Annotated in this window: 53 protein-coding genes and 1 pseudogene (1 of these 54 running past the window's edge); 17 read left to right on the top strand and 37 right to left on the bottom strand. The window is 45.7% G+C overall.

What is annotated here, in order from left to right:
- Positions 1-149: 149 nt before the first annotated feature.
- Both pdeM and MHM87_RS02180 read right to left on the bottom strand, forming a co-directional pair.
- Complete coding sequence (gene pdeM / locus MHM87_RS02175) at positions 150-854, bottom strand: ligase-associated DNA damage response endonuclease PdeM (RefSeq protein ID WP_239257652.1); 705 nt, start codon at positions 852-854, stop codon at positions 150-152.
- A gap of 40 nt (positions 855-894) precedes the next feature.
- Positions 895-3,528, bottom strand: a complete 2,634-nt coding sequence (locus MHM87_RS02180; protein WP_239257653.1) for a ligase-associated DNA damage response DEXH box helicase — start codon at positions 3,526-3,528, stop codon at positions 895-897.
- A 223-nt stretch (positions 3,529-3,751) separates the two neighbouring features.
- Here MHM87_RS02180 and MHM87_RS02185 point away from each other — a divergent pair, with 223 nt between their 5' ends.
- The 5 genes from MHM87_RS02185 to yeiP all read left to right on the top strand — a co-directional run bounded on the left by MHM87_RS02185 (position 3,752) and on the right by yeiP (position 9,666).
- The gene (locus MHM87_RS02185) at positions 3,752-4,930 is read left to right on the top strand and encodes a DUF418 domain-containing protein (protein WP_049585739.1); all 1,179 of its coding nucleotides are present in this window, start codon (positions 3,752-3,754) and stop codon (positions 4,928-4,930) included.
- Between the two features lie 139 nt (positions 4,931-5,069).
- On the top strand, positions 5,070-6,011 hold the full coding sequence (locus tag MHM87_RS02190; RefSeq protein WP_239257654.1) for a transporter substrate-binding domain-containing protein: 942 nt from the start codon (positions 5,070-5,072) through the stop codon (positions 6,009-6,011).
- Positions 6,012-6,286: 275 nt separating this feature from the next.
- Positions 6,287-7,303, top strand: a complete 1,017-nt coding sequence (locus MHM87_RS02195; RefSeq protein ID WP_168463512.1) for a ligase-associated DNA damage response exonuclease — start codon at positions 6,287-6,289, stop codon at positions 7,301-7,303.
- A complete protein-coding gene (locus MHM87_RS02200; protein ID WP_239257655.1) occupies positions 7,303-8,988 on the top strand; it encodes a cisplatin damage response ATP-dependent DNA ligase in 1,686 nt (561 codons plus the stop codon). Before MHM87_RS02195 ends, MHM87_RS02200 begins: the two co-directional genes overlap by 1 nt.
- Positions 8,989-9,090: 102 nt before the next feature.
- On the top strand, positions 9,091-9,666 hold the full coding sequence (yeiP, locus tag MHM87_RS02205) for an elongation factor P-like protein YeiP (RefSeq protein ID WP_014951071.1): 576 nt from the start codon (positions 9,091-9,093) through the stop codon (positions 9,664-9,666).
- 101 nt (positions 9,667-9,767) lie between these two features.
- Here yeiP and MHM87_RS02210 read toward each other — a convergent pair whose 3' ends face one another.
- Complete coding sequence (locus tag MHM87_RS02210) at positions 9,768-10,736, bottom strand: carbohydrate kinase (RefSeq protein ID WP_239257656.1); 969 nt, start codon at positions 10,734-10,736, stop codon at positions 9,768-9,770.
- 285 nt (positions 10,737-11,021) lie between these two features.
- Here MHM87_RS02210 and MHM87_RS02215 point away from each other — a divergent pair, with 285 nt between their 5' ends.
- Both MHM87_RS02215 and MHM87_RS02220 read left to right on the top strand, forming a co-directional pair.
- A complete protein-coding gene (locus MHM87_RS02215; RefSeq protein WP_239257657.1) occupies positions 11,022-12,194 on the top strand; it encodes an ROK family transcriptional regulator in 1,173 nt (390 codons plus the stop codon).
- Positions 12,195-12,230: 36 nt separating this feature from the next.
- The gene (locus MHM87_RS02220; RefSeq protein WP_239257822.1) at positions 12,231-13,148 is read left to right on the top strand and encodes a homocysteine S-methyltransferase family protein; all 918 of its coding nucleotides are present in this window, start codon (positions 12,231-12,233) and stop codon (positions 13,146-13,148) included.
- A gap of 16 nt (positions 13,149-13,164) precedes the next feature.
- Here the strand turns inward: MHM87_RS02220 and MHM87_RS02225 are convergent, their stop codons facing one another.
- From MHM87_RS02225 to ubiG, 6 genes are all read right to left on the bottom strand, one after another.
- The gene (locus MHM87_RS02225) at positions 13,165-13,584 is read right to left on the bottom strand and encodes a hypothetical protein (RefSeq protein ID WP_239257658.1); all 420 of its coding nucleotides are present in this window, start codon (positions 13,582-13,584) and stop codon (positions 13,165-13,167) included.
- A 166-nt stretch (positions 13,585-13,750) separates the two neighbouring features.
- Positions 13,751-14,410 (bottom strand): glutathione S-transferase N-terminal domain-containing protein, encoded by a 660-nt coding sequence (locus tag MHM87_RS02230; protein WP_239257659.1) that lies wholly within the window; start codon positions 14,408-14,410, stop codon positions 13,751-13,753.
- Positions 14,410-15,018: a glutathione S-transferase family protein gene (locus tag MHM87_RS02235; RefSeq protein ID WP_014951078.1), complete on the bottom strand. Its 609-nt coding sequence runs from the start codon at positions 15,016-15,018 to the stop codon at positions 14,410-14,412. Before MHM87_RS02235 ends, MHM87_RS02230 begins: the two co-directional genes overlap by 1 nt.
- Before the next feature lie 189 nt (positions 15,019-15,207).
- Positions 15,208-16,206, bottom strand: a complete 999-nt coding sequence (locus tag MHM87_RS02240) for a lipase chaperone family protein (protein WP_101566191.1) — start codon at positions 16,204-16,206, stop codon at positions 15,208-15,210.
- Complete coding sequence (locus MHM87_RS02245) at positions 16,206-17,195, bottom strand: triacylglycerol lipase (RefSeq protein WP_239257660.1); 990 nt, start codon at positions 17,193-17,195, stop codon at positions 16,206-16,208. Before MHM87_RS02245 ends, MHM87_RS02240 begins: the two co-directional genes overlap by 1 nt.
- Before the next feature lie 249 nt (positions 17,196-17,444).
- Positions 17,445-18,197, bottom strand: a complete 753-nt coding sequence (gene ubiG, locus MHM87_RS02250; protein WP_239257661.1) for a bifunctional 2-polyprenyl-6-hydroxyphenol methylase/3-demethylubiquinol 3-O-methyltransferase UbiG — start codon at positions 18,195-18,197, stop codon at positions 17,445-17,447.
- Between the two features lie 164 nt (positions 18,198-18,361).
- On the opposite strand from ubiG, the gene MHM87_RS02255 reads away from it, so the two are divergent.
- On the top strand, positions 18,362-18,721 hold the full coding sequence (locus MHM87_RS02255) for a DUF2237 domain-containing protein (RefSeq protein ID WP_014951082.1): 360 nt from the start codon (positions 18,362-18,364) through the stop codon (positions 18,719-18,721).
- 84 nt (positions 18,722-18,805) lie between these two features.
- On the opposite strand, the gene MHM87_RS02260 is transcribed toward MHM87_RS02255, so the two are convergent.
- The 15 genes from MHM87_RS02260 to MHM87_RS02330 form a co-directional block, all read right to left on the bottom strand.
- Positions 18,806-20,236, bottom strand: a complete 1,431-nt coding sequence (locus tag MHM87_RS02260; RefSeq protein WP_061486730.1) for an aldehyde dehydrogenase family protein — start codon at positions 20,234-20,236, stop codon at positions 18,806-18,808.
- 32 nt (positions 20,237-20,268) lie between these two features.
- Positions 20,269-21,909: an acetolactate synthase large subunit gene (locus MHM87_RS02265; protein ID WP_014951084.1), complete on the bottom strand. Its 1,641-nt coding sequence runs from the start codon at positions 21,907-21,909 to the stop codon at positions 20,269-20,271.
- 151 nt (positions 21,910-22,060) lie between these two features.
- Positions 22,061-22,945 carry an intradiol ring-cleavage dioxygenase gene (locus MHM87_RS02270; protein WP_239257662.1) on the bottom strand — a complete coding sequence of 295 codons (885 nt, stop codon included), beginning with the start codon at positions 22,943-22,945 and terminating at the stop codon, positions 22,061-22,063.
- 142 nt (positions 22,946-23,087) lie between these two features.
- Complete coding sequence (locus tag MHM87_RS02275; protein ID WP_014977648.1) at positions 23,088-23,489, bottom strand: DUF4112 domain-containing protein; 402 nt, start codon at positions 23,487-23,489, stop codon at positions 23,088-23,090.
- 93 nt (positions 23,490-23,582) lie between these two features.
- A complete protein-coding gene (gene hemH / locus MHM87_RS02280; RefSeq protein ID WP_014951087.1) occupies positions 23,583-24,662 on the bottom strand; it encodes a ferrochelatase in 1,080 nt (359 codons plus the stop codon).
- Between the two features lie 212 nt (positions 24,663-24,874).
- Entirely contained in the window at positions 24,875-26,452 is a 1,578-nt protein-coding gene (locus MHM87_RS02285; protein WP_014951088.1) for an AbgT family transporter, read from the bottom strand.
- Between the two features lie 319 nt (positions 26,453-26,771).
- The gene (gene hflC / locus MHM87_RS02290) at positions 26,772-27,653 is read right to left on the bottom strand and encodes a protease modulator HflC (RefSeq protein WP_239257663.1); all 882 of its coding nucleotides are present in this window, start codon (positions 27,651-27,653) and stop codon (positions 26,772-26,774) included.
- A gap of 5 nt (positions 27,654-27,658) precedes the next feature.
- The gene (gene hflK, locus MHM87_RS02295) at positions 27,659-28,810 is read right to left on the bottom strand and encodes an FtsH protease activity modulator HflK (RefSeq protein WP_014999852.1); all 1,152 of its coding nucleotides are present in this window, start codon (positions 28,808-28,810) and stop codon (positions 27,659-27,661) included.
- A 67-nt stretch (positions 28,811-28,877) separates the two neighbouring features.
- Positions 28,878-30,167 (bottom strand): ribosome rescue GTPase HflX, encoded by a 1,290-nt coding sequence (gene hflX / locus MHM87_RS02300; RefSeq protein ID WP_239257664.1) that lies wholly within the window; start codon positions 30,165-30,167, stop codon positions 28,878-28,880.
- A 17-nt stretch (positions 30,168-30,184) separates the two neighbouring features.
- Entirely contained in the window at positions 30,185-30,433 is a 249-nt protein-coding gene (gene hfq, locus MHM87_RS02305) for an RNA chaperone Hfq (RefSeq protein ID WP_014951092.1), read from the bottom strand.
- 78 nt (positions 30,434-30,511) lie between these two features.
- A complete protein-coding gene (gene miaA / locus MHM87_RS02310; protein WP_239257823.1) occupies positions 30,512-31,405 on the bottom strand; it encodes a tRNA (adenosine(37)-N6)-dimethylallyltransferase MiaA in 894 nt (297 codons plus the stop codon).
- 43 nt (positions 31,406-31,448) lie between these two features.
- Complete coding sequence (mutL, locus tag MHM87_RS02315) at positions 31,449-33,308, bottom strand: DNA mismatch repair endonuclease MutL (protein ID WP_239257665.1); 1,860 nt, start codon at positions 33,306-33,308, stop codon at positions 31,449-31,451.
- A gap of 94 nt (positions 33,309-33,402) precedes the next feature.
- Entirely contained in the window at positions 33,403-34,752 is a 1,350-nt protein-coding gene (locus MHM87_RS02320) for an N-acetylmuramoyl-L-alanine amidase (RefSeq protein WP_014951095.1), read from the bottom strand.
- Positions 34,753-34,837: 85 nt separating this feature from the next.
- Positions 34,838-35,320 (bottom strand): tRNA (adenosine(37)-N6)-threonylcarbamoyltransferase complex ATPase subunit type 1 TsaE, encoded by a 483-nt coding sequence (gene tsaE / locus MHM87_RS02325; protein WP_014951096.1) that lies wholly within the window; start codon positions 35,318-35,320, stop codon positions 34,838-34,840.
- A gap of 74 nt (positions 35,321-35,394) precedes the next feature.
- The gene (locus MHM87_RS02330) at positions 35,395-36,894 is read right to left on the bottom strand and encodes an NAD(P)H-hydrate dehydratase (protein WP_239257666.1); all 1,500 of its coding nucleotides are present in this window, start codon (positions 36,892-36,894) and stop codon (positions 35,395-35,397) included.
- Positions 36,895-36,900: 6 nt separating this feature from the next.
- Here MHM87_RS02330 and queG point away from each other — a divergent pair, with 6 nt between their 5' ends.
- A complete protein-coding gene (gene queG / locus MHM87_RS02335) occupies positions 36,901-38,043 on the top strand; it encodes a tRNA epoxyqueuosine(34) reductase QueG (RefSeq protein ID WP_014980562.1) in 1,143 nt (380 codons plus the stop codon).
- A gap of 64 nt (positions 38,044-38,107) precedes the next feature.
- Here the strand turns inward: queG and MHM87_RS02340 are convergent, their stop codons facing one another.
- From MHM87_RS02340 to nudC, 3 genes are all read right to left on the bottom strand, one after another.
- Positions 38,108-38,731, bottom strand: coding sequence for a hypothetical protein (locus tag MHM87_RS02340; RefSeq protein ID WP_014980563.1), 624 nt, complete (start codon positions 38,729-38,731; stop codon positions 38,108-38,110).
- 23 nt (positions 38,732-38,754) lie between these two features.
- The gene (gene hemE / locus MHM87_RS02345) at positions 38,755-39,846 is read right to left on the bottom strand and encodes a uroporphyrinogen decarboxylase (RefSeq protein WP_014951100.1); all 1,092 of its coding nucleotides are present in this window, start codon (positions 39,844-39,846) and stop codon (positions 38,755-38,757) included.
- Between the two features lie 268 nt (positions 39,847-40,114).
- Positions 40,115-40,948, bottom strand: a complete 834-nt coding sequence (gene nudC / locus MHM87_RS02350; RefSeq protein ID WP_080752380.1) for an NAD(+) diphosphatase — start codon at positions 40,946-40,948, stop codon at positions 40,115-40,117.
- Positions 40,949-41,109: 161 nt separating this feature from the next.
- Here nudC and MHM87_RS02355 point away from each other — a divergent pair, with 161 nt between their 5' ends.
- The 5 genes from MHM87_RS02355 to MHM87_RS02375 all read left to right on the top strand — a co-directional run bounded on the left by MHM87_RS02355 (position 41,110) and on the right by MHM87_RS02375 (position 44,262).
- On the top strand, positions 41,110-41,574 hold the full coding sequence (locus tag MHM87_RS02355; RefSeq protein ID WP_014977657.1) for an Rsd/AlgQ family anti-sigma factor: 465 nt from the start codon (positions 41,110-41,112) through the stop codon (positions 41,572-41,574).
- Positions 41,575-41,609: 35 nt separating this feature from the next.
- Positions 41,610-42,083, top strand: coding sequence for a transcriptional repressor (locus tag MHM87_RS02360; RefSeq protein ID WP_014951103.1), 474 nt, complete (start codon positions 41,610-41,612; stop codon positions 42,081-42,083).
- Positions 42,073-42,537, top strand: a complete 465-nt coding sequence (locus tag MHM87_RS02365) for a chemotaxis protein CheX (protein ID WP_014951104.1) — start codon at positions 42,073-42,075, stop codon at positions 42,535-42,537. The genes MHM87_RS02360 and MHM87_RS02365 overlap by 11 nt, the downstream gene beginning before the upstream one ends.
- Complete coding sequence (locus MHM87_RS02370; RefSeq protein WP_039233612.1) at positions 42,527-42,964, top strand: secondary thiamine-phosphate synthase enzyme YjbQ; 438 nt, start codon at positions 42,527-42,529, stop codon at positions 42,962-42,964. Before MHM87_RS02365 ends, MHM87_RS02370 begins: the two co-directional genes overlap by 11 nt.
- Positions 42,965-43,065: 101 nt before the next feature.
- Positions 43,066-44,262 carry an OmpA family protein gene (locus MHM87_RS02375; protein ID WP_014951106.1) on the top strand — a complete coding sequence of 399 codons (1,197 nt, stop codon included), beginning with the start codon at positions 43,066-43,068 and terminating at the stop codon, positions 44,260-44,262.
- Positions 44,263-44,388: 126 nt separating this feature from the next.
- Here MHM87_RS02375 and dnaB read toward each other — a convergent pair whose 3' ends face one another.
- The 5 genes from dnaB to MHM87_RS02400 all read right to left on the bottom strand — a co-directional run bounded on the left by dnaB (position 44,389) and on the right by MHM87_RS02400 (position 48,725).
- Positions 44,389-45,774: a replicative DNA helicase gene (gene dnaB, locus MHM87_RS02380; protein WP_014951107.1), complete on the bottom strand. Its 1,386-nt coding sequence runs from the start codon at positions 45,772-45,774 to the stop codon at positions 44,389-44,391.
- A 115-nt stretch (positions 45,775-45,889) separates the two neighbouring features.
- On the bottom strand, positions 45,890-46,360 hold the full coding sequence (locus MHM87_RS02385; RefSeq protein ID WP_239257667.1) for a hypothetical protein: 471 nt from the start codon (positions 46,358-46,360) through the stop codon (positions 45,890-45,892).
- Between the two features lie 254 nt (positions 46,361-46,614).
- Positions 46,615-47,616 (bottom strand): DUF4097 family beta strand repeat-containing protein, encoded by a 1,002-nt coding sequence (locus MHM87_RS02390; protein WP_014977658.1) that lies wholly within the window; start codon positions 47,614-47,616, stop codon positions 46,615-46,617.
- 13 nt (positions 47,617-47,629) lie between these two features.
- The gene (locus MHM87_RS02395; protein ID WP_061486736.1) at positions 47,630-48,157 is read right to left on the bottom strand and encodes a hypothetical protein; all 528 of its coding nucleotides are present in this window, start codon (positions 48,155-48,157) and stop codon (positions 47,630-47,632) included.
- Positions 48,150-48,725: an RNA polymerase sigma factor gene (locus tag MHM87_RS02400; RefSeq protein WP_039233618.1), complete on the bottom strand. Its 576-nt coding sequence runs from the start codon at positions 48,723-48,725 to the stop codon at positions 48,150-48,152. Before MHM87_RS02400 ends, MHM87_RS02395 begins: the two co-directional genes overlap by 8 nt.
- A gap of 117 nt (positions 48,726-48,842) precedes the next feature.
- Between MHM87_RS02400 and MHM87_RS02405 the strand changes: the two genes are divergently transcribed.
- Entirely contained in the window at positions 48,843-49,493 is a 651-nt protein-coding gene (locus MHM87_RS02405) for an MOSC domain-containing protein (protein ID WP_049585691.1), read from the top strand.
- Positions 49,494-49,514: 21 nt separating this feature from the next.
- Here MHM87_RS02405 and MHM87_RS02410 read toward each other — a convergent pair whose 3' ends face one another.
- Positions 49,515-50,627 carry an MBL fold metallo-hydrolase gene (locus MHM87_RS02410; RefSeq protein WP_239217698.1) on the bottom strand — a complete coding sequence of 371 codons (1,113 nt, stop codon included), beginning with the start codon at positions 50,625-50,627 and terminating at the stop codon, positions 49,515-49,517.
- Positions 50,628-50,916: 289 nt separating this feature from the next.
- Between MHM87_RS02410 and MHM87_RS02415 the strand changes: the two genes are divergently transcribed.
- Both MHM87_RS02415 and MHM87_RS02420 read left to right on the top strand, forming a co-directional pair.
- Complete coding sequence (locus MHM87_RS02415; RefSeq protein ID WP_014977663.1) at positions 50,917-51,606, top strand: response regulator transcription factor; 690 nt, start codon at positions 50,917-50,919, stop codon at positions 51,604-51,606.
- Positions 51,603-53,033: a sensor histidine kinase gene (locus MHM87_RS02420; protein WP_239257668.1), complete on the top strand. Its 1,431-nt coding sequence runs from the start codon at positions 51,603-51,605 to the stop codon at positions 53,031-53,033. The genes MHM87_RS02415 and MHM87_RS02420 overlap by 4 nt, the downstream gene beginning before the upstream one ends.
- On the opposite strand, the pseudogene MHM87_RS02425 reads toward MHM87_RS02420, so the two are convergent.
- The 4 genes and pseudogenes from MHM87_RS02425 to MHM87_RS02440 form a co-directional block, all read right to left on the bottom strand.
- Positions 53,011-54,141 (bottom strand): annotated as a pseudogene (locus MHM87_RS02425) (PepSY-associated TM helix domain-containing protein). The gene MHM87_RS02420 and the pseudogene MHM87_RS02425 overlap by 23 nt on opposite strands.
- Before the next feature lie 13 nt (positions 54,142-54,154).
- Entirely contained in the window at positions 54,155-56,200 is a 2,046-nt protein-coding gene (locus MHM87_RS02430) for a TonB-dependent receptor (protein WP_239257669.1), read from the bottom strand.
- 96 nt (positions 56,201-56,296) lie between these two features.
- Positions 56,297-57,385, bottom strand: coding sequence for an efflux RND transporter periplasmic adaptor subunit (locus tag MHM87_RS02435; protein ID WP_239257670.1), 1,089 nt, complete (start codon positions 57,383-57,385; stop codon positions 56,297-56,299).
- 13 nt (positions 57,386-57,398) lie between these two features.
- On the bottom strand, positions 57,399-57,671 hold the final stretch of the coding sequence (locus MHM87_RS02440; RefSeq protein ID WP_239257671.1) for an efflux RND transporter permease subunit. It continues 2,913 nt past the right edge of the window; only the last 273 of its 3,186 coding nucleotides appear in the window; the start codon falls outside the window, past its right edge — the gene reads right to left on this strand; the stop codon is at positions 57,399-57,401.

Genomic DNA, 57,671 nt, shown 5'->3' on the forward strand with positions numbered 1-57,671 from the left:
AGGGCTGTCGCTTGTCGAATACGATTTACTATGCGACAGTGGAAAGCTGCACTCAAATGGTACAGCTCCATAATTGACGCAGCCTGGGCCGGAGGCATATGAAATTAAATTCGTGGGGATCCCTCAGACTCTGACCCCATTTTGGTGGTTCATATTTTAAATATAATCTTGTCGTAGAGCATGAATACCTGTCGTGAGCGTTTGGGCAGAAGCGTTAGCATTACCTCTTCATCAATATCCAGCCCACCAGTGAACTGACCAAAGGCTGGCATCACAAATACATTTTCGTTGTTAGTAAAGCATTTGCCTGAGTAACGGCGGCGAGTAATGGTTGTGCGCTTTTTGGGATGATAATGGCCAATAACCTGAGCACGAGTTTCACTCGTTTCTACTTCGTGTCTGAATACCATATTATCTAGCACTACTTCAAAACACGGCGTACCCGGTATGCCGTCGGGTAAATCTGGGTCATGATTACCTTCTACCCACATCCACTCGTTCACACTATCAACTAATCTGCATAAGTGCTGACGGTCATCAAAGGTCATGCGCGACATGCTGAGTTTATCGTGAAAGCTGTCACCTAAGCTGATTACTCGCAGTGGCTTGTAATCATCGATGATGCTCTCTAATCGCGTTAACGTAGCGGTGGAATCCAAGCTCGGTAACGGGTTCGCATAACTGCGTAAATAACTGCCTTTTTCTAAGTGGAGATCAGACACTATAAGCCAATCGCATGCGGGTAAATACGCCACACCGCGCGCGTCTAACAGCCACAAGTAGTCTGCATATTTTGTGATAGTGATGTGGCGCTGGCTTACTTTTTCGGTTAGCCACGCGTCAGTTATTGCCAAATTGCCCTCTTATTCTTTTCGTCTTTGCTTTTATCTAATATTATTCAACAGATGAGCCCGATAACAATGCACGAACTTCATCTAACATGGTTTCAGCTTCTGCATATAAATTAGCTTGCTCGATGATCGCCTGTGCTCCAGCGCCTTTCACTTGTTCACTACGCACATCCAGCACTATTGGAATGGCCATGGGCGACGGCTTTTCAAGATTCACTAATATCGCTGAATCTACATAGCGAATAAGTAAATTAGCGAGTCGCCGTAAATCAAGTAGCTCACGCTCTGCATCGGCCCGAGCTACTTTAAGTAAGATATGGTCGCGGTCGTGTTCACGCAACGTATCGTAAATAAGGTCCGTGGAGAACGTGACCTGCTTCATGGTTTTTTGGCTGGCGTGATAGCGCTGTTCAGTGAGCCCACTCACCACCGCCACTTGCCTGAACGAGCGCTTAAGCATAGGTGCCTGCAACATCCAGTCTTCTAACTCGTCCCCTAAAATATCTGGCTGGAATAGCTGCTGCAGCTGTCCCTGGGTGATGGCGTTTACTGATGCTACCGATAATCCGTAATCGGTCACGCTGAAGCTTAAAGGCTTAATGCCCATTTTTTCCATTCGTCGCGTTAGCAACATACCTAAGGTTTGGTTCGCTTTGCGTCCGTCGAAGGTGTAGTACAAGGTATAGTGCGCCTGTCTAAACGGAAATTGTTCTACAAGCACGTTGTCAGGACTAGGCAATTGAGAAAACGCCTGTTGAAGTTTAAGCCACTCTTGTACCTGTGCAGGCAGTGCTCTCCATGATTTCTGAGTAGCCAAAATTGCCCGTACCCCTTCCGCCAAGTAAGTAGATAGCGGCATTTGACCACCCGCGTAGCTTGGTATTTTCGGCTCTTTTGCTTTTGCAGGCTTAGCGTGTAGCTGCATGTCGCGAATAGCCTCAAAACGCAATACTTCTCCTGCAAAATAGAAGGTGTCTCCGGGCGTTAACTGCTGAGCGAAATACTCTTCTACTTCACCTATAATCTTGCCCTGGTTTCCTCTTCGAATACGCTTTACTTTAAGCCGCCCCGCTTCAACAATAGTGCCTATGTTTTGTCTGTGCCGTTGAATAACCCGCCGATTCGCTGGCGAGTAAGTGCCATCGCCGTTTTTCGTCAGACGCTGATATCTCTCATACGCATTAAGCGCACTGCCGCCGTCTTGAGTAAACTGCCACAGTTTTGCGAAATCATCTCTATCGAGCCCTTGGTATGGCGTGGCGGTAAGTATCTCTTTATACAAGGTATCTGGGCTATCAGCCCTACTACACAAGCAGTTCAATATAAATTGCGGGACAATGTCCAGTGCCCCTGGCTGTGGACTTTCCCCGTCTAGCTCCCCTTTTTCAATAGCGGTGATCGCCGCCTGACATTCCAGCGCTTCAAAGCGGTTTGCCGGTACGAGCAACGCTTCACTTGGCTCGTCAAGCCTGTGATTTGCCCGCCCTATCCTTTGCAGCAGCCTGCTTACGCCTTTAGGTGCGCCAACTTGTATGACCTTGTCTACATCACCCCAGTCGATACCTAACTCCAAGGCCGACGTACATACAATTGCCCTCAGCATGCCGCTTGCCATCATGGCTTCGATCTTACGACGCTGCTCTTTGCTTAAGCTGCCGTGATAAAGCGCAATAGGAAGCGCAGCCTTGTTTGCCTCCCACAACATTTGAAACAACAGCTCTGACTGAGCTCGCGTATTCACAAAAACCAGTGTGGTTTTGGCGTTTTCAATGGCCTGGTAAATATCATCGATGGCGTAGCGAGCCATAAAGCCGCCAAAAGGCATGCGCGCTTTAGAGTGCAGCATTTCCACCTTAGGTTTTTCACCCGCTTTCACTTTTACAATATTAGCTACACCGTCACTACCGGCCAGCCATGCACCTAGCGTTTCGGGAAAAGCGACGGTGGCTGATAAGCCAATACGCTTACAATGCGGTGATAGAACGCTTAACCGCGCCAAGGCGAGAGATAAAAAGTCGCCGCGCTTGTTGGCCATTAAACTGTGCGTTTCGTCGATGACCACGCGTTTAAGCTTGCCAAAAAGCTTATCAGCATCGGCGTAGCTCAACATCAGCATGAGCGATTCTGGTGTGGTAAGCAGGATGTTTGGCGGCTTTTTACGTTGACGCTGGCGCTTGTGTGAGGGCGTATCGCCTGTGCGTGTTTCTGCCGTTATCGGCAGCGCCATCTCTTCAATGGGCTGTAACAAATTACGATGAATATCTTGCGTGAGTGCTTTCAGCGGTGATATGTAAAGGGTATGCAGGCCGTTGAACCCGCCCTTTTCTTTTCTTTTCGTTGCCTGTTTGTTTATTGCTTTTGTTTCGGCTTGTTCACTGGTTCCGGTCTTCTTGACAAGCTCCTTGTTTTCCGACTTCTCGGCAAGCTCACTCGTACCGAATGCCTCAGCAAGCTCGCTGTTTTTCGACATCTCAGCAAGTTCACTCATACCAAATGTCTCTGCAAGTTCGACTAGGCTAGGTAAAAAGCCAGACAGGGTTTTGCCTGCGCCGGTTGGCGCAATCAATAATGTACAGTCATGCTGGTCTTTCTCCACCAGCATAGTGTGTTGATAATCGCGTAGTTGCCAGCCTTTTTGTTCAAACCAATGGGCAAAGACTGAAGGAAGTGGAGTCATTGATGGTTCTTGTTAATACTTTTAGCACTTATACGGCAAAACCTTGGTTAGGTTTACTTGTCACGCCTTACGATAGATGCACAATGTAATCATCCTCAGCGCGTTTAATGTTTAGATACATTTTTCACTTCGACCTTATACATTTTCTTAGCGTAAACTTCAGCGCAGAGTTTTTGACCTTCTTATGCTTCACGAATTAACGATTTTCTTACAAGGACCGTACATGCGAATTCATTCAATAGACGCCGTTAGAGGTTTAGCCATTCTTGGCATCTTATTCATGAACATTACGTTTCACCAAAACGGTTACGCTAACTATGCATTTTTTGAAGAGCCGTTATTATCAGACACGGTTATTTCACTTTTTAACACGCTGTTTTTGGATGGACGATTTCGTTCTCTGTTCTGCTTGTTGTTTGGTGCAGGTCTGGCAATTCAATTTGAGGCCTGTGAAAAGCGCGGACACCATTTTTTAGATTTCTCACAAGCCAGACTTAAGTGGCTGTTTGTATTTGGGCTACTGCATGGTGTGTTTATTTTTAGCGGCGACATCTTGCTGTATTACAGCCTGTGCGCATTGTTTATTTTAAAACACTTCATGCTCCCTCAAGATGAACTCAAAAAGAAAAGTATTCATTACCTTATTGTGGGAAGCGCAATTATGTTAGTTGGTGGGCTCATAATGGCGTTTGTGTTCGACATGGGGGCTGAACTGCCAACACGACCCAGTGAAACATTTAACGAAGAAGCGGCCTTGTGGCAAAGCGGCTATTTAACGCAGCTTGGTATTCAAGCGTCGTTTATGCTGTCTACGGTTATTATCGCGCCATTCACTATGCTGTGGCAGTCTATGGGGCTTATGATGTTTGGCGCTTACTTGTATAGGGCAGGCTTTTTCAATCACGGCTTCTCATCACTACTATTTAAGAAGTTAGTATTGGTTGCCATCGTCACATCCATCATTACTGCACTTCCGCAATTTTTATTCGAACAGGTAACATTAGATGTGATTCCCATGTTCACTAGCATTCCAGCCATTTTCTGTGCTTTGGTATACGCTCACCTATTGATAAACATAAGACATACTGCGGCGTGGTGGTATCAGTCGCTTATAAACTGCGGTAAAGTTGCGTTCACGCTCTACCTTACCCAATCAATAGCACTCGCTGTGCTATTTCGCATCGTCATGCCCGCTTATTTTCCAAACTTTATTTACAGCGTAACGTTGCTTGATTTGCTTCTGGTCACCATTGCCTTCACCGCAGTACAAGTTATTTTGGCGAACGCCATTACTAAGCACTTCAACCAAGGTCCCTTTGAAGCCCTATGGCGAAAAATGTATTTGCGCAGTTTTCACAAAAAGCAAAAATTGAAACATGATGAAGTAGAGCAGCTCACCTGAGGCCATATCGCTTGCATCTTGAAAATTGTGTGTATACTGAACGGTAAACGCGACCTAAATAAGCAGGCCTGCTAAGCTTTACTCAATGTTAAAGGTTAGCAGGCCAATGGCTTTTCCTTAGCCATTGAGGTAAATAGGCATGATACAAAATCGACGTCGAGTAAGGCTATTTTCAATAGTAGCGGTGATGATAATTTGGCACCTTTTCTGTCAACAAGTTTTTGGAAGTGTGTTGGACAGTGCGCAAACATCACAGCTCGCCCCTAGCAGTTACGAAGTTAAGATAGTCGAAAGTAGTGAACTCGACTATGACTCTCATGCCTATTACTCTGCATTGCTTAAATTAGCGCTTAGCAAAACAGAAGACCCTATTAAACCAACATATCTCGTAGAGAGTAGCGGCAATTTGGTTCAAGAACGCGTTCTGCGCCAACTAAACCAAGAAGGGGGAGTTGACGTGTTTTGGACAGTGACGTCAAAACTGCGTGAACAGCAAGCCATTCCGGTGCGGGTTCCTCTATTGAACGGAATCATGGGCTATCGCGTCTCTTTGATCCGCCAAAATACTCTACATGAGTTTAACAATGTTCGTAGCGCGCCTGATCTAAAGCGGTTTGTTGCAGGTCAAGGTCACGACTGGCCCGATTTTCAGATTCTAGAGCACAACGGATTTACTGCGTTAGGAACCAGTAATTACGACATTATCATTGAGCTTTTAAAGGCTGGTAGAATTGATTACTTTCCACGTGCGGCTCATGAGGCGGTGGTAGAGGCGAAATCGCTAAACGACCCAGACATTATCATAGAGCCTTCAGTTTTATTGTATTATCCGTCTTACATGTTTTTCTTCGTTTCACAATCGAAACCTGAATTAGCGCAGCGCATAGAACGGGGATTAAATATTGCTCGACAAGACGGAAGCTTCGCCGCGTTATTTGAAAAGTACATTAATTTTAAAGATATTGAAAAAGCGCTGAAGCTTTCAGAGAGAACCGTACTCAAACTTAATAATCCACACCTCTCCGAAGCGACGCTAGAGGCAACAGCATCAGAAGCCCAACAATTTGAGGTTGTACAATAGGTAGCTCGAATAGCACGTTATAGAACTACAGCATCCTTATCAGTGTTACTTCTCATCAAGGAAAGTACTCCATTGATTCAACCTCACATGTAATGTGAGAGACTTATAAAGTGCCTATTCTGAAGCTGTATCCAAGTCCATATCTACTGCGACAAACAATGTGTTTAAGCGCTTAGCAGTTCGCAAAAAATCCTCAACGAACGAATATCAAATGGTCGATTTTAGGTACTCACTACGTAGTAAGAGCATTGTTTATTTCGTGGAAATTATGTGTAGTGCATCCATCAACATGGCTTAAAGCTGACGACACTGGCCTGTATTGCGAGCCGGGTGAATTCTATATTGACCCGATGAATGAAGTGGCCACAGCACTTGTCACTCACGGACACGCTGATCATGCGCGCGCAGGCCACCACAGTGTCTATGCCAGTGCAGAAACACTGGCCATTATGAAAACCCGCTACGGCGATGAAATGGCAACACACCAACACGCCATAACGCTAGGTAAGTCAGTGACATTTAATGACGTTGCGGTCACTTTTTTCCCCGCCGGGCACATTTTAGGCTCTACCCAAATTCTTATCGAATATTCAGGTTATCGCGTTGTAGTTTCCGGCGACTACAAACGTCGCCACGATCCTACCTGCCCGCCGTTTGAAGTTGTCCCTTGCGATGTATTGATTACCGAGGCCACTTTTGGCCTTCCTGTATTTAAACATCCACCTATAGAGCACGAAATAGATAAGCTCCTTCACTCATTACGTGTTTTTCCCGAACGATGCCACCTTGTTGGTGCGTATGCCCTAGGGAAATGCCAGAGGGTTATTTTAGCGCTACGTGAAGCGGGGTACGAAAAGCCCATCTACTTACATGGTGCGCAGCTAAAGCTATGCGATTTATATGAACAGCTTGGAATAAGTCTAGGCGCTTTAATTCCTGTATCCGACGTCGCAGATAAAAAAGCACTGGCAGGTGAGATTGTATTAGCGCCCCCCTCGGCATTGGCCGACAGGTGGTCGAGAAGCTTACCCAATGTGCGCCCTGTTATGGCGTCTGGCTGGATGCAAATTCGCGCCCGTGCGAAGCAAAGAAATGCCGAACTACCGCTTATTATTTCCGATCACTGCGATTGGCCAGAATTATTACAAACCATTGAAGAAGTGAATCCCAAAGAAGTATGGGTGACCCACGGTAGAGAAGACGCGTTAATGTATCAAGCTGAAAAAATGGGGTTCAAAGCTAGGGCATTATCGCTTGTCGGCTACGATGAAGAAGAGCAAGGAGGCGACTAATGAAAGCATTTAGTAATTTGCTTGAGCAACTTTATTACACGTCGGGAAACAAAGCCAAAGCGCAACTCATTGCTGATTACATTGCCAACACACCTGACCCTGATCGTGGCTGGGCTATAGCCGCTATGGCCGGTACGTTGCGATTCGATTTTTTTAAGCGTAACACTGTGAAAAAGCTCATTACCGAACACACTGACTCTGCACTTTTTGCAATGAGCTACGATTATGTGGGAGAGGTTAGCGAAACCGTGGCGCATTTATGGCCTTACAGTGAACCTACGGATAATCTTCCAAGTCTTACTGAAGTCGTAGAAACCTTTGCGTCTGTGAGTAAACAGAAGGTGTCGGAAACGCTAGCCAACTACCTGACGATAATGACCCCTGCACAGCGCTGGGCTTTATTGAAACTTGGCACCCGCGGATTGCGCATAGGCGTGTCGGCTCGCTCCATTAAACAAATACTGGCCGATTATGGCAATAAAGATATCAAAGAAATTGAAACGCTGTGGCACGCGGTTACACCACCCTACACCGACATGCTTGCTTGGCTAGAAGGCAAAGCTGACAAACCTGACATTGAAAATGCAGTTACTTTCCACCCCGTGATGCTTTCCCACCCTATTGAGGACAGCGATATTGATGCTTTTAAGGAAAACACGTGGCAAATTGAAAACAAGTACGACGGTATTCGTGTTCAGCTTGCTGTTAAATCGGAGCCTATTACCAGTAAATGCGCCACGAGAAAAGACCAGAACGATAACAAAGCAGGGCAAACAACAGATGAAGAGACGCCGGATAAGGCGCTTTTCTCACGCACAGGAGATGACATTAGCCATTCTTTTCCCGATCTACTTGAAACGGTAAAAGGAAATGTGGTGCTAGACGGTGAACTACTGGTTATTCATAACGTAAAAGGCGACGCTTATGACGCTATGGCTTCACAGCCGGATGTCGACACATTCAATGCACTTCAGCAACGCCTCAACAAGAAAAAGCCAAGTAAAGCACTGCAAGCGTCTTCACCTGTTGGACTTATTGTCTACGATGCCTTAGTGCTAGATGGCAAAGATTTAACTGAGAAAACGTTGAAGGAACGTCGCCAGGCGCTCCATGAATGGTTTAACCACAACAAAAGCGAGCGATTATTTTTATCGGAAACCCTTTCTGCAAGCTCTCCTAAAAGCCTTCGTGAACTTCACGCCCACGTTTGTCAAAATCGCGCGGTGGAAGGGTTGATGATAAAGCGCTTAGATAGCAAGTACATCCCCGGCCGTCCCAAAGGGCAATGGTTCAAGTGGAAGCGCGACCCGCTGGTGGTTGATGCAGTAATGATGTACGCGCAGCGAGGGCACGGGAAACGATCGAGCTTCTATTCCGATTACACGTTCGGTGCATGGGAAGACGACCAGCTTCTGCCAATAGGAAAAGCATATTCTGGATTTACCGACGAAGAACTTAAGAAGCTAGACAACTGGGTACGGCGCAATGCAGTGGGGCGCTTTGGCCCTGTGCGGGAGGTAAAGAAAGATCTGGTGTTAGAAGTGGCTTTCGACGCGGTTCATCCTTCTTCAAGACATAAATCGGGGGTAGCGCTGCGCTTCCCTCGCATTCACCGTATTCGTTGGGATAAACCCGCCGCCGAAGCTGACACGCTAACCAACGTTAAAGCGTTAATCGAAAACTAACCACGTAAAAATACTTCCTAAGTAAGAAAAAATCGCTGAAAATGAAGTTTTACAGATGACCTCGGGCGGATTGCCTGAAGAGAACAAAAATAGGAAATCGCCATGCCTAAGGCTAGTGAAATCAAAAAGAATAACACCGTGGTATTTGACGGTAAGACCTGCATAGTTAGAGACATAGAACGTTCTGTACCCCAAGGTCGTGCAGGTGGCAGCATTTATCGCATGCGCATGTATGACGTCGTCACAGGTGCTAAGTACGACGAAACATTTAAAGACTCAGACACATTAGATATGGCTGATTTAATTCGTCGTCCGGCAATGTTTTCTTATGTTGATGGTGACGAATACATTTTCATGGATAAGGAAGACTACACGCCTTATCACTTGAACAAAGAAAGTATTGAAAATGAGGCGCTATTCATTAATGAAGACACCGACGGTATTCAGGTGGTTATCGTAAGTGAAGTGCCAGTAGCGTTAGATTTGCCAATGAGCGTAGAGCTTGAAGTTGTTGAGACAGACCCATCTATTAAAGGCGCCTCTGCTACGTCTCGAACCAAGCCTGCCACGCTTTCAACCGGACTGGTTGTACAGGTGCCTGAATACATCAGCACTGGCGAATGGATTAAGGTAAACACCGAGGAACGCAAGTTCCAAAGTAGAGCGGATAAGCACTAAGCAACCAATACATCAGCTGACGCCACCTTTGCCGGTGCGCAGCGATTGAAGAAAAAAGGGTTCATTTTGAACCCTTTTGTTTATCTTAAGATAATCGATACTTATTTAGCGATATTAGCCTGCGTTGGCAATGCGCTAAATGCACCATACTGCGTTACCGTGTAAGCACCACAGCGGATAGCAAATTCCGTAGCTTCGCTTACATTCTCGAAGTTCTCCGCCCACGCGTCGAAGTCATCAGCGCTTTTCACTTTTGTAGATAGGAAATATAAGAAGCCACCAATAAAAGAGTCACCCGCTGCCGTCGTGTCTTTTACATCCATTTTAGGTGACGCTAACGTGCCGCTGAAGGACTTGGTAATATAGTGAATGGGCTCACCACCATCGGTGACTAGCACCACTTTAACGCCACTATCTAACCACTGCTGAACCTTTGTATCAGCATTTTCTTCGCCATATAGCTCTGCGAGTTCTTCTCGGCTAGCCTTTAAAACAGACACTTTCTTTGCAGCTTCATCTATACGTGACGGCGCATTCGCTGTGTCATCCCAAAACGCTGGGCGATAGTTAATATCCAAACACACCATCATGCCGTTTTCCTTCGCCCTGTTCAGAATAAACTCGGTACCAGGAATAAGTTCAGGGCCTGAAATAGAACCTGAGCAAAAATGAAGCACTGTATTTTTATCACAATCTATCGTCGACAAATCTTGCTCTGAAATATGTTTATGCGCGGCATTATCAACATAAAAATCAAAAGAGCGTTCGCCGTCTGCATCCAAGTTTACAAATGCCAGAGCCGTATTACCTTCTTGTGTAGTCCACACGAAGTCAGTGTTTACTTTGTAGTGCTCTAGCATTTCTTTAAGAAACGCGCCAAAAGTATCGTCACCTACTTTCGAGACCATCGCACTCTCACCACCTAGCTGAGCAACAGCAACCGCTACATTAGCAGGTGCACCACCCGCGTAGGGCTGGAAAGGTTTCATTGCTGGTATGTTGCCATCTTTGGGCGCAGCACCTTGGCTTAACATATCAATTAGCACTTCACCTAAACATAAAATCTTCATACCAGCCTCACTTAACAGAATTTAAAAATTGCAGCTTACCTATGCACAGTTCGCGCAAGGTTAACGAATCGTTAATTAATTGGGGCATAGTATTGTCGAAAGAACCAATTAAATCAACCTAATTGATTTAACCTTTTGCGCAAAAATCTACGGGTGTGATAGGGTTGACGTAGTACTGTCGAATAAAGTTATGTCTGAACAAGTACCTACACCATTTCTTAAATTTGATACACGGCTAGGTTGTTATTACACTCTAGCTTCTTAAAACGATAGATTGTAAATACATTGAATACTGAATCGGCCTTTCACCTGCCATCACAAAAAGCACCTACATTGCTTGATAGCCGCTCAGCGAATGAACGGGATATCCTTACCCTAATTCGCCAACGTTCTTCATTGCCTAAAGCTGAAATAGCACAGTTAACGGGGCTTTCTGCACAATCAGCTACCGTGATCATTAAAAAACTAGAGGCTGACGGCCTGGTAAGGCGACTAAAGCCAATCAAAGGCGGAGTAGGCCAGCCCAAGGTGCCGTTTGGTCTAAATGAAAACGGCGCGTTTGGTATAGGGCTGAAAGTAGGTCGACGAAGTTTCGATATGACGTTACTCGACTTGAAAGGCAATGTAAGAGCAACACTTCACGAGAAGTTTGCCTACCCGACCGTAAGCAATCTGCTTACCTTTGCAAAACGTGCTTTCAATGTACTCATTAAAAATTTGGATACCGACCAACAGCGCCTAATCCGAGGTTTAGGCGTTGCTATGCCCTTCGAAATTTGGAGTTGGGCAGAAGAAGCCGGAGCCCCAAAAAATGAATTGGAAGAGTGGAGAGAGTTTAATCCACAGGCGGCGTTGGAAGATTTATTATCACTGCCTGTTTTTATAAAAAATGATGCTGGAGCAGCGTGCAGCGCAGAGATGTCGTTCGGCAATCTCCAAAACTACAATAGTTTTCTTTACATCTTTGTTGGCACATTCTTAGGCGGTGGCCTGGTACTCAATAACCAGTTAGTCAATGGAAAAACAGGCAACGCCGGGGCCATTGGCTCTTTACCCTTTTACAATGGCAGTACACAAAGCCAGCTAATAACCCAGTCTTCACTTTATTTGCTGGAAAGAAAGCTAAACGACGCTGGGCACAACGGTCAGCATATTTATGAATCGCCATCCCACTGGTCTTGTGACACGCGCTCAATAGAAGACTGGTTGAGCGAAACCGCCAGAGGATTGGCCTTTGCGACTCAATGTGCAATGAGCTTGTTAGACCTAGATGGCGTAATCATAGATGGCGCAATTCCTGATGATGTCAAAAACGCATTGGTCGCGCATACGCAAAGCGCGATGGAGACGCTTGATATGCGTGGCCTTGCTCAGGTTCACATAAGCGAAGGTCTTGTAGGCAGAAAAGCGCAATCCATTGGAAGTGCAAACCTAGCCCTTCAGGCAAATTATTACTAATCATCTAACATCTCAAAAGGTTTGGCTTTGGGCAGCATGAACGAAGGAATGCATGACATTTTAATTTTAGATGGCGGCATGGGGCGAGAGCTGAAAAAGACAGGTGCACCCTTTAAGCAGCCAGAGTGGTCAGCACTGGCACTAATGCAAACACCTGAATTAGTAAGTGATGTGCACAAACGTTTTCTTGAAGCCGGTGCCTGCGTTATTACCACTAACGCCTATGCGCTTGTACCTTTTCATATTGGGGAAAATACATTTAGGGAGCAGGCTTTTACTCTGGCTCAGAGTGCGGCCGAACTCGCTCGAGGCGCAGTAAACGCACTAAAGAGCGATGGTGGCAATAAGCGATTTGTCGCGGGTAGCGTTCCTCCGGCTTTTGGTTCTTACCGCCCAGATTTATTTGATGCAACCCGTGTAGCCGACATTCTCACCCCGCTTATTAAAGCCCAGGAGCCCTATGTTGATGTTTGGTTGATTGAAACTGCAAGTTCGGTAGAAGAAGCTGAAGCCGTGGTATCACTTATAAAACAGCACTCTTCACTGCCTTTATGGCTGTCATTCTCCGTTAGTAATCGAGAAACATCTAACGAGCCTGTGACATTGCGCTCTGGTGAGCCGCTAAGTGAGATAGCGCCAATATTGAGCGAAGTACAAAGCGTACTTTTCAATTGCTCGCAGCCGGAAGAGATGGAAGACGCTATTTCAATAACGCGAAGTTTAAATACTTCGATTAATATTGGCGCTTATGCAAATAGCTTTTCTGAGAGAAAACGTACACACGCGGCCAACGCGCTACTTTCCGAAATACGTGACGATATAACCCCCGCCCGCTATGTTGAATACGTTAAGACTTGGGTAGCTGCTGGCGCAACTATCATCGGGGGCTGCTGTGGTATCGGCCCTGAACATATTAAAGCCATCAGCGACGTTTTTGGTCAAGAAAAGTACTAAATAGACGTGGCTAGCTTTACAGCGCAAAGTCCTGTGTTTCGAAATACAATAATGAGTATAAGTCGCATACTGCAAACGCCGCATTGAGCTTTTCCACACTAGGCACATGCGTTTCCGTTGGTTTTATCGGTGGTTCGCTACATCCTTTTACGAGTATTACCGCATCATAAGAAGGGCGTGTACCAATACTATGAACGTACAGTTGACTATCGCCAAGCTCAATGATTGACCATGAATTAGCGCTCGGATCATTAGGGGCATCTACATCGACGTGTTGCCGTTTATACTGTTTTGACACTCGGCGTTTAAACAGCAACTCAACGAATGTCAGTTTCGATTCACTTAGCCACTGATTACCGCCTCGTTCAAAGTGCCCCTTAAAGAATTCCGCTATCGATGTAATGATTTTGGCACGCTGATATCTATTGTTCGACAAGGACTGGCCTTGGCCTACGTGCCTGACTTCATAGCAAAAAGCCATAACCTTACTAGCGTCGATGTATTAGGTTATGACTTTTATCATACGGAGCACTTCGAACTTGTTTACAAACCTAGCATGGCATCGGGATGGCTAAATCGGTTTGTCGACTCAGTTAAAAGCGCTATTTCGTAACAACATTTTTAGCCCCTTTGATCAGTGCTTCTCTGTCAATTTTATTAGGGACTTCCACTCCACGCCGTGCGGCTGGCCTCGCTTCAATACTGTTTTTCCAACGGGTTAAGTTGTCTAACCCTTCTATGCTTACACCAGACCATTCATAGGTACGCACCCAACACCAGTTCGCCATGTCAGCAATACTGTAGTCGTCGACCAAATACTCTCGATTTTCTAGCCTCCCATCAAGCACAGTAAATAGGCGGCGTACTTCGTTCTGATAACGTGCTATCGCCACCGGAATTTTTTCTTCTAAGTAACGGTGGAACACATTAGCTTGGCCCATCATTGGGCCTATGCCTCCCATCTGAAACATGACCCACTGTAAAACCTGGCTTTTTCGCTTTGCGTCGGTGGGTAAAAACATACCGCTTTTTTCTGCGAGATAAATCATGATAGCGCCAGACTCAAACACTACGTGACCGTCGGCTTCTCTATCCACAATTACCGGAATACGGCCATTGGGGTTCATTGCCAAAAATTCAGGAGTTTTCTGCTCTCCCTTCATCAGGTTTACGGCATGGGCGGTGTATTCAAGCCCCATTTCTTCAAGCGCTACCGACGCTTTCCAACCGTTCGGTGTGGCTGCGGTGTATAAATCTACCATTAGGCTTTTGCACTCTCTCTGTTACTTACCGCCTCATACCAGCGCGCCAGATTGACATGCTCGTCAGTCATACGAATTTTTACCACACGGGCGAAATCCATAGCGCATAACGCGGTTATATCAGCAATAGAAAAGGTGTCACCAGCAATAAACTCTTTAACACCAAGTCGACGCTCTAAAATGTTCAAATATTTCGACGCATTAATACCCGCTTCCTTACCGAATTCAGGAACCGGCGTCATACGATCTTTAAAGTAGCCTGTAGTATGTTGAAAACACATACCAATTTGCATCATAAACGCGAACTCTACTTGTCGTTGCCACATAGAAATAGTCGCTTTTTCAACGGGCGTTGTTCCCATTAGCGGTGGCTCTGGCTGCAGTGCTTCAAAATACGTACAAATGGCATCGGTTTCGGCAATACAGGTGCCGTCATCAAGCTCTAAAATAGGTATCTTTCCCAGCGGGTTCTTCGCGCGCATTTCCGCAGTTAGATTTTCACCCTTTTGAATGTCGACCTGAACGTAGTCAACGTCAATGCCCTTCTCAGCCAAAAACATTCGTACTCGACGTGGGTTGGGCGCAGTCTTCGTTTCGTAGATTTTCATAATGATGATTACGGGCCTTATGGTGATTAGTCAGGAATTGTAATAACCCAAGATTAGTAACTGTGCAGTACGCTTTCAAATCACTCTGTATATGACTCATACTATTCAGCGCCTTTATGGTTATACCTCTGTATTTTTCGCAGATAGTTAGCCAGTTGCAGGTCTTGAACCAGCTCTATCTAGATGCTGCTACAGCGCTGTGAGTACTTTAAGACGCTTTATTTCATTGTCAGTAAAATGGGCAGATTGATACTCTTGCAGTGCTTTTTCTATTGCGTTTGAATCAAGAGATTGCTGAACCAAGTTATCGCGGAATGTTTTGTATTCGGCAATTCTGTTTTGCCACTGAGCTTGTTGTGCCCATGTTTTGGAAAAGCGTTCTGCAACTTCGCTACCAAATTCAGCCGCCACTGCGTTATAGCGATCGTTAATAGTGCTGTGGTTGTTTTTTATTTCGTTTATTCGATGCATATTAAGCGTGGGCTGGAAGGCTTCACGTTCGGCGGAGTTTCCCGCTTTAATTGACTCGACGATAAGGGCCTTTCTTTCGTCTCTGGATAAGGTGTTTTCTTGGGCAACACTTAAACGTGCTAGCGCCGCCTCATCTACCTGCGCTTCTTGACTAAACAGATAGTGATATTCAGTATTATTAAAGTAAGTTCGTCTAATTTCCTCTCGCTCATCTAGCTTAAACGACACATCCTGCAAGCTGTGACTGGCAAGGTCGACGTCCAATTCAACCAAAGACAGCGCTACTTTGTAATCGACATACCGTGCAAATAAGTCGATTGCGTCACCTTGCGTGCTGAGTGTGAATACTTCATGAGCATGGGTTGTGTAGGCAAGTTTCACTGCTTGCGGCACTTCTGAGGTGCGTGCAAATACGAAGCGATCGAAAGCGTCTTTGGTCGAGTAATTGAGTTCAAAGGGAATGAGATCAGCTGCAATATCTGTGTCACTATCCCGATGACTACCTACATCAGTTACTTGATGTACTGCACCGCCTCCTTCTAACTCATATTCTCCGGCTTTCGCTTGTTCACCTAAGGATGAGCGTTGACTGAAAATTTCTGAATTAGAGGTTTGGGATTCAGACGCTAACTGGTTGTAAAGAATAGCACCGAATACTAAGAGGGCGAGCAGCCCTCCTAGTATTGGAAAAACACGGCGTAATTGACGCTTCTCCACTACAGTCCTAAGCCTTTCAGTCGGCTAGCCTGACGAACAAACACGTCAACTGGGTCGGTTTCAAACCAGTGCGTTATGCCAAAGCTCTGGTTGACTTCATCAAGGTGGTTCATTTTATAGTTGTCTTTAAGTACTTTGCCTAAATGAGAACTACAGGTCGATACTAGCCCATCGTTTGGCTCTTTGAATGCGGTGCCAGTAATAGCTAAGAATGGGTCAACTACATCAAGAGCATTGGTGTAAGTTCTGCCTCCGCTCCACGAGAAATAGTACACGCCATTTTCAGCCAGCATTTTTCCATCGTTGCGGCAGTAGGCAGTAGGCATCCCTTCTGGATATTTTTGATTGAAAGCAACAGAGCCAGACGTAGACAATGAATTAAGCGCAGCGATTGAATCTGTAGGTTTGTCTCGCGGATCTGACCCAGAGGCAATCTCGATGATATTGGCGAACGCATTAACTACAACGCCCGCAGCACCTTCGCCCACTGAACCTTCAGAAAAAGCGTCTCGTAGTTCATCTGCCACTTTGCTTCCCCAGTTTACGCCGGCAACTGAACTTACCGAGGCAACCTTATCTGGGGCAACGCTTGCGGCGTAACGTGCCGTTGGACCACCGTGACTGTGTCCAATTAAATTCACTTTGTCAGCTCCTGATAGCGCCAGAACTTCATCAATGTAATCGAGTAACTGTTCACCGCGGACTTCGGTCGAGTTTGCTGGTGAGACCTCTGCGATATAGACAACAGCGCCGTTTCGGCTAAGTTTGTGCGGTACCTTATAGAAATAATCAACAAATAAGATATCTTCGAACCCAAACAGACCGTGAACTAACACAATAGGATGCTTGGTTTTTGCGTAGGTGCCAGCGTAGGCTTGGCCAGACAAGCCTAATGTCATACTGAACAAAGCTAATATCACGGCGAATTTACCGAGCCATGGTTTTGTAGAGCGTATTCTTATAGAGCGTAAGTGGTTATATAGTGTCATCGAGTGTGTCCCATAATTATGGTTATATGTGGTCTGTGGTCAGACCTTTGTTATAATTATGTAAACACAATGTAAAGATCAACCTTTGTGTGAAATCTTTAATAAAGGCTTTTACTGTGTATAGGTAAATTTTCGACGGAGTTAGTTACTATTAGTGAGTTAATTCAGAAAGATAGCGTCAGGTATGAAGTATGTTAACCCATACCATTTGCACTAAACATACAGGACATAAATAACACTTATAGTCGCTTATTTATGTTTGGAATATGCTTGAATGTAGTTTACGGCCAGGCTCGAAGTGGTTAGCCACTCTCCTTTAAGTGGATTTAGCCTCATACCGACCTGATACTTAAGGGTAAACTCATTTCCAATCCAGCGTTTTAGTTCGCCGGGCTTAACAAATTTCTTCCAGTCATGGGTTCCTATTGGTAAGTAGCGCATTACGTATTCCGCTCCCACTATGGCAACAACATAACTTTTCAGCGTGCGGTTCAGCGTCGCCAAAATCAGCAGGCCACCCGGCTTAACCAAACTTGCGCACTCGCGCATAAGCTGCTGCTGGTCAGGCACGTGCTCAACAACTTCGGCGTTAATTACCACATCATATTGCCGACCTTCTTCTACTACCTCGCTTGAGAGTTTATGCTGATAGTCTACCTTTACTCCTGTATTTTGAGCATGGCGCTTTGCCACTTCTACGCTCACCGCACTGGCATCTATTCCCATGACTTGAGCGCCTAATTTTGCTAGCGGTTCGCTTATTAGCCCACCGCCACTGCCAATATCTATCACTGATAAGGCGGAATAATCGGGAGGCAAGTTGCCCTGACCGAAATGATTTTCTATTTGTGCTTTTATAACGTTTAGTCTTGCCCGATTAAAATCCAGCGCGGTTTTGTATTTGCCTTCTGGGTCCCACCAAGAGTCAGCCAGCGCATCGAAGCGCGCAATCTCTTGTTCAGAAAAGTTACTGTCGCCTGTTTTTTTGCTTTTATCGAGCACGATTTTTTACCTTAAAACGTAGTTACCGTAGCGCTTATTGTTGACCCTTGTCGAGCAGGGTCATAAGGTGGATAGATAAGGTTCTATTCATCCTAAATTCGCTACTTGGCGATTTGAATAAGACATACCTATTAAACCATACGTTGTAAAAGAGGGTTCTGATTTTGGCGAACGCAAAAAATGTTTATGGACGCCCACTCCAGCTATGCTGTGGAAATACTGGATTTACGCGAGAAGGGTTTTGCTATGTACCAGACGCTGATGTGGGTAATCACAGCGTATGCGCGGTTGTCACTGACGAATTCCTTCAGTTTTCGCTACGACAAGGCAACGACCTCATCACGCCGTGGCCTAGTATGACATTTCCTGGCCTGTTAGCAGGCGACAGATGGTGTTTGTGTGCCGCTCGCTGGCTACAAGCCTATGAGGCAGGTGTAGCGCCGAAAGTACGCTTGGAAGCCACACATGAAAAAGCGTTAGACATTATTCCACTTTCACTGCTAGAAGAGTACGCGGCAGATTAATCTAAACCTGCCGCCTCGCCCTCGAATGCTTATATTCGCACTATTGCGCGAACATTGCTTGATTGAACAGTGAAGCTCAATCTACTACTGAGGAGTACGAATTACCATAAGGCGAGTCTCAGACATATCTTCAATCGCATAGCGAATACCTTCGCGACCTAGACCGGAGTCCTTCACGCCACCATAGGGCATGTTGTCCACCCGCCAGCTAGGTACATCTCCAATGACCACACCACCAACGTCAAGCACGTCCCATGCTTTGTGCGCTTTGTATATATCGCGGGTAAACACACCTGCTTGAAGTCCGTAGCGGCTGTTATTTACTTCTTCAAGCGCTTCGTCATAGTCATCGAATGGCACCAGAATAGATAGAGGGCCAAACGCTTCTTCGGCACTGGCATCACAATCCTTTGGTACATTTTCCATTACCGTAGCCTCAAGCATGGCGCCGTCTCGTGTTCCGCCGCATAGAATGGTGGCACCTTTCTCTTTTGCTTCTTCAATCCAGCCGTGAAGGCGCTCTGCTTCGCCTTCTGAGATCATAGGGCCAATAAAGGTGTCTTCATTAGACGGATCGCCAGACACTAACGCTTTCACTTTTTCCACATAGCGCGACTTAAACTCATCGTATATTTTGCTGTGCACTAAAAGGCGCTGAACACTTATACAACTTTGCCCTGATTGATAATAAGCTCCGACAATTACCCGGTCGATGGCGTCTTCAATATCGGCATCTTCATCAACTACGCATGCGGCGTTACCGCCAAGCTCCAATACCACCGGCTTTTTTCCTGCTTTTGCTTTAAGCGCCCAGCCCACATCAGGTGAACCTGTGAAGCTAAGCAGCTTTAGTCTTTCATCTGTAGTGAATAAATCAGCGCCGTCGCGGCTACAAGGTAGAATAGAAAATGCGCCTTTGGGTAAGTCGGTTTCAGCTAATACCTCACCAATAATAAGCGCACCAATAGGGGTTCGCGAGGCAGGCTTAAGTACAAAGGTACAGCCTGCTGCGATTGCAGGAGCCACCTTGTGCGCAGCCAAATTCAGAGGAAAATTAAACGGCGATATAAATGAACATGGACCTATAGGGACCTTCTTGGTCATGCCCTGATAACCTTTGGCGCGCGCCGAGATTTCTAAATTCACCACCTCGCCGTTAATACGCACTGATTCTTCTGCCGCTATTTTGAAGGTATCGATAAGGCGGCTGACTTCGCCCTTAGCGTCTTTAATTGGCTTACCAGCCTCTATACAAAGCGCTTGTGCCAACTCATCGGCTCTTTCGGTAAAGCGCTTCACACAGTGCTCTAGCACCGCTTGTCTTTCGAAAGGAGCCATGGCGGCCATCGCAGGCTGCGCTTCTTCTGCTGCAGCAATGGCCTTATCGATGGTATCCGCATCGGCCATCGCCACCTTGGTTGCTACCTCTCCGGTGTATTTATTAGTCACGTCCAAGTCGGTATTGGCATAATGTGGCTCACTCGCTAAATAATAGGGATAGCTTTCCTTCAACATTTTTTACTCCTTACCTTTCTGTTACGTTTGGCTTAAAGCTTGGCGCTAAGCTCTTTAATCGTATGATTTAGTGTTTTGTCATTCATACTGTAATCAACTGGACAATCGATAATATGTACGCCTTTTGTGTTCAAACACTTATCAACTAAGTGAATAAGTACATCCGCGTCGTCAACTCTCCAGCCCTGTGCGCCGTAACTTTGTGCGTATTTAACAAAGTTGGGGTTGCCATAATCTAAACCAAACTCGTCAAACTGCATGTTTGCTTGTTTCCACTTGATCATTCCGTACGCATCGTCGCGCAAGATGATCACCACAAGGTCAAGCTTAAGCCTAACGGCAGTCTCAATTTCTTGGCTATTCATCATAAAGCCGCCATCGCCGCATACGCTTACCACAGGGACATCGGGCTTTACTAGTTTGGCTGCTATAGCTGATGGCAAACCGGCTCCCATTGAAGCCAGTGCGTTATCTAAAAGCAGGGTATTCGGATGATATGCGGGGTAATTTCGGGCAAACCATATTTTATATACACCGTTGTCTAACGTAACAATGCCGTTATCAGGCATAACTTTACGAATATCGCGTACAAGGCGTTCTGGTAAGATAGGGAATCGATTATCGTCTTCTGCTTCAGCACGGTGGTCTACATAGGCTTGATGCACATCTTTGTAGAAGTCGAGTTTCCAACTGTCTTGGGGAGTAATGCCTTCTTTTATTTGCCAGATGCTGTTAGCAATATCTCCAACGACTTCGAGTTGCGGGAAGTAAACAGGGTCTACGGCAGCCGAATCAAAGTTGACATGAATCACTTTTTTATCGTTGTGATGCATGAAGAACGGTGGCTTTTCTACCACATCGTGGCCTACGTTGATAATAAGATCGGCACGCTCTATTGCCCTGTGTACAAAGTCACCGTCAGACAGAGCAGTATTCCCTGCAAAGCGCGGGTCGCTTTCGTTTAGTACCCCTTTACCCATTTGGGTGGTAACAAATGGAATGCAGGTTTTATCAACAAACTCCCTGAGCATTTTCGCTGTTAGCTTTCTGTTTGCTCCGGCGCCAATCAATAACAAAGGTGACTGGGCTTCTTCAATCATAGTAACCGCAGCAGCAATTGCTTTGTATTCGGCGATAGGTCGACGGGCCATGCTAGGTGTTAGTATTTGGGCACTGGTTTGTTCTGCGGCAATGTCTTCTGGCAGTTCAATGTGTACAGCGCCCGGACGCTCTTCATGGGCTAGACGAAATGCCTCTCGCACAGTAGAAGGAATTCTATCGCCACTCACAATCTGGTTGGTGAATTTAGTGATCGGCCGCATCATGTCAACGATGTCGATAACTTGAAAGCGACCTTGCTTGCTGGTTTTGATCGGCTTTTGCCCGGTAATCATCAACATTGGCATAGCGCCGAGTTGAGCATAAGCTGCGGGAGTAACTAGATTAGTGGCCCCTGGTCCTAAGGTCGAAAGGCACACTCCCACTTTTCCGGTAAGCCTGCCGTATGTAGCTGCCATAAAACCCGCGCCTTGCTCGTGACGCGTCAGCACCAGTTTAATAGAGGACTCGCGCAACGACTCAAGTAAGTCGAGGTTTTCTTCACCTGGGATACCAAAGACGTATTCCACGCCTTCTGCTTCTAACGCTTTAACAAATAAATCGGACGCTTTCATGTGCTGCACGCTCCTTGTAATTTGAGCAGAAAATAAAGTGCTTATTAGTTGTGCTACGAAACAATGCTGCGAATGGGTTTACTGTGCGTAATAAAATGCCCGTTGCTAACGGGCATGTTAAAAAATAGTGTATAGGAGAGAAAAAGGAAGTCTAATCACTGATTATTATGCGCTTGTATGCGAGCAAAGAACCATCTTCGTTTTGTGACACACTAAATGTATATTCATTGTAGTCACTGCCAAACACTGTATCTTGCCCCAGCAACGTGTCTGGCTCACCCCGGTGACTGTAGTCGGGATGATTGGTACAAATGTCTTGGCAAAAACTATCGGAAAAGCCAAATTGAGAAACCAATTGATCAGTATTGTTGCGACGTATACGAAAATGGATGTGGATAGCTCGGCTGCTGTACCAGCCGGGAAAACAGCTTTTTAGGTTTATTCTTCCGCTAGCATCTGTCACCGCAATACCTCTGAACCACTTCGCACTTAATGCATCCACTTCATTTCCCGTGCAAAATGCCGAATTAAATCCGCTGGCATCGGCACTATCACTGGTATCTCCTGAATAAACGCCATCTACATCGCAATGCCATACTTCAATTTCATAACCCGATAGGGGATTACACGCTTCATCAATTAACTGAAGACACAACATCATCGGCAAACCTGTTTGCTCATATGAGATGTCGTCAAGATAGTCACTTTGAAAATAGCACGGGCCTTCCGTTTGAGAACCTGTGAGAGCCACACTGCATACAGAAGCAGTGTCAAATAAACTATCGTCTGGAAAGTCTGACGTCATAGCTGACGTGCCACCGCTTGCCCAACCGTCAAAATCTTCTTCAGGTTCGGCATTTGAATCGGTGTCGTTATTGGAAGATGAGGAGTTAGATACTGTGGAACTTGTAGAGGTGGAATTAGAACCTCCACAACCCCACAACCCGATAGCAATAGGAGCCAATGTAAGCCCCACCGCTGTTTTCATAAAGCGGCGTCGCTTGAGCGGCTTTTCCGTTAATTTTTTTGATGTCATCGTGCGTTGCCCTTGGTTGTCTTTGCAAAAAAGACATTTAGCTAAAGGACAAGGTTCTCTTATTTACTCAAGCTTTACGTAGCTTTACACAGTAAATAAGCAAAGTGAAAAAAGCGCAGGTATTTGGGTAACTAAACCTAGGTTATTCAGCACTCCATTCGGATAGTGCCTTCTGTGTTACTTTATCTACCTCATGTTTATTTTCGCTTATCCACCAGCGCTCCATAATACGGACATTTTTCTGATTGGCTTTATAGAATATATCCACAATGTCGCCAACAAATGGAATAAAACCTAAGCCAAAGTCGATTGCTGAGTTTTTTACCATTTGAGCTATTAGCGCTTTGGGCATACCCAATGATTTTCCCAGCCAAACTATTCGAAGTGAAACGAAGAGCATCAGCGCGTCACCGGCTCCAGGGATAAGTCCCACGATTGAATCCAAGCCTATTCTTATTGGGATAAAAGGGAGCTTTACAGCAGTATCCAGCAAGTTCGCCAGTTTTTGCGCTTTAAGTAGTGCCTTTGGTGCTTTGCCTTCCACGACCTTATCTCCCTTTCAATATAATAAATGCGCCACCAAGGGTGATTTCCCTATTGGTTTTCCTCGAAACGTTTACTGTCAGCTTTTCAAACGCTACTTTTCAGCGCCTAACGCTCTTGCTAAGCCTGCGCGCAAACCGTTGTCCGACTGTACTGTCCACCCATGCAGGTTTTCTTGCACTATGTCAAAAAGCACGTCTATATGTTCTTTGTCACTGTTAAGTGCCGCGATGTATTCATAGCGCTCACCACCAGCTTCCATAAAGTACTCGCGATTCTCTTCACCAATTTCTTCAATAGTTTCCAAGCAATCGGCTGAGAAGCCAGGGCACATAACCTGAATGGATTTCACCCCTTTTTCAGGTAAAGACTTTAACGTTTCATCTGTATACGGTTTCAACCACTCTTCTCGACCAAAACGAGATTGGAAGGTTGTCATATATTCGTCGTGTGAAAGGCCAAGTTTCTCGGCAAGCAAGCGCGACGTTTTGTGGCACTCGCAGTGATAGGGGTCACCATTCATTAAATAGCGCTTAGGAATACCGTGGTAAGACAAAATAAGCTTGTCCGCTCTTCCATGGGTTTCCCAATGCGCTTTTACTTTGTTCGCCAGCGCGGTAATGAAATTATCGCGGTCGTGATAGTGATTCACGAAGCGAAGTTCTGGGAGCCAACGGCGAGAGGTGAAATCCTTAGCGATAGCATCAAATGTGGAGCCAGTTGTCGACGCGCTGTATTGAGGGTAAAGCGGTAAAACGACGAGTTTGCGTACGCCTTTTTCCAACATGGACTCGATGGTATCACCTATGGCGGGCTTGCCGTAGCGCATGGCAAAGTCGACAATTACGTCATCGCCATATTGGGCTTTACAGCGTTCAGCAATAGCTGATGCTTGCGCTTTAGTAATAGCCATAAGTGGAGAGCCTTCTTCCGTCCATACGGTGGAATAAGCCTCTGCCGAGCGCTTGGGGCGAAAGTTTAGAATAATACCATTTAATACAAACCACCAAATCGCTTTAGGCACTTCCACAACCCGCGGGTCAGAAAGAAACTCTTTCAAATAAGGGCGTAACGCCTGCTTAGTTGGCGCTTCCGGTGTCCCCAAATTCGTTACCAGTACGCCAATTTTATCTGGTTGCCCGTGAGTAAAACCTTTGTTCGATTTGTATTTCATGTATTCATAGTCCGAGAAGTACTGCGCTATATCCGTATTATACTGAATTACCTTAGATTATGATCTGCTATAACGCCAAAAAAGTGCGATTGCGCTAATAGATTTTGGGCATTAAAAAAGCGACAGGTGTTCGAAAATACTTTTCAAAAACACATGTCGCTTGTTTAGTTTGCTGCCGCATGAAGCGTGTGGCAGCGCGTAAAGCTATCTATTTAAGGCTGATAGTAAGTCGCTGCGCCCGGGCCTACCGGCATACCGAGTAGGAACACCCAAATGTAGAACAAAATTGTCCAACCTACGATAAACACCATTGAGTAAGGCAGCATCATGGCAATGAGCGTGCCCATTCCCAAGTCTTTCTTGTACCTTGCAGCCATGGCCAAGATTAGTCCGAAATAGCTCATCATAGGTGCGATAACGTTTGTGACTGAATCACCAATACGGTATGCAGCTTGAATCACTTCAGGCGCGTAACCTATGAGCATGAGCATTGGCACAAAAATAGGCGCTGTTACCGCCCATTGCGCTGATGCACTCCCTAGCGACAGGTTCACTACACCACACATCAAAATGAACAGAATAAACACCGCTGGGCCATCTAACCCTGCCGCTTGTAACAACGCAGCACCTTTAACGGCTAATACTGTGCCTAGGTTTGTCCATTTGAAAAACGCAACAAACTGCGCAGCAAAGAATACTAGCGTAATGTAAAGACCCATTGCCCCCATGCTTTTAGACATGGCATCAATAACATCTTTGTCGTTCTTCATCGACTTGGTAACTTTACCGTAAACAAAGCCAGGAATAGCAAAGGTGATAAATATGAATGCAACAATGCCTTTAAGGAACGGAGAGCCCGCTACTTCACCTGTTTCTGGATGACGCAATATACCGTTTTCTGGCACTACCGTTAGCGCTAGTATCGCGCAAACAATAACAAACGATATACCTGCCCAACGCAGGCCTTTCTTTTCTAAATCCGTAGGCGCGTCCATAGATTGCTTGCCTAAATCTATGGAAGCATCAGCAGGGTCAAATTTACCGAGTCTCGGCTCAACAACCTTTTCGGTGACCAACGCTCCCATTGTGGCTACAACGAAGGTACTGATGAACATGAAGTACCAGTTTACTTCTGGGCCTACCATATAGTCGGGGTCAATCATGTGAGCAGCGGCTTCCGTGATACCCGACAACAGTGGGTCGACAGTTCCAAGCAGTAGGTTGGCGCTATAGCCAGCCGATACACCTGCAAACGCGGCGGCCAGACCCGCTAACGGGTGACGACCTAACGAGTGGAAAATCATCGCTGCCAGTGGAATAAGTACCACATAGCCAAGCTCTGATGCTGTGTTTGAAATGATACCTGCGAAGACGATAGCAAAGGTCACGGCACGTTTAGAGGCATTCATTACCAACGCGCGCATTGCTGCTGATAACAGGCCAGAATGTTCTGCTACCGATACACCAAGAAGCGCAACAAGTACGGTACCCAGTGGCGCAAAGCCTGTGAAATTGGTAACCAAGCCTGTCACTATTCGCTGCAAACCTTCTGCGCTCATCAGCGATATGACTTCAATCATACCGTCTTCTTCACGCCCCTTTGCACCTATTGGGCGAGGGTCAGCTACAGCAATGTCAAAGTAACCAAGTATCCCACTAAGTAACACAATGAAAAGTGAAAGCAGAGCGAACAGCGTTACTGGATGTGGGAGCAGGTTTCCTAACCATTCCACCGTGGTGAGAAATCGCGAGAATAACCCACCTTGTCCGCCCCTATCATCGGCAGACACTGTATTTGTATTTTCCGTTGTCAAAATCTTCCCTCTGTCGTTTATTGACGTCTACCACACCAAGGCTAATGCTGGGAAGGCATTAACCTTGTACATAAATAGTGACGTGTTTTAATAGAATTCAGACGGTATTTTACCCGATTTAGTAAAATTTTGGCAGTAGATAGGGAAAATGAAAGGTTATGCGAGTGTACATATTTGCAGTGGCAGCGCCTAATTTCCCTAAATATAACGCTCTATATCATACTGTTAGCTTGGAATAAGGCATAAAAAAACCAGCCTAAAAAGACTGGTTTTTAACGCATTAATTGACAGTAATTTAGTTGCCTTTTGACTTATTCATGTACTTGAAGAAGTCACTATCAGGTGCAATCACCATCACATCTTGCTTACTGTTAAAGCTTTGCTTATACGCGTCCATACTGCGCAGGAAGCTGTAAAAATCAGCGTTCTTTGAGTAGGCGTCAGCGTAAATTTGTGCCGCAATCGCATCACCTTCACCGCGAAGTTGACGTGCATTACGCTCAGCATCAGCAAGCATTACCGTTACTTTCGCGTCGATATTCGCCTTAATAACTTCAGCTTGCTCTTGACCTTCTGAACGGTGTTCACGTGCAACAGCTGCACGCTCAGCACGCATACGCTGGAAGATAGAGTTACTCACCTCAGTCGGTAGGTTTATTTGCTTAACGCGTACGTCAACAATTTCAATACCTAGCTCGTCAGATGATGTAGAGGCTTGTTCCATCGCTTGATTCATAAGCGCTGAACGCTCACCAGAGACAATTTGCGCAATAGTGCGAGTACCGAACTCAGAACGCAGACCGTTGTTTACTTTTTGCTTTAGTAGCGCTTCTGCCTGAAGCTTGTTACCGCCTGTTGATAGGTAGTAACGCGCAAAGTCTTCAATGCGCCACTTAACGTACGAGTCAACGATAAGGTCTTTCTTCTCACTTGTTACAAAGCGATCAGGCGTACCGTCTAACGTCTGAATTCGCGCATCTAAATGGCGTACCGAATCGATGAACGGTAGTTTAAAGTGTAAGCCTGGCTCGAAAACACGAGTTTCACCCGTAGATTCATCGCGCTGAACTTTACCAAACTGAATAACAATGGCGCGTTCGCCTTCTTTAACTGCAAACAGAGAGCCTGATGCTAGCAATACAAGAAGAACGAATACTGCGATTAATAAATTCTTCATTATGCTTATCTCCCTTCTCTGTAGCTGTCACCACGCAAACCAGAGGTTGGCGAGGAATTGCGGCTTCTGCCTGACGCATCAGTTACAGGTGTTTGTAAGCTTTCTAGCGTGTTGCGCGAACGGTCGTTAGAGGTTGACTGCTGGCGCTCCATAATTTTATCAAGAGGCAAGTACATCATGTTGTTGCCGCCTTTGCTGTCGACCATAATCTTACTGGTGTTAGCCAGTACTTCTTCCATGGTTTCAAGATAAATACGCTCGCGAGTAACTTGAGGTGCACGCTCGTACTGAGGCAGCAGTTCTTCAAAACGTGCCACTTCACCTTGCGCTTCTAACGTTACACGCTCTTTATAGGCTTGCGCTTCTTCATTCATACGGTTCACTTGACCACGTGCACGCGGTTCAATCTCTCTCGCATAAGCTTCAGCTTCACGAATGAAGCGCTGTTCGTCTTCCTGAGCAGCAATCGCATCATCGAATGCATCTTTAACTTGCTCTGGTGGGCGAGCATCACGGAAGTTCATATCAATGATAGAAACACCCATGTTGTAGGGTTCAATGATCGCTTGAAGCTCTTCCCATACACGCTGACGCGTTACTTCACGGCCGTCAGTAAGTACATCATCCATTTTTGAATGACCTACAACATAACGGATAGCACTATCAAGCGACTGGCTTAGGCTTTGCTCTGGACTTTCAACCGCAAAGGTCCAACGGTATGGATCTACAACGCGGAATTGCATTTCCATTTGAACGCTAACTACGTTTTCGTCTTCAGTGAGCATAGAGCCTGATGATGACTGGTCGCGAATTGATTGAACATCAACAGGGATTACTGAGTCGATAAACGTTGGTGCCCAACGCAGACCTGGCTCAACCTGCTCGTGATATTCACCAAAGCGTAGTACAACGCCTCGCTCTGCTTCACGAATGGTGTAAAAACCACTAATGAACCAGATTACGACTAGAAGACCTACTAGAATACCAGCGCCGATACCGCCTAGGCTTTTGCCTGAGCCACCACCGTTGCCACCTGACTTTCCAAACTTACCAAATAAGTTTTTAAACACATCGTCCAAATCGGGGGGACCTTGTTCTTTCCCACCGCGATTCTTCCACGGGTCGTTATTGTTGCCACCCGGCTCATTCCAAGCCATGCTGATACTCCATAGATTACTGTTATATTTTTGAATTTCGCATGCTCAATGCAGTGACTAGCACTGACTAATGTCGCACAACATACTCTGATATTCCGTTTTCCAGACGCTTTTCAAGTCTGTTCCAGTCAGCGGCGGGCATACGTACATCAACTACCCAGTCTCCCTGACTATCGTATTCTTCACTCGCAATACAGTTTAGTTCGTACAACACACCGCGCAATCGACTATGTGCAGGAGGAATCTTTAACGTGTAATTCACCATGCTTTTGCCTAAACATTCAGTTAAAGCCTGGCTTAACAATTCCGTCCCTTCGCCCGTTTGTGCAGACAACCACACTCTAGTGGGCACACCCTCGTCGTTTCTCTCTATACGGGGTTGAACATCGTCTAGTTTATCAATCTTATTACAGATTAGTAATTGTTGAATCTCTCCGGCTTCAATTTCTTCAAGAACATCATTAACTTCGTCCATGGTTTCACGATATTTTGCATCGGCAATATCAACCACATGGAGCAGTAAGTCTGCTTCTTGAGTTTCTTGAAGTGTCGCTTTAAAAGCGGCAACGAGGTCGTGGGGAAGATGACGAATAAAACCTACCGTATCGGCCAAAATAGCTGGGCCTACGTCTTTTAACTCGATTTTGCGTAGCGTGGGATCTAGCGTTGCAAACAACTGATCAGCAGCATAAACGTGTGAGTCGGTAATGGTGTTAAATAGCGTCGATTTTCCCGCGTTCGTATAGCCAACTAAGGATACCGTTGGAATTTCAGCGCGTTTGCGCGAGCGGCGACCCTGCTCACGTTGCTTTTGCACCTTTTCCAATCGACGAAGAATGGCTTTAATACGACCACGAAGTAGTCGACGGTCTGTCTCTAGCTGTGTCTCACCGGGACCGCGAAGACCTATACCACCTTTTTGACGCTCAAGGTGGGTCCACCCTCTGATAAGACGGGTTGAGATGTGTCTCAACTGGGCTAGTTCGACCTGAAGCTTGCCCTCGTGAGTCCTCGCGCGTTGCGCAAAAATATCGAGAATAAGCCCCGTTCTATCTAACACCCGGCATTTACACAGCGCTTCTAAATTACGCTCCTGAGAAGGAGAAAGCGCATGATTGAAAATAACAACGTTGGCATCGTGTGCTTTTACTGCCGCTGCTATTTCCTCTGCCTTACCTGATCCAACAAAAAACTTAGCATGAGGCGCACTGCGCGAAGTTGTAATAACTTCTACTGCATTAACCCCTGCTGAAGACACAAGTAATTCAAGCTCACTTAAGTCTTCTTTGCTATTTTCGTCGGAAAAATTAACATGAACAAGTACAGCCTGTTCACCGGCTTCATAACGGTCAAACAAGCGCGTTACCTTTTAAATTATTCACCTTTAGTATTTTCAGAATCTCCTGCGCTAGGCATTGTGATAGCGCGTGCTGGAACAACAGTAGAAATCGCGTGCTTATACACCATTTGGCTTACTGTGTTCTTCAGTAGAATTACGAACTGGTCGAACGATTCAACCTGCCCCTGAAGTTTAATACCGTTTACCAGATAAATTGATACTGGAATACGTTCCTTACGCAAAGCGTTCAAGAATGGGTCTTGTAAAGATTGCCCTTTAGCCATTTGATATCCTTAGTTTTTATTATTCGTGATAGAAATTTCACTATCACTACACGTCTAATGTATACCACACTCAGACAATTAAAGTGTGACTTTCGCTGTAATTTTAGTCAAATTATCGTTAGCAAATGTGTCTAGCCATGTAACCTGCTCCCAGCCCCGTAACCACGTAAGCTGACGCTTGGCGAGCTGTCTCGTAGCGATAATGCCTCTTTCACGCATCTCTGCGTAACTTAATTGGCCGTCTAGGTACTGCCACATCTGTCTGTACCCTACTGAACGAATAGAAGGTAAATCTTCGTGAAGATCACTTCGTTCGTAGAGCTTTACTACTTCTTTCTCGAACCCTTGCTCCAACATCATATCGAAGCGAGTCGCGATACGTTCGTGCAACACTGCCCTGTCTGCGGGCGCTATGGCAAATTGTGCAATGTTATAGGGGCACTTTTCACCCTCTTGTTGTTGCCAATGTGTCAACGTCTTGCCGGTACTTCTGTACACTTCCAGCGCACGGGTAATGCGCTGTGGGTCATTGGGGTGAATTCTCTCACCACTAATTGGGTCTACACCACGTAATTCATCGTGTAATTTAGACCAACCCAAGCGTTGTGCCTGCTGTGATATTTCGTCCCGTATCTTTTCATCAGACTTAGGTAGTGGCGAAATTCCATTTATCAAGGCATTAAAGTACATCATTGTACCACCAGCCAAAATTGGCACCTTGCCACGCGCTAAAATATCGCCAATAAGCGCGTTGGTGTCGTTCACAAATTGCGACACCGAATAACTCTGTGCAGGGTCGATAATATCAATTAGATGATGTACTACACCTGCTTGCTCTTCCTGCGTTGGCTTCGCCGTGCCGATGTCCATGCCTTTGTATACAAGGGCTGAATCGACACTAATTACTTCACTATCAACTTTTGCCGCTATTTCAAGCGCCAAACCTGTCTTGCCTGATGCCGTGGGGCCCATAATTGCTATTACTGGCAATGCAGAATTTATGCCATTGGACACCTTATCCTCCCCATACATCTAGCACTGAATTTAAGGGGCGCACTTTAGCAAATTGCTCAATAATTTCCCATTGTTTCGCTTCGCCCTGCTGATCCAACCAGTACCAGAGCGCATTTAACGATTCTTCATCCAAAACATGTTCAGGCAAAACCACTGATTTTACGGCATCATCAATTGAATTTACTTCATCATTTAGTTCAACTAATAATAAGTATTCAAACCACTTGAGCCACGGCAAGTGCCTGGTGCCAGCTGGAACTTGCTGCAATCGATATTTCCCAGCCACTTTGTTTACTTCAAAATGCGCATTGTTAAGCAATGTAACCAGTTTTTCATTCACGTTATCAAGTGACACTGCAACAGGCATCAGTAGCGGTTGCCCGTGCTGCGCTTTTAAAAATAGTTCGCTCAACCAGATACTTGCAACTTTAGTTGCACAAAGAAGGTAAATTTTTTCTGATTTTGGGTAAATTCTACACTGGGAAGTTAGATTAACGTGCTCTGCAACGGGCATCGGGTCTGCATTGTTGTTAATAATGTCGCTATTTGGCGTCATTAACGCATTGTAATTTGACTGATATGCCGCACTTGGCCCTCGACTTTGCTTATGTGCAGCGCCACCACTTCGTCCACCACTGGCACTTCCCGAGGATGTATTTCTTGGACTACCTGTAAATTGCCCATAAGACTGTGGCGCGCCTTGCGAGATTCCCCCCGTCGAGTAACGAGAAGACTCGTTGAACGCCTGTGCATTATCCGACGTTTGATTCTGTAAAGGCCTAATGTAATCGTGTTCTACCTGAGAAGACATGAAATCTGAGCCCGAAGGATGGCTTGCGTCCATTCCTGATAAAGGCTGTTCGTCGGTCATGGCATGCAGCGCATCACTCACGGTTTTACAGATAAAGTCGTGTACCAATCTGCCTTGTTGAAACCTCACCTCATGCTTGGCGGGATGAACATTTACATCCACATCTTTAGGGTTAACCGTTAAGTACACCACAAAGCTTGGTTGCTCCACCACACCCCAAACGCTTTCGTACGCTTGGCGAATAGCGTGCATAATAAGCTTATCTCGCATGCCTCTGCCGTTAACAAAACTGAACTGGCAATCATTACTGCTGCGAAGCATGGCCTCATTACCTAGCCAAGCATCAATGTGAAGACCTTCATACTCAGTACTAATATGTACGGCGTTTTGAACAAACTTTTGTCCAACCACAGCGCCAATTCGGGTGGCTAAACTGCCTGCTTTGTCGGCGATAAAGCGCTTTGCTACTTTATCGTTGTGTTTTAAAACAAATGAAACCTTGGGATAGCTCAGTGCTATGCGTTTTATGACTTCTTCAATATGCTGAAATTCGGTTTTTTCGGTGCGTAAAAACTTACGTCTTGCTGGCGTGTTGTAAAACAGATCTGCCACGTCAATTGTGGTGCCAACAGGGTGGGCCGCTGGCTGAATATTTACCGCCATTTCCCTACCCTCACAGTAGGCCTGCCACGCCTCTCCTTGAGACTCAGTGCGCGATGTCAGTGTTAACCGGCTTACCGAGCTAATACTGGCCAGCGCTTCGCCACGAAAGCCAAGAGAGAGAATTTGTTCTAAGTCATCTAGAGTGGTGATTTTGCTGGTTGCATGGCGACTTAATGCCAGCTGCAGTTCACTTTTGACAATGCCTGACCCATTGTCTTTTATTCGAATGCGTTTGTGGCCACCTTTTTCAATATCGACTTCTATTTTGGTGGCACCAGCATCAAGGCTGTTTTCGAGTAATTCTTTAACCACAGACGCGGGGCGCTCAACCACTTCACCAGCGGCAATCTGGTTTGCAAGTTGGGGAGATAAAAGCTGTATAGGCAAAGGACTACCCTATGATATTAACTATATGGATTCGTGGCGATACGACATGTAAGTGCAATGAGTGCTGAAAAAGCCGATGAAACAAAACCTTGGTTTAGGTTCTCGGAATATTTAGTACCTGCCCTACGCGTACAACATCACTTGAAAGATCATTCGCTGCTTTGATGCTGCTTACTTTTACATTGTAACGCTGTGCTAATAACGAGAGCGACTCGCCGCTTCTTACTTTGTGCGTTCGGTTGTTCGCCCTTTCTTGTGCCCACAGTGTACCATCAGGGGGAACTTGCTTGAAGTAACGCTTAGTCGCATTAAACATGGCATTCGCCAAGCGTTCGCGATGTTTAGACCAGTTCAGATTCTTCTCTTCTTGCGGATTAGAAATGAAACCAACTTCGACCAAAATAGAGGGGATGTCAGGCGCGGTCAAAACTGCAAAACTGGCGGCTTGTGGTTTTCTTTTATGCAGACTGGTCACCTGCTTTAGCTCTTCAACCACTTTATTACCTAAATCGTGGCTGGTCGCCATACTGTGATCCATCGATAAACCCAGTATGGTTTCAGTTAGATATCGCTCGCTTGATTTATCATTTATCACTTCAGCTGCACCACCGAGTAATTCAGAGTGACGTTCAGATTTCTCTAGCCAGCGGCCTAATTCAGTGTCTGCTCTTCGCATGGATAGTACCCACACCGAACCACCTCGCGGTTGAGGCTGACTAAACGCATCGGCGTGGATGGAAATAAGCAAATCGGCTTTTTTCTCGCGCGCAATTTCAGGACGTCGATTAGGAGAGACATAATAATCATCGCCACGAGTCATGATGGCGCGCATACCTCGCTCCCGGTTTATCATGTCTTCCAGTTTTTTGGCGATACTCAGGGTGATGTGCTTTTCATAGGTACCAGCCGGACCGATTGAACCTGGGTCATGTCCACCATGCCCGGCGTCGATGGCGACGATAATGTCTCGGTCTCGGGCACTGGTAGAATCATCAATAACGACAGAGCCAGTTGATGCTGACGCTGATAACGTTGGCGATGGCTTCGGCGCGCTATCTGGTAAATCGACAACCAGCCTGTGTCCGTAAGCACCATCGGGGGTTACTGCAAATAACGAAGGCTTTGTATTTCTATTGAGCTCAACAACCACTCTGGCAGATGATTTGTTTTTCGGTGTGGAGTAGCGCAGCTTTTTAATCAAATCACCGCTGTTTTCAATGCCAGAAAGCTTAGCGGTGTCGCTGGTGTTGTTAAGATCGATGACAAGCCGAAGCGGATTTTTAAGTGTAAAATAGGTGAACTCTGGCGCTGATTTCATATCGAAAACAACGCGCGTATTGTCCGGCGACGGCCATATCCTAACCCCGTCGATGTTATTTTGCGCACCGTGTGCGAATTGCACGACGAAACACAATAATAATACCGAAACTATACTGCGCACCATAATTAGCCTTTCTGTTATTGTTATGCTGCTCTCGTCAACTCCGGAGCGGCTATTTATTCAGTTTTTCTTTCATTTCGCATTTGCGCTAAACGCGCTTGCATTGCTGAAGCAATTTCGCACCGTGGGCACTTTTTGCTTCCAAATTAAACTGCCTACCCGATGGCGTAATATTTATACTAATCACTAAGTCTGGGGATGCCAAGTATTCGCCCCCTTTTTCCGACCATTCAATAAGCGCGATAGCGCCCGAACCAAAGTAATCGCGAATTCCCATGAACTCTAACTCTTCTGGGTCGGCTAAGCGATACAGGTCGAAGTGATAGATATTGACGCCATCCAACTCATAAGGTTCAACCAATGTATAGGTTGGACTTTTAACGCTACCTGAATGACCTAAAGATTGAATGAAATATCGGCTAAATGTCGTTTTCCCTGCACCTAAGTCGCCGTTTAAATAAATAACAGCATCGGTAGGGAGTTGACTCGAAACAGCCTGCGCTAAATCTCTGGCAAGCTGCGCAGTATCATCTACTTCATTAGCAAAAAAAGAGGTATGCGGGTAAGACATCAACAATATTCCACAGTAATAGAAAGCCGAATAACACAGTAGATGCCTGCCCGTTCAAGACAAAACCACGCTAACTAGTGGTTTATAAGCGCACGTACTGCGTCAAACAAATCGCTCGCTATCATACCACGTTGACCATACAGTTGGGCAATATCATCGCCAGCCTTAGCATGAAGCACTACACCATATTTCGCTGCAATATCTGTTTCTACGCCTTGCGCGAGCAACGCGCCCAATATTCCGCTTAATACATCACCGCTTCCTGCGGTAGCCATACCTGGATTACCGTGACGGCAAACCCAGGTTTTCTTTTCATTGTCGATAAGCGTGCCCGCCCCTTTTAGTACACAGACCGCATGGTATCGCTGTGAGCACTGCCTTGCGTAATTAAAACGGTCGCTTTCTACATCATCAATAGAAACACCGAGTAAACGCGCTGCTTCGCCTGCGTGAGGGGTTAAAATACTGTCAGACAAGGTGTACGCGGTTGACTGCTGACACAACAGATTTAGCGCGTCAGCATCAATGACCACAGGCTTATTTTGGCTTTGACAGTGCTTCATGGTGGCTTCAAATGCGCATTCTGCCCATTCATCTTGCCCAAGACCCGGTCCAATAACCACACAGGTTGCCCAAGCTAATGCATCTTCCAAATTAAAGTCGGTGACCATGAGTTCAGGTCTGCCTGCACTGACCTGAACGACTGACGACTCATGGGTATACACGCGTACCATGCCCGCACCACTTCTCAGCGCGGCTTCACTGGCGAGTCGAATGGCACCTGCTGTTCCGCGGTTACCGCCAATGCACAACAGTCGACCATAAGTCCCTTTATGACTGTTAATCTCCCGTGGCCCCATACCTTTAAAGTGGTCGATATTTAGCATGGTCGCGCTCGCTTTAGCTAATGCTTGGAACGCTTTGCCGATACCCAAGTCCGCATACACTAACTTACCGCACGATTGTTTACCCGCACCAGTAACAAGCCCCGGCTTAATGCCCACAAAAGTAACGGTGATATTAGCCTGAACACATCGCCCCAGGCTCTGTCCTGTATTTGCATCAAGACCTGACGGCACATCAACGCTTACTACCGGTGTTGATGACGCATTCACCGCATCAATGATGTCTGCAAACTCATTGCGAATATAGCTATTAATACCTGTACCAAGAAGCGCATCAATCACTACGTCAGACTTCTCGAGGAGCGCAGCGTCAAACCCATTGATACTACCTCCTGAATCGAGCCAGCGCTGCTGTGCTTTGCCAGCATCACCTTCCAGCGTACGTTCAGGCTCAACCGCACATAAATGCACTTGTTTACCCGCAAGTTTTGCGTTTATTGCTGCAATGTAGCCGTCACCCGCATTGTTACCTTGGCCCACCAGCACTAAGTAAACGTCTGAGTTTGGCATAAGCTCAAGACACTGCTTAAACACCACATCACCAGCTCGTTGCATCAACGTGAACATATCGCAGCCCGAATTCGCGGCGGCTTGTCCCTCATTTTCCCTAACCTGATCGGCCCGAAATAATTTGTATGATAAACTTGACGTTAATTGAGTATCTAGCATGAGCACATGTCCGAATTTAGTTCTATCGACCTTGTTGAATTAACCAACAATATCAAGGCTTGGGGTACAGCGCTAGGCTTTCAGCAGGTTGGCATCAGCGATATTGATCTACATCAGCACGAGGCACACCTTCAGGAATGGTTAGACAATGGGTATCACGGTGACATGGCCTTTATGGAGAGTCATGGGATGAAGCGTGCCCGGCCTGATGAGTTGGTCCCAGGGACATTACGGGTTATCAGCGTTCGCATGAACTACTTACCTCCTGACGCCTCGTTTGCTAAGCATTTAAAAAAGCCAGAAATAGGATACATCAGCCGCTATGCATTGGGCCGTGACTACCACAAAGTGCTGCGCAAACGTCTGAAGCAATTGGGAGAGAAAATCACCGCATCCTTGGCGCATACCCAATATCGCCCGTTTGTAGACTCAGCCCCCGTATTGGAACACGCTATTGCTGAAAAAGCGGGTATTGGCTGGACGGGGAAACACAGCCTGACACTCAACAAAGAAGCCGGCTCTTGGTTCTTCTTAGGTGAGCTGTTCATCAATTTGCCATTACCCACTGACTCACCAATTGAAGAGGGTTGCGGCACCTGCACGGCGTGTCTAACCATCTGCCCGACCAATGCAATTGTTGCGCCTTATAAAGTAGATGCCCGTCGCTGTATTTCCTATCTCACCATTGAATCAGACAAAGATATTCCCGAAGATTTGCGCCCCATGATGGGCAATCGCATTTATGGCTGTGACGATTGCCAACTTGTTTGCCCTTGGAATCGCTTTGCCGATGTTACCAGTGAAGAAGATTTCCACCCGCGACAAGTGCTACACGGCCAAAGTCTCAATGCGCTTTTCGGCTGGTCTGAAGAAACCTTCTTGCGCAATACGGAAGGCTCTCCTATCAGGCGGATTGGCTTTGAGAAGTGGCAGCGTAATATTGCCGTTGCGTTAGGAAACGCTCCGTATGATGAACAAAGCATTCTGCTTTTGAAAGAAAGACGAGGGAGCGTGAGTGACTTGGTGGACAGACATATTGATTGGGCTCTTAAGCGGCAGCAAGAGAAGCAACAAGCGTCTGATGCAAAAAACAGGCAGCAAGCACGGCTTATTCGCGTAATTGAAAAAGGTTTACCAAGAGACGCCTAACGCAGTACACGCTTGAATAAGGCATACCGCGAATTCATTTAGTTTAGCTATATAGGTTTTCGGGTTAACCCGCCGAAGCAAGCTGACTGTTTAAATCGGCCTGAGTGCTATTCCGATAACGCACACGAGCATTTGGCGAATGGGATGCGGCGAAAGAAACGTTAAGTTTCAGGCCTCGCTGTGCCACTTGCGTGGTTATGATGGGCGAGCCGAATTCCCACCACGGCTCCTGTTCCAATGCTTCAATAACTCGCGACAGCTCAGTTTCAGAACCGTCATACTCACCCGTTATTTCGCAATGTCCGTTCTCACATTTTACCGAGTCTAAAACAAAGCGCTCGTTGTTAGGCGGCAGCGCAAAAAACGTATTGAGTGAGCCTTCGGTTTTCGTGTAGAAAACCTCTGGCGCCATGATTTGGACATTCTCAGCAACGGGGGCAACATTCATCTCGCCGTTTTTTGTAACGCTTGTATCCAAGAGCACCGCACCTGCTTCATTCGAAACCAACTTGGCGGCGGGCTTAATAACTTTCAGCTCACTCGTTTCCGTGGCACGAGAGCGCGCTAACACATTGGTTAGTCGCTCTTTTTCTGCATTGGATTCACTGAGTTGGTGTTGATAGCCAGAAAATTTATACCCTGCTATCAATGCAAACGCTATCAGCAACAACACAAGCCACGTTTTCATTTTACTTCCTTTATCGAAGTCGCTTACTTGTGATATTGCTTACTAAGTTCATGTACCGCATTAACGAACACACCTGCATTTTCAGGTGGTACGTCTAGATGGATACCGTGACCTAAATTAAATACGTGACCGCTACCTTCACCGTAACCTTCTAGAATGGACGCCACTTCTTGCTCAATTCTTTGCGGTTGAGCATACAGCATTGATGGATCCATATTACCTTGAAGTGCAACTTTATCGCCAATGCGCGCACGCGCTTCTTTAATGTCGATAGTCCAGTCTAAACCTACTGCGTCGCAGCCTGTCGCCGCAATCGACTCTAGCCACATGCCACCGTTTTTGGTGAACAAGGTAACAGGTACTTTACGGCCTTCATTTTCACGGGTCAGCCCACTTACAATGCGCTCCATGTACTGAAGCGAGAATTCTTTGTAGTCACGAGGAGATAACACGCCACCCCAAGTATCAAATACCATGACTGACTGCGCGCCCGCAGCGATTTGAGCGTTTAAATACTCAGTAACAGAATCAGCCAGTTTTGCTAGTAGCGCATGAAGCGTTGCTGGCTCAGCAAATGCCATTTTCTTGATTTTGGTAAAGGCTTTACTTGAACCACCTTCAATCATGTAAGTCGCGAGTGTCCAAGGGCTTCCAGAAAAACCAATTAATGGCACTTCACCTTTAAGCTCACGGCGAATAGTACGAACGGCATTCATTACGTACTGTAATTCACCTTCTGGATCAGGAAGGCCTATTTTATCCACATCCGCTTTACACGTGATTGGATTTTTAAAGCGAGGGCCTTCACCTGTTTCAAAGTAAAGACCGAGGCCCATCGCATCTGGAATGGTCAAAATATCCGAAAAGAGAATTGCAGCGTCGAGAGGAAAACGACGTAAAGGTTGTAGCGTCACCTCACATGCAAGTTCTGCATTCTTGCACAACGACATAAAATCGCCTGCTACTGCACGAGTCGCTTTGTACTCTGGGAGGTAGCGCCCGGCTTGTCGCATCATCCATACAGGTGTGACATCAACCGGCTGCTTAAGTAACGCACGTAAGTAACGATCGTTCTTTAACGCGGGCTTATCAACACTGGGGAAATTTTGCGACATATAACTCACCTAAATTACTGAAGATATTTGAGCGCGAAAGTATACCAGTATTCTTAACTAAGGTGTGCTAAAACCTGTATTAAAAAATCAATGTTTTAACGACAAATCGGTGTAGTGTCGATTATTAAAGACAAACAATACTTGAACATTACTTTAAAAAGACGCTTGCACTTAAAGTGAGTGTTTGCTATTACTATAACCGTTAAAGAAAAGAAGCCCTACATGGGACCGTGCTAAACTTATTGAAACCCTGCTTCGGCAGGGTTTTTTATTTGTCGCCGATCAGAGACACCGTTTCAGCAATTAATTGTCCCGCAATAGACACTTTCGGTGGAATAGTCGGCAGCGCATCTATATCAAACCATTGCGCATCATCTATCTCGTTCTCCTGACAACGAATTTCCCCTTCGTCATACTCGGCAATAAACCCGACCATTAAGGAATGTGGAAATGGCCATGGCTGACTATTGTAATAGCGCAAGTTTTTAACCTTAACGCCAACTTCTTCGAAAACTTCTCTGTGGACCGCTTGCTCCAGACTTTCACCACTTTCTACGAAGCCTGCAAGGGTTGAATACATATTGGATTCTCGATGGCGAACGCCTTTGGCCAACAATATTTTTTCGTTGTCGTGTATAGAAACAATGATACAGGGAGACACTCTCGGATAACTGCGATGTTGACAGCGGTGACAATGCATTGCCATTTCCCAATCTACGCGTTCAGTCTTGGCTCCACATTGCCCGCAAAATTGATGAGTACGCAAGAAGTGGATGTATTGCCAGGCTCGCCCAATAACTGAAAAGGCTATATCGTATTCGGCAAAAAGAAGCTGTCTAAGCGATACCCGTTCCCAACCGGGTTCGTCAACATGCTCAGCGCCCAAATCAACAACATATACGGGCAGGTCTCTATGCGCCGTCTCATTGAGCGGCGGAAGTTGATGAATTTCATCGACATAAGATGCTAAAAATGGAATATCACTCAGGTAAGCAACGGGGATAGACTCAGACGATTCTTGTACTACAATTTTGCCGCGACTAAAAACTACCCACAGGGCTTGCTGAGCAGCTAGTTTCGCCTCATCCAACTTTATCATCATTGCACATCACTCCTGTTCTTTAATGCTTCATACTACACTAAATACTGAGCGTATAGATCGCCACCATACATTTTGAAACGAACTTTTTCGCGCAAAATTTGTGTCGCTAGTGCACAGTGTTATACTGAAACTTATTGTCGCTAAACGGGTAACACATCAAAATGTTGCAACAGTTAGAAAGCGTTAAATCAAAATGGGGCGGGAAAAGCCAGGTTATTGACCGCTGGTTAATGGACAGACAGGCACTGTTAGTTTCTTTCTGTGAACTAGCAGGTATTAACAAGCGAAGCGAGTGTTTACCTGACCCAGATGAAATAGACAACTTTTGCAGCGCATTACTCGATTATTTGTCGGTAGGACACTTTGAGGTTTTCGATATGTTGGTTGAAAACGACAATGAAGGCCTTGCACTACGAGATAAACTTTACCCCAGATTGACAAAAACCACTGACGCAGCACTCGCATTTAATGATACGTTTGCACAAGCAGTAACGCCCGAGCAGGCAGCTGAATTTGACTCAGCGCTAGCCAAGCTTGGTGAGACATTAGAAGAGCGTTTTGCCTTGGAAGATGAGTTAATAGCTCATGTACACACTAAAAAACGTGATCCAGAAGTGACGCTTTAATATAACAATGAAAGTCGAGTTTACGGTTATCATCAATGAACAAAACCACACTTATTCATAAGGCACGGGCTTATTGCGAGCAACGCGGCGCCAGATTCACACCGCTTAGAGAAAAGGTGTACGAAATTCTTGTTTCAAAGCACGGCCCTATGGGTGCTTATGAACTACTCGACTCACTGAAAGAAACAGAGTCTAGTGCCAAACCTGCGACAGTCTATCGCGCCCTTGATTTTCTTCTCGATTTTGGGTTTATTCACCGTTTAGAGTCTACCAATGCGTTTGTGGCCTGCTATCATTTTGGTTGTAACCACCCTGTTCAGTTCCTAATTTGTGACAGCTGTGGTGATGTTGCTGAAATTCAATCTGAAGGTCTTCAAGAGACCCTTGATAGCCAAGCAAAGCAACACGGATTCAAAGTATCGAAACAAACTATAGAGGCCCATGGATTATGTGCCGATTGTCAACAAACGGAAGATCACGCTGCCCAGGAGAGTGTACATGAATGCTGATTTTGTGAACCCGTTTATTGCTGGTCTTTTGAACGTGCTTGAAACCATGGCTCAAACTAAATTGACCCCGGGCAAGCCCAAGCGCAAACAAAGTGATATCGCCAAAGGCGATGTATCGGGGCTAATTGGCATGGTGGGCCCTGACGTTCGCGGCTCTATGTCTATTACTTTTGACGAGTCTTTGGCCCTGACCATAATGGAGAGAATGGTTGGCGAGCGCCCTGAGAAGCTTGATGCAGAAGTAGGCGACATGGTTGGCGAAGTTACCAACATGATTTGCGGTAACGCAAAACGAGACCTTGCTGAGCGGGGTTACGAGTTTGGAATGGCAACACCCATCGTTGTATCAGGAAAGCAACATACGATTAGTCACCAGGTTGATGGTGCTAAAATTATTCTTCCTTTCATGTGCGACGAAGGGTTAGCGCATTTGGAAATCTGTTTTGACAAATAATTTCTGGCAGTCTGAAAAAATTACACTCGACAGCTACCCGAGAGGATTTCACCTAATAACACAGCAGGTGGAATCTGCACTACCCAGTATTCGTCATGTTGAAGTCGGCCTTTTGCACCTATGGCTTCAGCATACAAGCGCTAGTTTGACAATCAATGAAAATGCCGACCCTACAGTGAGACATGATATGGAAGCGTTCTTCAACCATAGTGTAAAAGAAGAGCTTTCTTTTTTCAGGCATACTTATGAAGGTAAAGATGATATGCCTGCTCACTTAAAATCGAGTATACTAGGGTGTCAACTTACTATACCTGTCCAACAAGGCAAGCTTGCACTTGGCACGTGGCAGGGTATCATGCTCGGCGAACACCGAGATCATGGTGGAAGACGAACAATTATTGCCACATTACAAGGGATCGCAGCCTAACCCATATTATAAATGGCACAATTTGTGCTAGCGTTAAACGTTAAGCACAACACAAAATTATCAAAAATCGATAATCACTCAACGTTAAACAGGATGTGACTATGAAACAACACTTTAAAATGGCAGCGCTATCTCTTGCTGTAATTTCTTCGACTAATGCATTTGCACAAGACTCTTCTGAGCCAGAGTACAAAAACTGGTTTGGTTTGTCTGGCATGTATTACAACACTGACGACTCACGTCCGTTAGATCTAACTGACGGCGGCCTTTACGACGATGGTCGTGGCGTAGCTTTTGAATACGGTTTCCGTTTTACTCAAAGCTGGGCAGCACGTGTTGAATTTACAGCCCTAGACCTTGATTATGCAGGCGGCGGTGATGAAAGCGGTGAAATGGTTGGTGTTGACGCACTATACTTCATGCCAAATGATGCATGGTTCGTTTTTGGTGGTGTTAAGCGTCAAGCAGTAGGCGAATCAACTACCCTTGGTAACATCGGTATCGGTAAACACTGGGACATCCACGAAGATGTTAAACTTGTTACTGAAATCGCCGCTTATCACGACTTCGGTGAAGATTACAATGACTACAGTGTTAAAGTTGGTATCGCGATCCCATTTGGTAAAGGCACTCCTGCCGCACCTAAAGACAGCGACAACGATGGCGTTGTAGACAGCAAAGACCAGTGCCCAATGACACCAGCGGGTGTTCGTGTTGACGCAAATGGTTGTAGCATCGATGATGATAACGATGGCGTTCTAAACAACGTTGACCAGTGTCCTAACACTCCAGCTGGCACTAAAGTAGATGCAACTGGCTGTGCAATTAAAGATTCGGACAACGACGGCGTTGTAGACAGCAAAGATATGTGCCCTGATACACCAGCTGGCGTAAAAGTTGATGCAAAAGGTTGTACAGTATTTGACGAAGAGACAGTAGAAATCACACTACGCGTTCTATTCGACAACGAAAGTGCTGTAGTTAAAATGCCAAAAGATCCAGAAATCTCTGAATTTGCTGAGTTCATGAAGCAGTATCCTTCAACAACTGCGGTAATTGAAGGTCACACTTCTGCACCAGGTAGTGAAGCTTACAACATGGACCTTTCTAAGCGTCGTGCTGCGAACTTCAAAGAAGTAATGGTAGACATGTACGGTATCGAAGGTTCTCGTTTAGAGACTATCGGTTACGGCGAAACTCAGCTTCTAGACAATGGTAAGAATGCTGAAGCACACCGTGTTAACCGTCGCATTTCAGTGACAGTTAAAGACACAGTGAAAGTAGCTGAAGAAAAGTAATTCATTGTATATGAATTGAAAAAGGCGCCTTACGGCGCCTTTTTTGTGTCTGAAATACTTTAACTTGTTAACCCTTAAAATGTAGACCGTGGCCGCGGTCGAAGCCTTTAGTCGCTATAAGAGGGGCTAATATTCGTCGGCTATGGCAGGGCCTGCATAGTTGTCAAATCGTGAGAACTGACCTTGGAACGTAAGTCGACAGGTACCAATTGGGCCGTTACGCTGTTTACCAATGATAATCTCTGCAATGCCCTTATACTCACTGTTTTCGTGATAAACCTCATCACGATAAATAAACATAATAAGGTCGGCATCCTGCTCGATTGAGCCAGACTCACGAAGGTCAGAGTTTACAGGACGTTTATCGGCGCGTTGTTCTAGCGTACGGTTAAGCTGTGAAAGGGCAACTACCGGCACTTCAAGCTCTTTAGCCAATGCTTTCAGTGAGCGAGAGATCTCTGCAATTTCCAATGTTCGGTTATCGCTAAGAGAAGGTACGCGCATCAACTGAAGATAATCCACCATGATTAGACTGATTCCACCGCGTTCGCGAGCGAGTTTTCTTGCGCGACTTCGCACGTCCATTGGTGTAAGGCCTGATGAATCATCAACAAACAAACAATCTTTGTCTTTGAGCATAGCCATGGTGTTGGAGATACGTGCCCAATCTTCATCATCCAGCTGCGCAGTACGAATTTTGGTTTGGTCAACGCGGCTTAATGACGCCAACATACGCATCATGATTTGTTCTGAGGGCATCTCAAGACTGAAAACAAGTACAGGTTTGTCTTCTGCCATCATGGCGTTTTCAATCAAGTTCATGGCGAAAGTAGTCTTACCCATCGATGGACGAGCCGCCACGATAATAAGGTCAGAGGGCTGCATACCACTGGTCATTTTGTCTAGGTCGGTAAAGCCGGTAGTAACACCGGTAACGTCTTTATTGGTTTTCACCAATTCTTCAAGACGGTCAATGGTCTTCCCTAAGATAGACTCGACATCGCGAGGACCTTCGTTTTCACCAGTTCTTCGCTCGGCAATTTCAAATACTTTACTTTCGGCCAGATCAAGAATGTCTGCACTGTCACGGCCTTCGGGGTTGTACCCAACTTCCGCTATTTCATGCGCCACGCCAATAAGCTCTCGGGTTATCGCGCGCTCACTGATAATTTGCGCATAAGACACAACGTTCGCAGAACTTGGCGTGTTTTTGGCAAGTTCACCTAAGTAGGCAAAACCACCGGCATCTTCCAGTTCATCATGCTTTTCAAGCTCTTCTGATACTGTTATAAGATCTATTGGCTGACTACTGTTTAGTAATCGAGTGATAGCACGAAAGATAATTTGGTGTGAGCGATTGTAGAAATCGTTATCGGTAACAAGCTCCGCGACTTTGTCCCAGCTTTCAGGGTCAATAAGCATGCTGCCCAAAACAGATTGCTCAGCCTCAATGCTATGAGGTGGAACCTTCAATTTTTCAACATTCTTATCGTTTTTAGACGCAGACGCCACGAGTGAAACCTATTCCAATGCACAAAAGTCAGTTGGATATTATGCGCTTTTAACGTCCATCACTCAACAAAGGAAGTCGTCATTTTGTTGCGAAAGCGCAAAAAGACAACATCGTTTAAAGCGTTTTCTCCAGCTTTAAAAACATACCATCAACCAAGGTGTAGGCGCTGCCACCTTCCTGAAAAATGAGTGTAGAACCCATGATTGCTGAATTATCAAGGCACGACAAACTTACTTCAGTAATCTTGTCGTCGCTAAAGCCAAGCGATGATGGAGAGGCTTTAAAAGCAGCATAAAAATCTTGATTACTGATATTTTTCGTTGAATACACCGGTGACTCACAAAATGCCTGATCGAGTTTAGCCGAGTCTGAAGCATAGGTTACCGAGCGACCCAAGAACTTTTCTGACTCTATTGATGAGTGAGCTGAAACACCTACATTATAGGCCTTAGTCACCACCCAAGTACCTTCGTAATAAGCGGGTTCCTGAACAGCACAGCCTAGCGTAAATGCGCATATTCCAAACGCACCAATAATTAGACTATGAAATCGCCAAAACCTTTTGACGTGTCCAACAATACTCAATGTAACCTCCAATCAAAAAATAACAAACCATGTGATGATGTGGGTGAAGCGTGCAGGTCCGCTAACTTGTAACTAAGAGCCATTAAAACGCACTTTTGTTACTTACAAACGCTCAGCTACACATTTTTAGCGACCAAACAAAAAAAGCTGCGATCACTCGCAGCTTTTCATTAATCACCACATGTCTGATTAATAAATGTGGACTAAATTCATTTTTTCAACCTAAAGTTTCAATTGTGTTGCCTATAGCTTATTCACTTTTGGTCTATTTCAATTCGCCCGTGTACCGTAGAGATGTCTACATTTGCAGCCCCACCGTTGTGGATAAAGCGTAGCCAGCTACCTGGGCCATACTTAGGCTTTTGCGACTTTTCATCACTGATATTGTTTACAATGTTGCCGCCAGCGTGCGTCTCAATATCAAATTGTGCCGATACGCCATCTTGAAAGACAAATTCCATCGCACCGCCTACAGAATTCGCTTTTACGCTACCGTTCTTATTAAGACCTAAACTTGCGTAAGTCCTTCCATTAACCGTATTGATTTGCAGTACGTCCACCGCTTGAAGAGACACATCGATTCGACCGTTGACGGTTTCTACTGATACGTCTGGGCTATCGGAAGTGATGTCGAGCTTGCCATTAACTGACGCAAAGCTCACTGGCGTGTTTCCTGAGTGTGACGCTTCAATTTCGCCATTCACTGTTTCCGCCTCTAAACGGCCTCTCACATTCTCAAGCACGATATCGCCATTAACCGACTCAACTTCAACCCGCTCACCTATGTTTTTAAGGGTTACGTCGCCGTTTACCACCTCAACATCTACTGCTTTTGTTATACCTTCTGCAATAAGATCAGCATTGACTGCGGTATAGTGAAGGTCGCTTGCTGAAGGTATATAGATAACAAGGTCGTCGCCATCTTTACCTTTATTAAACCAGCTCTTTGAGTGGCGCTCGACTTCAACGTGTATAACCACGACATCTCCACGTCTTTCAAAGATAAACTCTTCAGTTTGATCGCCCAGTTCACCGGTGACACGAACCTGAGACTTATCCCAAACTCGGATGTCTGCTTTTCCGTTGATGTGTTCAATGTCCACTTTCGGCGAAGACGATGTGTCGATGGTCTTATCTACTTTTTCTCCTGCAAACGCCGCAGTAGCGATACTTAGCAGCGCAGTAGTAAGTAATACCTTGGCCCCCAAAGGTGCCATGAACGTGTGCAAAAATGTGCTTTTCGTATTTATATTCATCTTTAAACCCTTATTAAATTTGCTGCCACTTTGGCGCGTGCACTCGCTCAATTAAGGCAATCTGCTGTTGATATACGTGATGCAGCATTTTGATTAATGCTGAGTTGTCTGGATCGTCCTTTAATGCCGCTTTAATAACATCTGCAGCATCGTCCAATTCTTTCAATTGCTCTTGCCAATCTTCCGTTAGCGCCGTTGTACTTTCATAACTAGCAAGAAGACTATTCACTTGTTGTTGCTGCTGCATACTCATTGCGTCAATCAAGGCATAGCCATCGCTTCGACTTTCATCAGCTTTAAACGCAAAAGGAGCCGCAAACCACAATACAGTAACTAAACAAACGCTTGCGGCTATCGCCATCCACTGTTTTGATGTAACCGTAGATGATGAAGCGTCGTCTTGTGAAGCGTCGTCTTGTGAAGCGTCGCCTTGCTGCGATGTTATGCCGAGTTCAATACCTCGCCACAAATCTCGTTCTGGCTGCTTCTCTTTTGATATCTCAGAAATGTGCTGAGCAAGCTTGTCGTCAAAATTACTCATCATCGACTCCCATAAAATCTTTCAATAATTGCTTAGCACGGAAAAATTGTGCTTTGCTTGAGCCCACTGCCATGTTCAACATGCTGGCAATGTCTTCATGCCTGTAACCTTCAATTGCATGGAGGACAAAAACCATTCTGGCTCGCTCGGGTAAGCGAATAACTAATGCTTCTAAATCCACATCGGTGCTGTTTTCTTCAGCCGGCATCTCGTTAATGCCGCTGTTTTCCAAATTAAACATCCGCTGCACCCAACCTTTCTGCTTGCGCATATAAGAGATGGTAATGTTTGCCGTAACGCTGTGTAACCACGTGGAAAATTGGCTTTGCCCATCAAAATTAGCAAGCTTTTTCCATAGCTGAATAAAGACTTCTTGCGAAGCATCTTCTGCCATTCCCTTTTCACCTGTAAGCCGGTAACAAAGCGCGTAGACTCGCCCAATATGTTCATCGTAAAGGGACCGAAATGCCTGCTTATCGCCCTTTTTCGCTTTAGATATCAGCTCATTTTCGCTTTTATTACCAAACACCACATTGGCGTGTACAACACGTTGTTGTGTGTGTTCCATTCTTTTCTCTTTGTTATTTATGGTGCTGATTAGCATTAGCACTTGTTAGTGTTATAAGGTTAGTCGTACCCTATAGTAGAAAGGTTTAAATGCACAAAAATATTTTTTGGAGATGCCATGTCTACCTCATTTTCTGTTAACGCTCTGTTTGCTGGAAAACCTCAGCCGCTAGGCCCTCGTGGGGCACCAAGCAGTATTGTTAAAGCCCCCGTCGACGCGTTAACGGTGCATATGGACAGAACCGATGAAGACGAACAGGCCAACAAACGGCTTCACGGTGGACCGGAGAAAGTGCTGCATCAGTTCAACCCGACCAACTATCTGACATTAAGAAAGCATTTTCCTGAAGGCGACTTTTCGCTGGGCAGCATTGGCGAAAACATCAGTGTAGAGGGCATGGACGATGCTACCGTTTATATCGGCGATATATGGAAGTTCGGCGAGGTAGAACTGCAAGTAAGCGCACCCCGTGCCCCTTGCAATAAAATCTCGCAACGCTTCGAAGTGCCCAATTTAGATAGATTTGTCGGAGAACGAGGTATCACTGGCTGGTATTACCGGGTTATTAAAACCGGAACCATCAGTGTTGGCGACGAAGTAACACTACTGCACCGTGAGGACGATACCGTTAATGTTCACACCCTAATGCAATGCGCCCATACCAAAGCAGACAAAGCCCTGGCCCAAAAGCTAGCGAATCTTGAGGCGCTTGATGACGAATGGCGCGGAAAATGCCAAAAAATTGCGGATAAGATTGCGGATAAATAAGCCATTTATCCGTAGCTTAAATTAAAAAGACGCCTGTTCACCTTCATTCAAAATAACCCAAGGCATTGCAGGGTTTAGCTGCTTCTTCATTTTCATAAGACGAAATAGCGCAGAATGTGACGTCTTGTCACCCATCATCCAGCTGGCATTTCCATAGCCCCAAGGCACTACGGCTTTACAGCCTAGGTCTTGGGCCGCAACAATGGCATCTTCTGGCGTAGTATGTACCTTGCGATACCATTTAGGTGAGGTTTCGCTGAAATAAGACGCTATAGGTAACAGGCAAACATCTATTTCACCAAAGCGCGCTTTAATATCCTTGAAGTGCGGTGAATATCCCGTATCCCCCGCAAAGAACAATGTTTTGCCTTCACTCTCAAATACCCAACCACCCCACAGTGTCGCATTGTCGTCCTCGTACAAATAAGGCACCCAAATTCGGTTACTGAAATGATGGGCAGGCACGAAGTGAATAGAGGTTTTGCCTACGTTTTTGCTGGTATACCAAGCCATTTCTTTTATGGTATAGCCTCTATTAGGGAAGTGCTCTGCGAAACCTAACGGAACAAGATATTCGGGCTTTGTGCCTAATTCGGCAATATCGGCTTTATTGAAATGATCATAGTGAATATGGGAATAAACCACAGCATCGGTTTGTGCGAGTTTGTCTTCACCTACCTCAGCGGGTTCGTTGCGGCTGAACCCCTCCGCCAATCGAAAAGCCCAATTGACGGGCCAATCAAACTGCCCAAACACAGGGTCAATAAGTATTTGCTCACCACTTGCGGTGTTAAGTAAAAAACTTGCGTGCCCTAACCAGGTGACATTAAAGCCGGTGTGCGAGTTCACTGTCGGGTTGTTGCCAACGAACTGACAATTTTGCATGTCACTTTCACATTCAATATCGGCAGACGCTGGGTAGCAATCATTAGTGCACGTGACGGGGTATGCTTTAAAACCGTCGTAAATATTGCTGAATCTGTCCTCATACCCAGGCTCATTGGCGTGCTTGATTACAGCATTTTCACCTTCTATCTGAGTAACATGATTAGAGCTGGCGCAACCAGTAACGACACTTCCTGCTACTACTAGCGACGCCGACAACGTCGTTAACTTCTTTAAACTCATTACCATTTTTAAGATCGTGTCCTTGTAGCTCCAACCTAGGAGGCAAAGCGCTTAGTTGACTGCTGCGTCTATGCTTTATTTACTCAATTGTGCAGACATCAAGAGCACCGCAGTTTAGCGCAAGCACTAAGATAGCTGTTAACCGTTATTGTAAAGCGAGAAACCATCAGCACCACAGTAAATTTGTAACAATATAAAAGCGCGCGTTAGCGGCCGCATTTATCGTCACAAACCGATTAGTTGCAAATGATAACTATTATTAATAGTATGTTTAAAATTCTTTCCTGAAGCCATTATGCGTAAAACCCGAATACTCATTGTTGAAGATGACGCGACGTTAAGTGAACAAATCACACAGCTGTTGCAGTCTCGAGGATTTGACACTCGCCACGAAAGTGACGGTAATGCTGGATTACAAGCTGTGCTGGAGGAGAACTTTGACCTTGTGTTACTCGACATACGCCTTCCCTCTTTAAACGGCTTGTCGCTGTTAAACCAATTAAGGCAAATAAAGCAAACACCGGTGATGATGATCACCGCGTCAGGTGCCGAGCAAGAAAGGATTGAAGGCTACCGTAAGGGCGCAGATGACTACTTACCCAAGCCCTTCAATTTTACTGAAATGATGCTTCGCATCGACGCACTGTTGCGACGCAGCAAAACACTAAACGACTCAGGCACGCAAAAGTCGGAAATCATTGTTGATGTGCTTTATTTAAATCGCATTCAGCAAGTTACCAAATACCACTCAAGACTACTCGAATTCACGCCAATACAATTTAAGCTTCTTTGGATGTTAGTAGATAACAAAGGGGAAACGTTGAGCAAAGCATTTCTTTATCACAGCGTGCTTAACAAACCCTTTTCGAGGTACGACCGAAGCTTAGATATGCATTTGTCTAGAGTACGCAAAAAGCTCGTTGAGACTGGCATGCCCCCTGAACGCCTTGCCACTGTCCACGGCCAAGGATATCGCTTTTCGTGAAAAATAAACTGCTATGGCGACTGTGCGCATTTATTGCCGTTGGTACTGTTCTGTTATTTTGGGCCATCGCGTGGCTTACCAATCATACCGAGACCAGCATGAGTTTTATCGATAAAGCTCATCAAGAAACCCTTTATTCCTATGGTCAAGAAGCGGAGAAAATCTACCTGGAGGATGGAGAACAAGCGTTAGCTGCTTTTTTGCAAGAAGTGAAGACAAAGGAGAACACGTGGCTTGCCGTAGTTAACTCCCAAATGACCACATTCGCTAACACCCAAATGTTAGAGGAGTTTGTTGACCGATTTCAAATAGGCCGCAGCCCCGAATGGAAAATACATTTGTACTTTTCTGAAAACCCTGTGATGGAAGTCCCCTTCGTCGATGACAATACGCACTTTTTAATTCAACTTCCACAGCGTATGCGCCCAGGTTCGTTATTGCTCGCCACACGCTTAACGCTTCAAATTGCATTACCTCTAGTGATATTAAGTCTGTTGAGTTTCATGCTGTATCGACACTTAATGACGCCACTAAAGCAATTAGAGAATGCCACAAAAGATTTCGCAAATGGCAATTTAGAAGCCCGTGCAATGGCTGCAATGCCCAAGCGAAATGACGAACTTACTGGGCTTGCCCAAACGTTCGACAAGATGGCCCAAAGAACCAGCAGTCTCATTTATAATCAAAGAAGTTTGCTTGCTGATCTCTCTCACGAGCTTCGCACGCCTCTTGCCCGCATTGATATGGCTATAGACTTTGTAGAGCAAGACATTAATCGTGAACAAGCACTTTCACGCCTGCGTTATGAAGCGAGCACGATGAGAGAGCTTGTTGAAGATACCCTAACCTTTGCATGGCTAAATACAGAATCGCCACAATTGAACAGCGATGACTTTGACTTGGTAGAACTTATCAATGTTATTTGTGAAGATGCGCGGTTTGAATACCCTGATAGAACCTTGCATGTCGACACACCTGAATGCGCGAATATTGAAAAGAGCAGCCAGCTTGCTTTGGGGCAGGCGTTAGAAAATATTATTCGTAATGCTTTGCGTCATACCCCTGAGCAAAGCAAAGTGAGTTTAACGCTGACCAGCGATAATAATAACTATGTTATCACGGCTACAGACGAAGGCACCGGCGTCCCTGAATCAATGCTAGACGCCATATTCGAACCTTTTTTCAGGGTAGACAAGGCACGGGCAGCCAAAAACTACGTACATGCCGCAAAGCGCTCTGGCTTTGGTCTTGGGCTTGCACTGGCGAAACGTCAAATTGCCGCTGTGGGCGGCGACATATCAGCGATAAATCGCGCTGCACTAATCAAAGGCAACGCATTACATAGAGACGCTAGTACTACAAAGCAAACAGGGCTAGTCGTTACCATTACCCTGCCTAAGTCTTTTAATGCTGCTTTCGCAAATTAAGAAGTCTCTGCACACCAAGTAGTGTGCCAGTATAAACTAAGATACAGCAAAGCAAGCTTACCAGCCCTGCGATGGTCTGCCCTATAAAGCCAAAGTATTCTCCCGTGTGCAAAAAGCGGGAAGTACCCCAAGCCTGACTCCCTTTGGGCCAATCGGTTTTGTAAAGTGTCCTAGTGATGTCACCGGTTCCCGTGTCGAAATACAGTGAATACGCTAACTCTTGCCTGTGCCCTATACTTTTATCGATATAAAACCGTGCAACACCCTCACTTTTGCCAATTTCCATCCACATGGAATACCAATCCTGATAGCCATTTTCATTGGCGTGTTGCTGAGCTTTGGTAAATAGCGTGTCGTAACTGACAACGTCGGCGTCTAGCGTCTCAGGCATAGCTTTCTTTTCGCGAGTAGGGACTTATTCACCGTACATTCCATACAATGCTTTGTTTGCCCACTCAAAATAAAACAGGGTAGCCGTTAGTCCAATCACAACTAAAAAAGGCAGTGACCACATACCAAAAACAAAATGCCAATGTCGGCGACGGTGCTGTTTATTAGTGTACTTTTGCCGTAACCACATTTGCTGCTTTAAGGATTTTTTCGATATGTGTTTGGGCAACCATATGATGACTCCCGATAACAGCAAAAAAATAAAAATAAGATTGCTATAAGCCGTTATGGTTTTGCCAATTAATTGGTAATCCCCTTCCATTAAAAGATATCGATGCAGGTCAGTTATGACATGAAATGCTTCTTCAACGACCCCTTCTCCTTCTCTTAATATATCTCCGGTATAGGGGTGAATAAGATAGCTGTGTTCGCCGGCCCATGCGGGAATTGCCGCTCCCTCGCTATTGACCCATCGAACAAAAATATGCGCTTCGTTAGGATGCTTTTCACGAAGTATTGATACAACCCGCTCAGTCGAGATTATCGACTTTTCGATATCAATCGTTTGCGTATAAGCCATTTCACTTAGCTCTTTGAACTGGCGCTCGTAAGTGAGTAATACACCAGTAAAAGCCATAATGAAAACGACAATGCTGGCCAATAAGCCAGCAAAGAGGTGGGCCCAAAAGACCCACCTTTTAAACGTGGAAAAGTTCATCTAAAGGCGTTGTTTAGAAATCGTAAGTCACAGACAAACGAATATCTCGTCCAGCTTCTTGCGGACCAATAACGCTTGGGAATACTTCGCTGTAGTCACCCACACTTGAATGGTCGATATACGCTTCATCAAACAAGTTCGTTACCGCCAGATTTAAGCGAAGGTCGTTTGTGACTTCCCACTCGCCATAAATATCCACTAGGGTATAGTCTGCTTTGTTAAGTGAATAAAGCGAGTCGGTCCAACCGTTTTCCAAGGCCTGATGTAGTGTATCTATGTTGATGTCGTCAACCATAGTGATGTTAAAGCCAACGCTAATGTCTGCAGTAACGGTGTAATCTGCACCAAGTACCCACGTATCACCGCGACTATTACCTAAGCCAACAAACTCGTATCCGTTAATATCGATGCTGTTATAAGGTACGCTGTACAGACCTTCACGAGGCATCAATTCAACATCTACGCTTGAAAACCCAAAGTACACGTCAACAGAGTCCCAACGATACGCAAGGTTAAACTCTACGCCAGATGATTCTAGGTCACCGATATTATTAAATACCGAGTTGCCTTGATAACCGCTAAATAGCACATCATCAATGGTAGATTCATAGGCGCTAAGACGCGCATTAAGGTTATTCGCGCTGTATTCGATTGACGCTTCAATATTGGTGACAGTTTCAGGCACCACGTCACTGGCTACAACGGGAACGTCCTCACCATCATATAAGTATTCGTCAAGCGTGAAACCATCACCAATTTGCTTACCGCGCGCCGCTTCTGCGTAACCAAGACCAAGGGTCCAAGCTTCGGTAAGCTGATATTCAAGACCGACGTTAAAGCTAAGTTCATTGTCGTCTAGTCCAGATGGCTCATCGGTAACGGGTGTGCCGTAATAGTCATCAATCAAGATTTTTTGCTGAAAATCAAAGTCGTCATAACGAACACCGTAGCTCAACAACAACTCTGGTGTGATATTGCTATGAGCTTGCGCGTAAATACCCATTACGCTGCCTTCTTCTGCGTTCTGCACAGGACCTACGCCAGGACCACTTTCTACCTCATCTTTACGATAGTCGATACCGTAGGTGAATACGTGATTTGAAATGTCGGTGGTGTTTCTAATATCGAAACCATAGGTATCGATATCAGACAAGAAATCGAAACGGCCGCCGCGGAACGATGATGAAGTTTGGTATGCCGTAGCTTCTAAGAAAACCAATGCACTGTGGTCAAAGCGGTAGTTCGCTACGTAGGTATCACGCTCTGCTTCACTAGGATAAAGTGGAGCACCTTCTAGTACTACCCAGTTAGGTCTTGCCGAAAACTCACCTTCTTCATCGCGCTGCTCTGCACTTATTGAAAGGTATTGATTATCTGCAATGTAACCACTGGCTTTAAGGAACATGAGATCTTGATCTGCGGCAGTACCCAGCACTTCGTTGCCGTCGCCGTCTTCAAAGTTATCTCTGTCAACCGTGCTGTAATAACCTAGCAAGCCCCATGAATCACTTAGCTTTCCATAAAGGCTGCCGCTATATCGCGTACCTTCGTTTGAGAAATAACTCGCTTTTACTCGACCACCAAATTGTTCGTCGCCTCTCAATAAATCTTGCGCATCTTTGGTTTTAAAGCGGATTGAACCACCAATGGCACCTGGGCCACTGGTTGCTTCACCTGCACCAGCCTGCACATCGATTTGCTTCAAAAGATCGGGATCTAGCGTTACGCGGCCAATATGGTGAAATAGGGTTGAGGTTTGTTGCGCGCCATCTACGGTTACATTCAGGTAGGCATCTTCTAGTCCACGGATAAAGATTTTCTGTGCTACACCTACTGAACCGCCAACGCTGACCGACGGAGACTCTCTAAAAACGTCAGCTAAATCGTTTGCCTGAAACTGCTCAATATCCTCGGCAGTAATGCTCAAGTTAGTTGCTGCGCCTACCACAGCAACTCGCTCTATAGACTTGGTTTCTTCATTCTGGCTTTCTAGGGATTGCGCAAATACTACCGGACTGGATAGCGTGCACACTGCACTGGCTAAAACTAACTTTTTCAAGGATGTCTCCATTTGATAATCAACAATTACAAATAAGAAACATTCTCATTAACTTTAGTCTAAATGGATAGCACTTTTACATTTGTTACAATTCTCTCAGTTCTTCGCTGTCAAAGACTCACGCTCATTGTTGTAACGTACTTTCTGGCCTGCACGCAGACGTTCAGCTCCTCTCACCACAACCGAGCGCTTCGGGTTCACATCGCCAAACACTTCAATTCTATCGCCCATCCCCACCCCGGTTGTCACCTTAACTTGCTCCGCTTCATTATTTTCATTGAGCTGATAGATAAAGGTGCCCGACTTTCTTAGTACCAGTGCATCGCGGGGTATGGTGACACCATCATGAGTATCGCTGCTAGGCAGCGCCACGCGCACTGCACTGCCTATAGGAAAGTCACCGGGGTTGATGGCAATTCGTAGCTCCATCATGCGCGATGTACTGTTGCCTACCGGTACAATGGCACGAATAGATTCTTCTACTTGGTTCACGTTATTGTGAACGCTAACGCCCATGCCGTTAGCAATATAGGGTAATACGTTGAGCGGTGCGCGCACTTGAACTTCAACGCTATCAGGGTTTACCACGCGAAGCAGGGTTTGCCCTACCCCAGTGTATTCGCCCGGCGACTGCAGCCTTTCAACCACTAAAGCCGTAAAGGGAGCACGAATACTGCTTTGTGCAATTTGATATTCGGTGAATTCTAAATCCAATTTGGCTTGCGCTAACTCCTGCTTAGCATTCTCTAAGTCAGCTTCCACTTCCTCTAACTCACCTCTGGACGTGTTTTGACTGGCCTGAAGGTTTTTGTACCTCGCGAGTCGTTTGGTAAACAGTTCAACCTGCGACTGCCATCTGGCAATATTTGAGGCATTTTGATTGCGGGTAATGCTTAAGCGAGTATCGTCGACTTTAACTAAAGGCTCCCCCGCTTTTACCACATCACCTACATCTGCCATCCAAGTGATGCGACCGTCTACCTCAGAAGCAAGGTTTGCATCGATAACGCTTAGTACCGTTCCAGGAACCCAGGTTAGTTGTGAAATCGCTTGCTCTCTGGCTTCATCTATTTGAACCAGCACCGGCGGTGGTTGATTGCTATCCTGTGCGTGTGCGCTCAACGATACACTGCTTGCAAATAAGGCAAACACACTAAGGGCGAGAGTAGAAGTCATTGCTTTCATGGTTGTCTTTTCCTTACACATGATCGTTGTATTTATTTTGTTTTACGGTGGATGAGGTAGTCGGCGAAGCGCCAGTGCTTTCTATGCGCTCGGCCAGGGGTTTGAGTATATTTACAGATGACGTTGAAGCCGTCATACGCAGCAAGGTAGGCAGTAATAGCAAGGTGAATATGGTACTCACCGTCATTCCTCCCACAATAACAGCCGCAAGACCTCGGTAAATAACGCTGCCTGCACCTGGTAGCAACAGCAGGGGCAGCATGCCAAAGATTGAAGTCAGCGTGCT

It is taken from the genome of Alteromonas sp. Cnat3-28 (assembly GCF_022348265.1).
GTDB classification, from domain to species: domain Bacteria; phylum Pseudomonadota; class Gammaproteobacteria; order Enterobacterales; family Alteromonadaceae; genus Alteromonas; species Alteromonas macleodii.

Coding starts and splice junctions, on each gene's coding strand:
- MHM87_RS02210 (WP_239257656.1), bottom strand. CDS start 10,736: ATGAAGATTTTATGTTTAGGTGAAGTGCTAATTGATATGTTAAGCCAA.
- yeiP (WP_014951071.1), top strand. CDS start 9,091: ATGCCTAAGGCTAGTGAAATCAAAAAGAATAACACCGTGGTATTTGAC.
- MHM87_RS02355 (WP_014977657.1), top strand. CDS start 41,110: ATGTTGCAACAGTTAGAAAGCGTTAAATCAAAATGGGGCGGGAAAAGC.
- tsaE (WP_014951096.1), bottom strand. CDS start 35,320: ATGTCTTACCCGCATACCTCTTTTTTTGCTAATGAAGTAGATGATACT.
- MHM87_RS02395 (WP_061486736.1), bottom strand. CDS start 48,157: ATGAGTAATTTTGACGACAAGCTTGCTCAGCACATTTCTGAGATATCA.
- MHM87_RS02400 (WP_039233618.1), bottom strand. CDS start 48,725: ATGGAACACACACAACAACGTGTTGTACACGCCAATGTGGTGTTTGGT.
- MHM87_RS02235 (WP_014951078.1), bottom strand. CDS start 15,018: ATGAAAATCTACGAAACGAAGACTGCGCCCAACCCACGTCGAGTACGA.
- MHM87_RS02435 (WP_239257670.1), bottom strand. CDS start 57,385: ATGAAAGCAATGACTTCTACTCTCGCCCTTAGTGTGTTTGCCTTATTT.
- hfq (WP_014951092.1), bottom strand. CDS start 30,433: ATGGCTAAAGGGCAATCTTTACAAGACCCATTCTTGAACGCTTTGCGT.
- nudC (WP_080752380.1), bottom strand. CDS start 40,948: ATGATGATAAAGTTGGATGAGGCGAAACTAGCTGCTCAGCAAGCCCTG.
- miaA (WP_239257823.1), bottom strand. CDS start 31,405: ATGGGCCCCACGGCATCAGGCAAGACAGGTTTGGCGCTTGAAATAGCG.
- MHM87_RS02405 (WP_049585691.1), top strand. CDS start 48,843: ATGTCTACCTCATTTTCTGTTAACGCTCTGTTTGCTGGAAAACCTCAG.
- MHM87_RS02260 (WP_061486730.1), bottom strand. CDS start 20,236: ATGTTGAAGGAAAGCTATCCCTATTATTTAGCGAGTGAGCCACATTAT.
- MHM87_RS02230 (WP_239257659.1), bottom strand. CDS start 14,410: ATGGTAGATTTATACACCGCAGCCACACCGAACGGTTGGAAAGCGTCG.
- MHM87_RS02220 (WP_239257822.1), top strand. CDS start 12,231: ATGAACGAAGGAATGCATGACATTTTAATTTTAGATGGCGGCATGGGG.
- MHM87_RS02410 (WP_239217698.1), bottom strand. CDS start 50,627: ATGGTAATGAGTTTAAAGAAGTTAACGACGTTGTCGGCGTCGCTAGTA.
- MHM87_RS02190 (WP_239257654.1), top strand. CDS start 5,070: ATGATACAAAATCGACGTCGAGTAAGGCTATTTTCAATAGTAGCGGTG.
- MHM87_RS02265 (WP_014951084.1), bottom strand. CDS start 21,909: ATGAAAGCGTCCGATTTATTTGTTAAAGCGTTAGAAGCAGAAGGCGTG.
- MHM87_RS02245 (WP_239257660.1), bottom strand. CDS start 17,195: ATGACACTATATAACCACTTACGCTCTATAAGAATACGCTCTACAAAA.
- MHM87_RS02200 (WP_239257655.1), top strand. CDS start 7,303: ATGAAAGCATTTAGTAATTTGCTTGAGCAACTTTATTACACGTCGGGA.
- MHM87_RS02340 (WP_014980563.1), bottom strand. CDS start 38,731: ATGAAAACGTGGCTTGTGTTGTTGCTGATAGCGTTTGCATTGATAGCA.
- MHM87_RS02180 (WP_239257653.1), bottom strand. CDS start 3,528: ATGACTCCACTTCCTTCAGTCTTTGCCCATTGGTTTGAACAAAAAGGC.
- MHM87_RS02375 (WP_014951106.1), top strand. CDS start 43,066: ATGAAACAACACTTTAAAATGGCAGCGCTATCTCTTGCTGTAATTTCT.
- MHM87_RS02330 (WP_239257666.1), bottom strand. CDS start 36,894: ATGCTAGATACTCAATTAACGTCAAGTTTATCATACAAATTATTTCGG.
- hemH (WP_014951087.1), bottom strand. CDS start 24,662: ATGAAATACAAATCGAACAAAGGTTTTACTCACGGGCAACCAGATAAA.
- hflC (WP_239257663.1), bottom strand. CDS start 27,653: ATGAAGAATTTATTAATCGCAGTATTCGTTCTTCTTGTATTGCTAGCA.
- MHM87_RS02390 (WP_014977658.1), bottom strand. CDS start 47,616: ATGAATATAAATACGAAAAGCACATTTTTGCACACGTTCATGGCACCT.
- MHM87_RS02270 (WP_239257662.1), bottom strand. CDS start 22,945: ATGACATCAAAAAAATTAACGGAAAAGCCGCTCAAGCGACGCCGCTTT.
- MHM87_RS02360 (WP_014951103.1), top strand. CDS start 41,610: ATGAACAAAACCACACTTATTCATAAGGCACGGGCTTATTGCGAGCAA.
- queG (WP_014980562.1), top strand. CDS start 36,901: ATGTCCGAATTTAGTTCTATCGACCTTGTTGAATTAACCAACAATATC.
- hemE (WP_014951100.1), bottom strand. CDS start 39,846: ATGTCGCAAAATTTCCCCAGTGTTGATAAGCCCGCGTTAAAGAACGAT.
- MHM87_RS02365 (WP_014951104.1), top strand. CDS start 42,073: ATGAATGCTGATTTTGTGAACCCGTTTATTGCTGGTCTTTTGAACGTG.
- MHM87_RS02320 (WP_014951095.1), bottom strand. CDS start 34,752: ATGGTGCGCAGTATAGTTTCGGTATTATTATTGTGTTTCGTCGTGCAA.
- MHM87_RS02415 (WP_014977663.1), top strand. CDS start 50,917: ATGCGTAAAACCCGAATACTCATTGTTGAAGATGACGCGACGTTAAGT.
- MHM87_RS02185 (WP_049585739.1), top strand. CDS start 3,752: ATGCGAATTCATTCAATAGACGCCGTTAGAGGTTTAGCCATTCTTGGC.
- hflK (WP_014999852.1), bottom strand. CDS start 28,810: ATGGCTTGGAATGAGCCGGGTGGCAACAATAACGACCCGTGGAAGAAT.